Source organism: Planomonospora sp. ID67723 (assembly GCF_015711605.1).
Lineage (GTDB): Bacteria > Actinomycetota > Actinomycetes > Streptosporangiales > Streptosporangiaceae > Planomonospora_A.
The window spans coordinates 1-56,601 of sequence record NZ_JABTEZ010000008.1; the positions used below are offsets into that span (position 1 = coordinate 1).

Genomic DNA, 56,601 nt, shown 5'->3' on the forward strand with positions numbered 1-56,601 from the left:
CGGATCGCGACCACTCCGTCTCCGGAGCAACCCTTCAACCTTACTCCAACATCCGGTCTGTGTCCAATCGTGCTGACACACCCGAAATGTCGGGGTTTGAAGAGAAGGGGGCGCAGGGACTCGCCCTGCAGGAAGAACATTAGCAGGACTCCGGCGTCCCAGAGACAACTTGCCAACCATCCCCGAGACTCAAGCGTCCCAAACCTGTTGGTGCGCAACCAGACGTCAAGCCATCCGCAATCGAGTCTGGATACGACTAGGCACAAGGGTCAGGACTCTGGCTCTGCCACGGAGGTGACCACCATGACTCGCTCGGAGTTCGACGACATCCGCGCACACATCGCAGCGGAGGCCGACCGTCCCGGTGACCTTCTCCGAGTCGCCCGGTCTCTGCTGGACGACCTGGAGGCCGCACGGATGCGCGAGGCCACCCTCCGTTCCTACTATCTGCGGCTTCTCACCGCTGCACGGGCGACGGTCGCCGCGGAGACGGCCGGATACCCGGAACCGCTCGCCTTCCTCACCGACGAGCTCGCCAAGCGTGGCCAGCTGCCGGCGACCGGGGACGAGGTGAACCGGATCCTGGCCGACGCGCACACCGCAGCCGCGCTGCTCGCCTCCCTGGAACAGGATCCGGCAAGAACCGCCGGGAACGGCCCTCGTGTCCGCAGGTGTCTGGGCACCAGCCGCACTCTCCCTCGATGAGGCGTTCCGCGTCATTGACCTGGCCTTGAACCGGTATCTGTAAGACTTCAAGCCATGTGGCAGCGGGGGATGAATTGGGCTGCGACGACCCTTGTGGGCGTCTTCGGGATTCTGTGGATCGGTGTCGTGGTCTTCGCAGCCGTCCATGTGTCGATCTGGGCGCGGATCGGCCAGGCGCTCATGGGCGGATTCCTCATGGGCTGGGCCCTCTACAAGGCGAGTCTGCTGGTGCGCCGTACCGAGCCGAGGTTCGTGCCACGGCACCGACGGGTCAGGACCTGAGCCCACCCGCCCGTCGACGCTCCCGGCTCAGTTCTCCGGCGTGTACGGCGGAGCCACGCCCCATCCCCAGTGGGGCACGGGAGCCTGGGCCGGCGGGGTGGCGCCGGGTTGGGAGTTGGCGAAGGCCAGGCGCGTCCCCCACTCGATATAGCCGAGGAAGGCCGCACGGAACTCCGGATCATCGGGAAGGCCGACCTCGTCGGCGGCGTCCAGGAGGAGGTTCACCCAGCGGCGGCGCTGCGGCTCGGTGATGGCCCTGCCCAGGTGCTGGGAGAGCATGTGGGGGTAGCCACCGCGTTCACGGGTGTAGCGGTCCGGCCCGCCGAAGACCTCACCGAGCCACATCGCCACGTAGCGGGGGTGACGGGGATCCATGCCCGCGAAGAGCGGGCCTATCAGGTCGTCTTTGCGGACGTGGCCGTAGAAGGTCTCGGTGAGCCGGTCGAGCGCCTCGGCGCCGCCGGCCCACTCGTAGAGCGTCGGCACCGAGGAGCCCCGGCCCCGGACCTCGGTGGGCGCGTAGTGGCGCATCTCCTCGATGTCGGTGACGTACGGCCTGATCTCCGCGAGGAAGGCCGCGAAGTCCGGACCGCCCCTGAAGCCCTGGAGGTGGTCCTCGGCCGAAGTCCAGGTGATGCGCAGGACGTAACAGGCGGGCTCGTCCACGCACCGGGTGAGCTCGTAGTCGACGCACTGGGGGGCGTTCGCCAGGGGAACGGCCGCGCGGCGGTAGGCGGCCTCGAACTCCTCCGCGCGCTCGGTGGGGATGCGATAGCGGATGTACTCGACGATCATGGGTCCGTCCTCGGGGGAAACGTGATCTCCCACCCATGTAATCATGTAATCGACCGCCCGAACACCCTGAAACGACAAAGGCCCGGATCTCGATGAGATCCGGGCCTTTCCTTGGTAGCGGGGACAGGATTTGAACCTGCGACCTCTGGGTTATGAGCCCAGCGAGCTACCGAACTGCTCCACCCCGCGTCGGTGTGTGTCTGAAGATTACCCCATCCCCCAGGGAGGAGCAAATTGACTCGACAAAGCGAAAGGCCCGGATCTCGATGAGATCCGGGCCTTTCCTTGGTAGCGGGGACAGGATTTGAACCTGCGACCTCTGGGTTATGAGCCCAGCGAGCTACCGAACTGCTCCACCCCGCGTCGGTGTGTGTCCCAACACTATCCGACGATGGGAGCGGAAGCGAATCGATGGGTGCCGTGCCCTACGAACTGGGCGACGGCGACGGTGCGGGCGTCCCTGACGGGGACGGGGACGGGGAACCCGAAGGCGCCGGGGTCGCGGTCGGAGAGGCCACGGGGGCGGCCACGCCTTCCAGCTTCTTCAGCGCATCGGCCAGCTTCTTCTGGGCCTCGCCGTACGCCACCCAGTCCGGCGGGTTCTTGGCCAGGGCCGCCTGGGCGCCGTTGTAGGCCTCCTGAGCGTCCTTGATGGCCTTGGCCAGCTCGGCCTCCGACAGGGCCGGCCGTTCGGGCGCGGTCGTCGGCGGTGCGGTCGGCGTGGTCGGGGTACCGGTGTCGGGTGGCGTGGCCGGCGGAGTGGCGGCGGTCCCGAAGACCTCCTTCAGCGCCGCTTCGAGCGTGTCGCCCGATCCGACCTTGCTTCCGTACCCCACCAGGACCCGGCGAAGGATCGGGTACGGCTCCTGACCGGCTCCTCCCGCGATCTCCACATACACCGGCTCGACATAGACCAGGCCACCGGCGAACGGCAGGGTCAGCAGGTTGCCGTAGCGGACCTTCGCCTGCCCCAGGCCCAGCAGGTTGAGCTCACCGGAGAACTTGTTCTGGAAGTTGTTCTGCACCTGTCCCGGTCCCGGGATCGTGGTGCTGGACGGCATGCGCAGGATGCGCAGCTTCCCGTAGTCGGATCCCGAAGTGGCGTTCACGGCCATGAACGCCGCCAGGTTCGGCCCCTGACGCGGCACGAAGGTCGTGGTCAGGGAGAAAGACGGAGCCGTCGTCCCGGGCATCTTGACCGACAGGTAGTACGGCGGCTGCTTGACGTCGCCGCCGGAGGGGTCGTTCGGGACGTTCCAGAAGTCCTGCCCGCTGTAGAAGGCGTCCGGATCGGAGACGTGGTAGCGGGAGAGCACGTCGCGCTGGACCTTGAACAGCGCCTCCGGGTAGCGCAGGTGCTGGTTGAGGCTCTCGGAGATCTCGGTCTTCGGCTTGATGACGGTCGGGAACGCCTTCATCCAGGTCTTCAGGATCGGGTCGCTGTCGTCCCACGCGTACAGGTTCACGGTGCCGTCGTAGGCGTCCACCGTGGCCTTGACCGAGTTGCGCATGTAGTTGATCTGGTCGCGTGGCTGCTGCACCACCAGGCGCGGGTCGGTGACCGTGTCCCGCGTCATCTCGTCCAGGCTCTTGCTCTGGGCGTAGGGGTAGGCGTTGGAGGTGGTGTAGGCGTCGACGATCCAGACCACCCGGCCGTCGATGATCGCCGGGTAGGGGTTGTTGTCCAGGCTCAGGAACGGCGCGACCTTGGCGATCCGCTTGGCAGGGTCGCGTTCGTACAGGATCTTGGACTTGTCGTCGATGTCACCCGAGAGCAGCAGGTTGATCTCGCCGTACTTGGCCGCGTAGAGCATCCGGTTGAAGAACGACCCGATCGGGACACCGCCCTTGCCGGTGTAGGTGGTGTTCTTCTGGCCGGTGCCGGTGCCGGCGCCGTTGTTCTCGGAGAAGGGGTAGTCGAGCTCCTGCTCCCTGTCACCGCCCACGACGGAGTAGTCGGCGGCGAGCGGGTGCTCGCCGAAGTAGATCCGCGACTCCTTGAGCTTGGTCTGCTCGGTCAGGGGGCCGGTGACCGGCATGTCCTTGGCGGTGAAGTCGGGCAGGCCCTCGGCGTCGACTCTGTTGCCCGGCGCGGCCACGAAACCGTAGCCGTGGGTGTAGACCAGGTGCCGGTTGATCCAGTTGTTCTGCTCCGCCGGCGGGCCGATGAGTTCGCGCACGGCCACCACGGTGTCGCGCATCGTGCCCGTTTCCGGGTCGCGGTAGCGGTCGACATCGAGCTTGTCCGGGAAGTCGTAGAAGCCGCGGATCCGCTGCTTCTGCTGGTAGGTCTGGCCGACCAGGTTCGGGTCGAGCAGGCGCACCCCGGAGATCGAGGTGTCGGTGCTGACCGCGGCGTCGGTCGCGTTGCCCTGCGCGTTGTACGGGATGACCTCGGAGTCCTGGACGTCGTAGGCCTTCCGGGTGGCGTCGATGTTGCGGTCGATGAACTCCCGTTCGCGCGCCTGCTCGTTCGGCTTGACCTGGAACTGCTGGACCAGGGCCGGGTAGACCCCGCCGATCAGGACCGCCGAGAGCACCAGGAGGCCGAAGCCGACGCCGGGCAGCATGCCGCCGGGCCGTACGATCCCCGCGAAGAACAGGGCCGCGCAGATCAGCGCGATGAACATCAGGATGGTCTTGGCCGGCAGCACCGCGTTGACGTCGGTGTACGAGGCGCCGTGCACGAAACCGCGGTCGGAGAAGACCAGGCCGTAGCGGTCGTACCAGTAGGCGACCGCCTTGAGCAGCACGAACACGCCCAGCAGCGCCGACAGGTGCACCCGCGCCGCGCGCGAGGCGTGCACGCCCGGCGACTGGAGGCGGAACCCGCCGTACAGGTAGTGGACGATCGTGGCCAGGACGGCCGAGAGCACTACCGCGGTGAACAGGAAGTTCAGCACCATCCGGATGAACGGATAGGTGAACATGAAGAACGAGATGTCTTCCTTGAACTGCGCGTCGACCTCGCCGAACGGCACGGCGTTGACGAACTCCAGCCAGGTCTTCCACTGGCCGCCGAAGGACGAACCCGCGAACAGCGCGAGCACCGCGAGGCCGATCAGGAAGATCAGCTTCCGGTGCGGGTCGAGGGCCATCCGGTAGCGGTCGGCGCCGCTGGCGCCGCCGAACATGCCTGGGCCGAACATCGGCCGCATCCGGTAGGCCAGCAGCATGTTGCCGCCCACGATGCCGACCATCGCCACGGCGCCCACCACGAAGAGCAGGATCTGCGTGACGACCACGCCGGAGAACACAGCCGTGTAGTCCACCGAGTCGTACCAGAGGTAGTCGGTGAAGATACCGGCGAAGAGAAAGAAGAAAGCCACGATCGCGACGAGGGCGATCACCACAGGAAGCAGCAGTCGTGGCCGGCGGGGCAAGCGCATCGCCCTACCGGCTCCGGGGGTCCGGAAGCTCAAGGCCAACCCCTTGTCGTAAGAGCACGGTCCGTGTCTGGCAACCTACACCGGCGGGGGTTCCGTCGCGCTCAACCGCTCGCGCGGTCCTGCCACGGCGTCCCGTCGGTCTCGGGTCCAGTACGGCTAACGCACGGGATGCCGGATCGGTGCCCGGACGGCGGTACCGGTCCGTCCGGGCACCGGCTCCCGGCGCAGGCGGCTCCGTGGCGGTTCCGGGGACCGGGTGCGGCCCCGGTGTCAGCCCGCCGAGCAGCCGGGAGCGCCCTTGCCGGTGCGCACGGCGTCCAGCGCCTGGACCGCGCCGTGGAGCGTCTCCACCCTGATCAGCTTGAGCCCGTCGGGGACCGCGGCGAGCGCCTCGGCGCAGTTGGCCGCGGGGGTGAGGAAGAACGTCGCCCCGGCCTCGCGCGCCCCCACCATCTTCTGCTGGACGCCGCCGATCGGGCCGACCTGGCCGTCAGGGGTGATCGTCCCGGTCCCGGCGACGGCCTTGCCGCCGGTCATGGCGCCGGGGGTGAGTTTGTCCATGATGCCGAGGGAGAACATCATCCCCGCGCTCGGTCCGCCGACGTCGCCGACGTTGATGTTCACCTCGAACGGGAACTTGTAGCGGATCGCCATGGAGATGCCGACGATGGGTGTGCCGTCCTTGGCCGCGACGGTGGGGACGGTCACCGTGACCTTCTGCCCGCCCCGCTCGACGACGAAGGTGACCTGCTCGCCCGCCTTGTGCTTGCGGACGGTCGAGGAGATGGTCTCGCGGTCCGCGGCGGGCACCCCGTCCACCGAAACGATCTCGTCGCCCTGGGTGAACTTCCCGTGCGCCGGCAGGCCCTTCTCGGCGGACGCCACGGTCACGGCCGAGGTGTAGGGGATCTTCAGCTCCGTGAGGGCCGCGGCCGTCGCGTCGTCCTGGGAGTTGGTCATCTCCTGGGTGTTCTGCTCCTCGACCTCCTCGGCGGTGGTCGCCGGAGGGAAGATCGTCTCCTCGGGCACGACCGCGATGGTCGGGTCGAGCCAGCCCCGCAGCGCGGTGAACAGGTCGATCCTGGTGCCGGGCCCGCCCTGGTAGGCCACCGTGACCAGGCTGAGCTTGCCGTCGGTGGGGTAGGTCTGGCGCCCGGCGATGCTGATCACCGGCTTGCCCTTGACGTCGCCGATGGTGTTCTCGGTCGGCCCCGGACTCAGCACGACGTACGGCACCGGCAGCACGGTGCCGGCGACGCCCAGGACGAGGGTGAGGAAGCCGGCCACCATGAGGGTCAGCGCACGTCGGGACATGGAGGGAAGCCTATGCGGTGACGGGGGGCGTGAGCGGACGGCCGGCGGGCGGGCGGAACCTCACTCGCAGGCCCCCACCCACTCGGTCGAGCCGTCGGCGAAGAGCTGGTTCTTCCAGATCGGGACCTCGCTCTTGAGGTCGTCGATCAGGCGCCGGGAGGCGGCGAACGCCTCGCCGCGGTGGGGGCAGGCGACGGCGACGACGACCGCGATGTCGCCGAGCTCCAGGTCTCCGACCCGGTGCACCGCGGCCAGCGCGGTGACCGGGAAGTCCGCGGCGACCTTCTCGGCCACCCGGCGCAGCTCGGCCTCGGCGCCGGGATGGGCGGAGTAGGACAGCTTCGTGACCGGCTTGCCGTGATCCTGGTCGCGGACCGTGCCGATGAAGACCGTCGTCCCTCCGGCGGCGTGGTCGCCTACTGCGGCGAGCACCTCGTCCACGGAGAGCTTCTGGTCACGAATACCCAGCAACCGGATGACATCCACGCCGAAAAGACTACCGTCCCGGAACGACAGGACTCCGGCGGACGCCGTCCGCCGGGCCCGCCCGTCTCCCGTGAGCCGGCCCGCCTTCCGGGCCGGCCGGTCTCACCGGCTAGGTGCGGCGCTTCTTGCGCGCGACGCGGACGATCGCGGCGGTGCCGAGAACCGCGACGGTGGCGCCGGCCGCGGTGATCGTGGCCTCCTTGCCGGACAGCCGGCGGCCGACGACCGCGTGCTTGCCCTCACGCAGCTCCAGGAGATGGGCGAACGCCGCCTCGTTGGTCCACTGCGGTTTCCATCCCGCCGCGCGCAGCGCCGCGCAGTCGACCACCCAGGGGTAGACGACGTAGTGCAGATCGGCGGCGGGGGCGGGGGTGATGCCCAGCCGGTGCAGGCGCTGGGCGGTGCCGAAGGTCAGCCCGGCGGGCAGCTCGAACCGGCGCAGCCCGGAGATCTCCTCCACCTGCTCCTGCTCCAGCCAGCCCTCGCCCCCCACCGCGACCACCCCGGAGACGGCGCCGAGCGCGGCCAGCTCCAGCGCGGAGACCAGGTCGTCGATGTGGCAGAACTGCCAGCGCGGGCTGCACCCCTTCACGGTGAGCAGCCTGGGGGCCTCGAAGTGCCGGGTGACCACGCTGTCCACTCCGGGGCCGACCAGGGCCGCCGGACGGAGCACGGTCACCTCCAGGCCGGGGTGGCTGCGCAGGGAGCGCCGGACCAGCGCCTCGATCTCCAGATGATCTCCGACCATGCCGGTGTCGGGCTCGGCGGCCACCGCGCCGTCTTCGGGCAGCGGGACCTCGTTGTCGGGAGCCGCGCCGTACACCATGGCGCTGGTGACCAGCACGACGCGGCGCACCCGGGCGGCGGCGCTGGCGGTGAGCACCGTCTGGGCCGCGCGCAGATTGTAGGCGCGGCGCTCTCCGGCGTCGGAGCCGAGCGCGTAGTCGGCCGACAGATGGACGAGCACGTCGATGTCGGATATCCGGTTCGCCAAGAGCGGATCCCGGACGTCGAGCACCCGCCACGTGACGTCGGGCACGTCGCCGCGCTGCTCGTCGATGGCCACGACCCTGCGGAAATCCGCAGACGAGGCGACCTTCGCGAGGAATGCACGGCCGATACCCGAGGCCGCGCCGGTGACGGCGACGACCGGGGGCCGGAGGCGTTTCGAGGTAGGCACCATGTCCTCACTTTGCACTGATCCGCCGTGCGACGGATAACGTGGCGGATGTGGACTCCTCCATCCTGCACGAGGTAGAGCGGTGACTGACTTGCCAGGTCGGGAAAACGACCCCAACGAGAATCCGTTCGCCATGTTCGGCGACCCGGAGCAGATCGCGGCGGCCATGCGCCAGTTCGCCGACATGCTGTCCGCTCCCCAGGGCTCCGGTCCCGTCAACTGGGACATGGCGAAGAACATCGCGCGGCACACGGTGGCCGCCGAAGGCGACCCGAGCGTCATGGAAGGCGAGCGCCGCCAGATCGTGGACGCCCTGAACCTCGCCGACCTGTGGCTCAACGAGGCCACCGTGCTCCCCAGCGGCGTGGGCAACCCCCAGGCGTGGAGCCGGTCGGAGTGGATCGAGAAGACCGTCCCCGTCTGGCAGCAGCTCTGCGACCCGGTCGCCGCCCGCATGGTCGAGACCATGAGCGGCACGCTCGGGGCCGCCGGCCTGCCCGCCGAGGCCCAGGCCATGGCCGGGCCGCTGATGGGCATGATGAAGCAGATGGGCAGCATGATGGTCGGCCAGCAGATCGGCCAGGCCCTCGGCTCGCTCGCCCGGGAGGTGGTCGGCTCCACCGACATCGGCCTGCCCCTCTCGGCCGGCGCCGCCCTGCTGCCCGGCGGGATCGCCGCGTTCGGCCAAGGGCTGGAGATGCCCGCCGAGGAGATCCGGCTGTACCTCGCCCTGCGGGAGGCGGCCCACCATCGCCTGTTCCAGCACGTGCCGTGGCTGCGCGCGCACCTGCTCGGCGCCGTGGAAGAGTACGCCCGGGGCATCACCGTGGACGTGTCCGCCCTGGAGGAGCAGCTCCGGGGGCTCGACATCAACAACCCGGAGCAGCTCCAGCAGGTGCTGAGCGGCGGGAACCTGCTCAAGCCCGAGGAGACCGAGCGGCAGAAGGCCGCCCTGGCCCGCCTGGAGACCATGCTCGCCCTGATCGAGGGCTGGGTCGGCACGGTGGTGGCGGGCGCAGCCGCCGGCAAGCTGCCCTCCGCGACGGCCCTGGGCGAGACGGTACGGCGCCGCCGTGCGACCGGCGGCCCCGCCGAGCAGACCTTCGCCACCCTCGTCGGCCTGGAGCTGCGCCCGCGCCGCCTGCGCGAGGCGGCCGCCCTGTGGCAGGCGCTGGAGGCCGACCGGGGCGTCGACGGCCGCGACGCGGTCTGGAACCACCCGGACCTGATGCCCACCGCCGCCGACCTCGACGACCCCGCGAGCTTCGTCCGGGGCGAGCCGGAGTTCGACCTGTCCGGGCTGGAGGCCAGCCTGCGGGAGTCCGCCGGCGAGGACGGCCGGGAGAAGAACGACGAGAAGGACGGCGGGGAGAGCGGCGGCAAGGCGGACGGCGCCCCGTGAGTGAGCGGATCGAGCGCCCCGCCGGGCACGGCCGTTCCGCGGACGTGCCCGGCGGGGCGGACGGCGGCCTTCTGCGCGCGGACGCCCGGGCCGTGCTCGAGGGGTGGGCCGCGCCGACCCCGAGGGAGGGGCTCCTGCGCGAGGACTTCCTTGAGCACCTGCGCCTTCACGCGGACGGGATGTACCGGGAGTGCGTCCCCGGTCACCTGACCGCCACGACCGCGGTGCTCTCCCACGACGGCGAGCAGGTGCTGCTGACGCTGCACGGCAAGGCCAAGATGTGGTTCCCGATGGGCGGCCACTGCGAGGCCGGGGACCTCTCGCTGGCGGGCGTCGCGCTCCGTGAGGCCACGGAGGAGTCGGGCATCTCCGGCCTGCGCCTGCTGCCCGGTCCGCTGGCGCTGGACCGGCACCGCGTCTGGTGCCATCCCCCGTTCAGCCACCATCTCGACGTCGAGTACGGCGCCGTCGCCCCGGCGGGGGCCGAGGCCGTGATCAGCGAGGAGTCGCTGGACCTGCGCTGGTTCCCGGTGGACGAGATCCCCGACCCGACCGACGAGATCACGCGGCAGCTCGCCCGTCGTGCCCGGGAGGTTCTGCGTTCCGGATGACCGGATGGTTTTTGGACCGTTTTACATTCGTCTCACCGACCCCTGGTTATCGTCGTCCTCACAGAGACGGCACGTGGAACGGGGCAGTGTGAGTGTGGACATCGCGTCCGGCGGAAGTGTCGGCGGCACGATCGTGAGCCCTTCCCGCCGCGGCTGGCGCATCCCCAGAGCCCTCGCCTGGGCGGCGGTCGCACCGTTCGCCGCGTGGGCGGTGGCCAGGGTCGGCGGCCTGGAACGCGGATCGCTGACCACCCAGATCATGACCGGTACGCCCTATGTGGCAGCCGGATCCCTGCTTCCCGTGCTCGTCGGCGTGCTCGCCCGCAACCGGGCGGCCACCGCCGTCGCGCTGGTCACCACGGCCGCGCTCGGCTTCAGCGTGCTGCCCCGCGCCATCGGCTCGGCCGAGGCGGGGTCCGGTCCGCCGCTGCGCGTGCTCACCCTCAACATGCTGTTCGGGCATGCCGAGCCCGGCGCGGTCATGGACCTGGTCAGGCGTCTGAAACCGGATGTCCTGAGCACTCAGGAGCTCACTCCGGGAATGGTCGACAAGCTGGACGCGGCCGGCATCGGGGAGCTGCTGCCGCACCGGGTGCTGCAGGCCGAGTGGAGCGCCGGAGGCAGCGGTCTGTACTCGCGGCACCCGATGACTCCGCTGGAGAACCTGTTCCGGCCGGTCGGGCACAACATGCCCGCCGCCACGATCACGCTTCCCGGCGCCAAGCCCGTCGAGTTCGTCGACGTGCACCCCTACCCGCCGCTGGGCAGCCAGGTGCACGACTGGACGGAGGCGATCGGAGCCTTCCCGCCCGCCTCCCCCGACACGATCCGCATCCTCGCCGGAGACTTCAACGCCAGCCTCGACCACGCGGTGATGCGCCGGTTCCTGGACAAGGGCTACGCGGACGCCGCCGACCGGGCGGGTCAGGGGCTCACGCCCACCTGGCCCGCGGGCAGGAGCGTCCCGCCGCTCATCACCATCGACCACGTCGTGGTGGACGAGCGGGTGGCCGTGAACGAGGTCAGCGTGCACACCGTCCCCGGCACCGACCACCGCGCCGTCTTCGCCGACCTGCGCCTGCCCTCCTGAGCGGGCTCATCCCGACAGCAGCGCCCGGGTGCTCTCCCAGCCCTCCAGGCCGGGGTCGAGCAGGCCGACGTCGCCCGGCGCGCGCAACCGGTGCCAGCCGGGGCCGGTCGCGACCGTCCGGGGACCGGGGGCGGAGGCGCGCAGCGCCCTGACGGGGTCGGGGTCGTCGAAGCCCGCGCCGGCCCAGCCGGGGTAGGGGAGGTGGGCGGCGATCGCCACCGCCCCGCCGCCGGCGGCGGGGCAGACGGCGATCCGCGCGCGGCCCAGCGCGCGGAAGAGCTTGCCGATCAGCAGCGGAGGCAGGTCCGGCGCGTCGCCGCTCAGCAGGACGGCCTGCTCGCCGTACGGCACGGCCGCGGAGAGCGCCGAGAACGCCGCCGCGACCAGTGCGCCGCCGGACAGCTCCGGGGCGATCTCGACGACCGGCGTGCCCGGCCAGACGATCTCGTCCATCCCCGGCACTCCCGTCACCAGGACGGGAGTCACGAAGTCGAGCCCGGCGGCCAGCTCGTAGCTGTCCTCGGCCACGGCGGCCAGGAACTTGCCGGGATCGACCCCCGGCGGCGCGGCGTCCGCCATCGCGGGCGTGACGAGGACGGCGACCAGCCGCCGGTCACCGGTGACCGGCTCCTGCGTCACCACGCCTCCGGGGCGCCGTTGCCGGCCATGGAGAATCCTTCGAGGAACCCGCGCGCCCGCTCGGCTCTGGGATAGTGTTCCACCAGCGCCCAGAATCGGGGGCCGTGGTTCGGGACCAGCAGGTGCACGAGCTCGTGCATGATCACATAGTCGACCACCCACGCGGGCATGCCCCGCAGTCGCGTGGAGATCCTGATCGTTCCGTGGTCCGGGGTGCACGATCCCCACCGGTGCCGCTGGTTCTCCACCCACCGCACACTCGCCGGCCGCGCCCTGCCGTCCAAGTAGCGCTCCGAGAGCTCGTTGGCGCGGTCGAAGAGGTCCTCGTCGGAGGGGCGCCTTCGCTGTTCCTTGGCCGCGAGCCGGTCGAGCATCCGGCGTACCCACTGCTCCTCGTCGGTCCTGCTCAGCCCGTCGGGGAGCAGCACGATCGTTTTCTCGCCATCGCGGTATGCGGAGACGGTCCGCCGGCGGCGAGAACTGCGACGGACCTCGACTGTCTCGGGGGGCACATATGCACGGTAGCCGAGAATGGGGAATTCCCACCAGAGGGCAGAACACGTTCCTGCTGGTCAATCCGTGTTCGTTGATTGTTAAGCGAGATCGGCCCGCTATGGCCGTGGCTTATCGAATTAACCGGGATATCTCCCGTCTCAGGAGTTGCCGAATCGGGGCGCCCGCCGTTCCCGCTGGGCGGCCAGCCCTTCGCGCATGTCGTCGGAGGCCATCGTCACCGGCTGGGCCAGGGACTCCCAGCGCAGCGCCGCCTCCAGATCCGCGTGCCCGCCGCCCGCGAGGGCGACCTTGGTGAGCCTGGTGGCGATCGGGGCGTTGGCCGCGGTCCCGGCGGCGATCTCCATGACCTCGTCGAGGAGCGACTCCCGGGGGAAGGCCCTGGTGACGAGCCCGACGGAGGCGGCCTCCGCGCCGAGCACGGTCCGCCCGGTCAGCAGCATCTCCCTGGCCACGCCCACTCCTGCGGCCTTCGGCAGCAGATAGGTCGCCGCCATCCCGGGATGCAGGCCGAGCGAGGTGAAGGGGACGAGCAGCTTGGCGTCCCGGGCCGCGTAGACCAGGTCGCAGGCGAGGGCGAAGCAGAGCCCCGCACCGACGGCGGCGCCGTTGACCGCGGCGATGGTCGGCACCTCCAGGTCGGCGATCGACAACCACGTCCGGTAGAAGTCGAGCATCCGATCGCGCAGGTCCGGCACTTTCTCGGCGTTGCGCTCCGCGAGCCAGGACAGGTCCCCGCCCGAGGAGAAGGCGTTCCCCGCCCCGGTGACGACCACGCACCGCACGTCCCGGTCCCGGCGCAGCCCGGCGACGGCCTGGCGCCACTGCTCGGTCATCCCGTCGGTCATCGCGTTGCGCCGGTCGGGACGGTTCAGGGTGAGCACCACGACGCCGTCGTCCCGCCGGTCCACCAAGAGCTCGCTCATGCCCGGAGCGTAGTGGACCCGGAGCCGGTGTCCACAGGGTGTCGTCCGCCGTGGAGTTATCCACAGGACGGGGAAACGGCGTCCGGGATCTCGTCCCGGCATGCCACGCTGGCGCCTCCCCGGAACGTCTCCCAGAAGGAAGGCACCCCATGCGGCCCCGTCTGAAGCCGGCGCTCCGCCGGATCTCCCGCGATGAGCGCACCCTGCAGTTCGGGGTGCATCCCCGCCGTGCGGTCGTGCTGACCGATCTCGACCCCCGGGTCCGGCAGTGGATCGAGAGCCTCGACGGCACCCGGGACCTCGCGGGGGTGCTGGCCGGCGCGGACAGCGCCGGGATCGGCGAGCGGCGCGGTCGCGCCCTGCTCGATCTGCTGACCGACCGGGGCGTCGTGGACGACGCCGGGGTGTCACCGGGTCCGCTCCGCTCCCTCCCCCTGGCCGAGCGCGACCGGCTCCAGCCCGATCTGGACGCGCTCTCGCTCGCTCCCGGCACGACCGACGGCGGGCTGGCCGTCGTGGAGCGCAGGCGCGAGGCCCAGGTGAGGGTGTACGGCGCGGGCCGGGTCGGCGCGCAGATCACCGCTCTGCTCGCCGCCTCCGGGGTCGGGCGGCTCTGCGTGGTCGATCCCGGTACGGCCCGGCCCCGTGATCTCGTGCCCGGCGGGCTCACCCGGGCCGAGCTGGGGATGAGCAGGCAGGATGGGGCGGTGGCGGTGGCCCGGCGCCTGGCGCCCGCCCTCACCGCGTGGACCGGGGAGAAGGCCGCCCATCTCGCCGACGGGTCCCGGCGCCCCGATCTGGTGGTGCTCGCGCCGGTGGAGCCGCTGGACGGCCTGCTGGTCCGGGAACTGGTCACCTGGGAGATCCCGCACCTGCTGGTGAGCGCCTTCGAGGGCTTCGGCTCGGTCGGCCCGCTGGTGCTCCCGGGGCGGAGCGCCTGCCTGGGCTGCCTCGACCTCACCCGGCGCGACCGCGACCCCGGATGGCCGGTCGTCAGCGCCCGTCTGGGTGGTTTCCCCGGGGGCGAGATCGCCTGTGGGACGGCCCTCTCCACGCTGGTGGCGGCCATGGCGACCGGCCATGCGCTTGCTCTGATAGACGGTCACGAGCTTGCTGTGACCAACGGCACAATAGATGTATTGCCTGATTGGAGATGGAAGAGGACATCCTGGAACGTTCATCCTCTATGTCGTTGCTTCCGAAACGAGTTCGGGTCGCTGACAATGGTCGCGTCGGCTACCTGCCGTTGACCGGCACCACAACGAAGGGAGGGAGCGGCGTCTCGCCCCACGGGAGGCATGCCGCGAACCAAGGTGAGTGACCTTCCGCGCCGCGCAGTCACGCGTTCCGCCAAACTGGCGGCCCTGCCCATCGGTTTCGCCGGCCGTACCGCCCTCGGACTGGGCAAGCGCATCGGGGGAAGATCTGCGGAGCTCGTCGCCCAGGAGATCCAGGAGCGCACCGCCGAGCAGATCTTCAAGGTTCTCGGGGAGCTCAAGGGCGGGGCGATGAAGCTCGGCCAGGCCCTGTCCATCTTCGAGGCCGCCCTGCCTCCGGAAGTCGTCGGCCCCTATCGGGCGACGCTGACCAAACTCCAGGACGCGGCCCCGCCGTTGCCCGCCGCGACCGTGCACAAGGTTCTCAGCGAGCAGCTGGGGGACGGCTGGCGCGAGTACTTCCAGTCGTTCGAGGACCTGCCGACCGCCGCCGCCTCGATCGGGCAGGTACACAAGGCCGTCTGGCACGACGGCCGCACGGTCGCGGTCAAGATCCAGTATCCGGGGGCCGCGAAGGCGCTGCTCTCCGACTTCAACCAGCTCGCCCGCCTCGGCAAGCTCTTCGGGGTGATGCTGCCCGGTCTCGACATCAAGGCCGTGCTCGCGGAGCTGCGCGAGCGGATCGCCGAGGAGCTCGACTACCTCCGGGAGGCCGAGGCCCAGCACGCCTTCGCGCTGGAGTTCAAGGACGACCCCGACTTCCTGGTCCCGGACGTCATCGCCGCCAACGAGCAGGTGCTCGTCTCCGAGTGGGTGGACGGCACCCCGCTCTCCCGGATCATCTCCGACGGGACCCAGGAGGAGCGCGACCGCGCCGGGCTGCAGTTCGTCCGGTTCCTGTTCTGCTCCCCGTCCCGGGTGGGCATGCTCCACGCGGACCCGCACCCGGGCAACTTCCGGATCACCGAGGACGGGCGGCTGTGTGTGCTCGACTTCGGCGCGGTCAACCGGCTGCCCGACGGCTATCCTCCGGTCTTCGGCACGCTGACCCGGATCTTCAACCAGGGCGACATGGAGAGCGTGATCCAGGGGCTCCGTGACGAGGGCTTCATCCTTCCCCACATCGAGGTGGACCCGGAGGCGCTGCGGGCCTTCCTCGCTCCCTACGTCGAGCCGACCGCGGTGGAGGAGTTCGCGTTCAGCCGCGAATGGCTGCAGCGGCAGGCCGCCACCGCCACCGATCTACGCCCTGGCAACGTGGTGCGCCAGCTCAACCTGCCGGTCTCCTACGTTCTCATCCACCGCGTGCACGCGGCCGGGGTCGGGGTGCTCTGCCAGCTCGGTGCCACCGCCCGATTCCGCGACGAGGTCATCCGCTGGGTGCCCGGCTTCGCCGACGAGGATCCCTGTGACGCCGGGGAGACCGCGATGGCGGGATGACCCGGAGGCGGGAGGCGTTCATACGACGAAGGGGCGGCCCGGTGGGGCCGCCCCTTCGTCGTCATCATGGATCCGGGCTCCGTCGAGCCCGTGCTCGGAGGATCGGTTGTCGACCCCGGGCCGGAGATCCTTGTCGATCTCCGGCCCGGGGGACGTGGCCGGTCCCAGCATCCGTCACGGCCCGCACGACTGTCCGCGCGGGCCGCGGCGGGATCAGACCAGGCGCAGGAGCGCGTGACGCAGGCGCGCGGACGCGCGCTCGACATCGCGCCGGGCGCGCCGGAGCCGTACGACATCGGCGGCTCGGCGATGCTCCTCCGCTTCACGGTGGAGCATCCGTATTCGGTCTCGCACCAGTTCCTGATGCATAGAAGGCACGTCCATGCTGTGGCTGGTGAAGTAGGTCATCGGAAGTGGTCCTTTCGGGAACGTTCGGTGTTCTTGCTGTTCAGTGGTCGGTCAGGCTGCAACCGGGGTCTTGCGGGGACGCCCGCGCGGACGCTTCCGCGGGACGACGGCTCCCCGGAGGATGAGCTCGCCGCCCCAGACGCCCCAGGGCTCCTCGCGCTCCAGCGCGCGGGCCAGGCAGGCCTGCTGGATCGGGCAGCCTCCGCAGAGCGCCTTGGCGAACTCCACGTCCTCCGGAGACTCGGCGAACCAGAGGTCGGGGTCGGTACGACAGGGGATTGTGGCTTCGTCGATCAGGTCCATGACCGGCTGTGCCCCCATCTGTGTCACCTCTCGCTTGATGTTGATCTTTTGGACTACCTCGCGGGTGGGGGTCAGGAATGACGCGACAAACAAGAAGGCCGCGGATCCTGTCTGCGGATCCGCGGCCTGAAGGCTCTCCCTCGGTCAGGTCATGTGACCTGAGGGTGCTGCCTCCAGGGATGCGGACCTCGCAGCCCACCGTTTCCGATGTGCTTGGTCTGCTGTGCGTAGCCGCCGGCTTCCACCGCCGGGACGACCGGGGCGCCGCCCGCCGGGAAGGCGGGAACAGCGGCCCGACGGAAGGCCTGGACCTGGAAGAGGGCAGACTTCTCCCGCCGGAGTCGAACGGCCGGTGCATCCGTGAGAATGACCTGGCGATCGACTCTGGGCAGGGTCGTGCCACTGCATGCGGAAGTGAGCCCGGTCAGGGCCGACATCACGTAGCTCTTCACAGCGGACTCACCTCCATTCACAGATCGCCGGACAGGGGTGTCCGACTCGCTTGACCATGACCCTAAACCCGTGGGCGGGAAGGGGGCAACATATTTTCTACCTGCAGTTTTACGGTCTACGAGACGCGAATCATCGCTTCCTGCACCACGGACACCGCCAGTTCGCCGGATCGGGTGAACATCTGCCCCCTGGCGAGTCCGCGCGCCGCCCCCGACCAGGGCGACTCCTGGGCGTACAGCACCCAGTCGTCGGCGCGGAAGGGCCGGTGGAACCACATCGCGTGGTCCAGCGAGGCCCCCACGACGTTGGAGGCCCCCCAGGCCAGGCCGTGGGTCAGCAGCACCGTGTCCACCAGCGTGTAGTCGGAGGCGTAGGCGGCCAGCACCACGTGGAGCAGCGGGTCGTCGGGCAGCTCGGTGTCGTAGCGGAACCACACGTTCGTCTCCGCGCCGCGCAGTTCGGGGTCGCGGTGCGCCTCCCAGGTGAGCGGCGTCACGTAGCGCGCGTCCACCGGGCGCGGCTTGCTCAGCCACTCCCGCCAGGGCGACTCGTCGCCCAGGACCTCGCGCATCCGCTCCTGGAACTCGGGCAGTTCCTCCGGTCCGACCACGTCCGGCATCGCCGACGCCTGGTGCTCGACACCGCTCTCCAGCACCTGGAAGGAGGCCGACATGGTGAATATCGCCTTGCCGTGCTGGACCGCCACGACCCTGCGGGTGGTGAAGGAGCGGCCGTCCCGGACCCGCTCGACGTTGTAGACGATGGGGATCGCCGGGTCACCGGGGCGGATGAAGTAGGCGTGCAACGAGTGCACGTGCCGGTCCGACGGCACCGTGCGGCCCGCGGCGACCAGCGCCTGGGCCGCGACCTGACCGCCGAAGACACGCTGGATGCGCTCCTCGGGGCTGCGTCCCCTGAAGATGTCGAGCTCGATCTGCTCCAGGTCGAGCAGGGCCAGCAGCTCCTTGAGCGCCTCGTTCACACGTTCTCCGTTCCGTCCGCGGCCGCCCGGCACAGGCCGAGCACCGCATCGCCGTACCGCTCCAGTTTGATGCGTCCGACTCCGGCGATCGCCAGCAGGTCCTGTTCGGAGACCGGCGCCCGCTCCGCGATGGCCTGGAGGGTGACGTCGGTGAAGACGACGTACGGCGGGACCTTGGCCTCCTTCGCGGCGGCCGTGCGCCACGCCTTGAGGCGCTCCAGCAGTCCCTCGTCGTAGTCGACCGGGCAGGTGGCGCACCGGCCGAGCTTCTGCTCGGCCGCGGCGGCCAGAGTCTTGCCGCAGACCCGGCAGCTTACCGTCGCGGGGGCCGAGCGCCGCTCCCCGGGTGCCGCCGGGGCCGTACGGCTCCGGCCGGCCGGACGGCCGGTGAGCCCGTCGAGGAACCGGGAGGGACGCCGGGAGCGGCGGCCGCCCGGAGAGCGCGCCAGCGCCCACGACAGCGTCAGGTGCGCCCTGGCCCGGGTGATCCCCACGTACAGCAGGCGGCGCTCCTCCTCGATCTGCTCGGGCGTCTCGGCGTAGATGATCGGCAGCATGCCGTCGGTGACGCCCACCAGGAAGACCGCGTCCCACTCCAGGCCCTTGGCGGCGTGCAGGGAGGCCAAGGTCACACCTTCGACCGGCGGGGCGTGCTGCTCGGTGGCCCGGCGCTCCAGCTCGATGACGAAGCCGGCGAGGTCCGCGCCCTCGGCGGCCATGTCCTCGGCCAGGTCGGCCAGGGCCTTGAGCGACTCCCACTTCTCGCGCGCCTTGCCGCCGCCGGGGGCCTGCGGGGTGAGGCCGACGCCGGCGAGGATGTGGTGGACGGTCGGGGCCAGGTCGTCGTCGGCCCCGGCCGAGCGGGCCGCCCCGCGCAGCAGCACGACCGCCTGGCGGACCTCCGGGCGCTCGAAGAACCGGTCGGCACCGCGTACGAGGTAGGGGACGCCGGCCTTGGCGAAGGCCTCCTCGTAGGCCGCCGACTGGGCGTTGACCCGGAACAGCACGGCGATCTCGCGCAGCGGCACGCCGCCGTCGGCGAGTCTGCGCACCGCGCGCGCCACCCCCTCGGCCTCGGCGGGCTCGTCGTCGTACTCGGCGAAGACGGGGTCGGGGCCGTCGGGGCGCTGGGCGACCAGGGTCAGCCGGTGCGGGGTCCGCGCCGCGGACAGGACCCGGTTGGCCAGGGAGACGACCTGCGGCGTGGAGCGGTAGTCGCGCACCAGCTTGATGACCGCGGCGTCGGGGTGCTCGACCGCGAACCCGGTCAGGTAGCGCGGGGTCGCGCCGTTGAAGGAGTAGATCGTCTGGTTGGGGTCGCCGACCACGCACAGGTCGTCGCGACCGCCGAGCCAGGTGTCGAGCAGCAGCTTCTGCAGGGGGTTGACGTCCTGGTACTCGTCGACGACGAAGTGCCGGTACTGCTGGCGGACCTGGGTGGCCACCTCGCGGTGCTCGGTGATCAGCGCGGCGGTGAGCTCGAGGATCGTCTCGAAGTCGATCAGGTGCCGGTCGCGGCGCATCGTCTCGTAGGCGTCGTAGAGGCGGGCCACCTCCTCGGCCGGGACCGGCGGGGTGCGGTGCGCCTTGCGCGCGGCCTCGGCGTAGTCCTCGGGGCCGATCTGGATGACCTTGGCCCACTCGATCTCCGAGGCGACGTCGCGCAGGTCGGAGCGCTCGAGGTCGCTCCCGGCGTGGCGGGCGGCGGCGATCAGCAGCGGCAGCTTGGACTCGATCACCGTGGGCGCGTCGCCGCCGATGACCCGGGGCCAGAAGTAGGTGAGCTGGCGCAGGGCCGCCGCGTGGAAGGTGCGGGCCTGCACGCCCGGCGCGCCGAGCGCGCGCAGCCGCTGCCGCAGCTCCCCCGCGGCCCGTGTGGTGAACGTCACGGCCAGGATGCCCTGGGCGTCGGCCGCCCCGCTGCGCACGGCGTGCGCGATGCGGTGGGTGATCGCCCTCGTCTTGCCGGTGCCCGCGCCGGCGAGGACGCAGACCGGGCCCCGCACGGCCTCGGCGACCGCGCGCTGCTCGGGGTCCAGCCCCGCCAGGACGTCAGCGGGTTCCATGGGACTCCTTCAGCGCTGCCGACGGGACGGACGGCACCATTTTTCCAGTCACTGGCCAAGCTTCGCCCATTCTGGCACCGTACCGCCTGCCGCCTGTGCAACCCCTGAGATGCGCAAACAGGCTTCTTTGCTCCACAATGGGTTCCGACTCGGCCCCAGGGGGAAAGGAAGACAGCCCGTGCGAACTGCGGCAACCGTGGGTGCGCTTGCCTTGGCGACACTGGTCCTCGCACCGTCCGCGGTGCAGGCGTCCTCCGTCGCGCATGCCTCCCTCGCGCACGCCTCCTCTGCGCACGGCTCCTCTGCGCACGGCGCGTCGGCCCCGCAGAGCGGCAAGGGCGACCCGGAGCCCACGGCGACGGCGACGCCCCAGCCCCTCGCCCAGGGCACCATCGTCGACACCGTCGCGTACGGCAGGCACTCCCGCCAGCGGATGGACGTCTGGTACCAGTCCGACGACCTGAAGCGGCCGGGCGTCTTCCTGATCCACGGCGGCTGGTGGTCCTCCGGAGACAAGAAGTACATGACCGAGGTGAGCCGGAGCTACGCCGAGCTCGGCTACACGGTCTTCAACATCAACTACCGTCTCTCCGGTGACGCGGCGTGGCCCGCCCAGCGCATCGACGCCTTCGACGCCATCGCCACCGCGCGGCGGCACGCGGCCCTGTGGTCCTTCGACCCGAACAACTACGTGGTCGTCGGCTTCTCCGCGGGCGGTCACCTGGCCACCGCGGTCGGCACCTACAAGACCGGCGGCCTGCCCGGCCTGAAGGGCGTGGTCGGGATCTCCCCCGTGGTCTCCCCGCTCACCGCCTACATCGACGGCGCCGACACCCTGGACCCGAACAAGCGCAAGCTGCGCGAGGCCGCCATCCAGCTCGCCGGAGGCTGCGCGCCCGCCGGGAAGTGCGCCAGGATCTGGCAGAGCATGGAGGTCTCCGAGCACGCGAGCCGCGGTGACGTCCCCGTGCTGAGCGTGCACTCGGAGGACGAGTTCGTGCCCTCCTCCCACAGCTTCCAGCTCCAGGACCGCCTGCGCCAGGTGGGCGTGCCGGTGACGGTGCTGACCGAGCCCGGCATCGAGCACAGCTCTCCGCTCTACCGGCTGCCCGGCGTGGCGGAGCGGGTCCAGGAGTGGATCGCGGGCAGGCTGCTCTGATCGGGGACGGCCTCCGGGAAGATGGACGGCCCTCGCTGTGTTGTCACTGAGCGCCAAACATCACATGAGGGGGTTTTTGACGACATGTCGCTCACCGTTTACACCACCACCTGGTGCGGCCCCTGCAGGCGGCTGAAGGCCCAGCTCACCCGCGAGGGGATCTCCTACGAGGAGATCGACATCGAGAAGAACCCGGATGCCGCCGCCTTCGTCATGAGCGTCAACAACGGCAACCAGACGGTGCCCACGGTCGTCGTGCACTCCCCCGCCGGCCAGGTGGCGCTGACCAATCCCTCGGTCAACGAGGTGAGGCGGCTCCTCGAAGGCGCCGCCTGATCCCGTGGCCCGGCCGCCGGATCACCGGCGGGACGTGACCGCCATCCCCGAACCGGCCGGATGCGCGCTCCCGCCCGCGCCGCTGACGGTCCGGTCGACCCTGGCTCCGTTGCGGCCCGCCGTGTAGCGCAGCCGCTCGAACAGGACCCTGCCCTCGTCGTCCGCGAAGGCGCGCACGAGGTTCAGGATCACCCCGTTGGGACCCGCCTGGCTCTGGGACCGCTCCCAGAACGTCCCCTCGGCCAGGGCGGTCCCGCAGGGGACGGCGAGTCCGAGCGACGCCACCACGGCTCCTGCGCCGAGGAGACGGCGCACTGTCATACCGGTCATGTGTGATTCCTTCGTGAGACTGCGGAGCCCCGCCCGGCTACCGGCGGGGCTCCACCCGTACATCATGGAGAGCGAAGTCCTGCAGGCTCAGTTCGCGTAGCTGACGGTGTACGTGCTCGTGGCCCCGGTCGGACCGGCGTGCGTCGTGGACGTCTTGAAGAAGGTGGAGCCGTTCCCCGGCCACCCCTGGGGGTCGTCGGCCATGGCCGCGGTCGAGCCGGTGAAGGTCAGCGCCGCCGCGGCGATCGCCGTGAACGCGATGCGGCACAGTGTCTTGCTCATATGACTCTCGCTTCTTTCTCGCTCCGGCCCCCCGATGGACCCGAGCTCCGATCGCGCCCGGCCCCGCCCGCCGTCACAGGCGGTCAGGGACGGGCACGGAGAGTCAATACCCCTGCCCAACTACAGAAACACCGACAGTTATCACATGACTACATAGAGCGAATATAAGGGGAAACAAACCGGTGGCGCCGCGGGAGCCCCCGCTCACCAGTCTCCGGCAAGCTCCTCGCCGTACCAGGTCTCGATCAGCCGCCGCGCGATCGAGACCGACGGCGGCAGCCGCAGCTCGCCGCTCTCCAGAGCGGCCCGCAGTTCCGTACGGCTGAACCAGCGGGCCTCGGCGATCTCCTCGGCGTCGGGGACGAGCTCGGTGGACGTGGCCCGCGCGAAGAAGCCGAGCATCAGGCTGCGCGGGAACGGCCAGGGCTGGCTGCCCAGGTAGCGGGGGGCGACGACGCTCACGCCGACCTCCTCGGCCACCTCGCGGATCACCGCGTGCTCCAGGGACTCCCCGGGCTCCACGAACCCGGCGAGCACCGACATCCGCCCCTGGGGCCACTGCGGCCCCCGGGCGAGCAGGCACCGGTCCGCCTCGTCGTGGACGAGCATGATCACAGCGGGATCGACCCGGGGGAAGTGCTGGCTGCCGTCGCCGGGGCAGATCCGCATGTGCCCGCCCGCCCGCGTCTCCGTACGGCTTCCGCAACGCGGGCAGAACTCGTGGGTGGAGTGCCAGGCCTCCAGCGCGACCGCGTGGACCAGCAGTCCGGCGTCCAGGTCCGCCAGCAGGGCGCCGGCCTGGCGGAGCCCCGCGGCGACGGGCTCCCCCTCCGGCAGCGCCACGGCTCCCGGCAAGGCGAGCGCCCCGGCCGCGAGGCCGCCCCGGGCCGTCTCCGCCAGCGGCGCCGCCACCGCGAAGTAGGCGGTGCCGTCGGCGTCCAGGCCGAGCAGGTAACGCTCACCCTCGGGCGCCTCGGCCGAGGACAGCAGGACGAGCCCGACCTCTCCCCCTCGCCGCCGTACCAGCGCCCGCCCGTCGTCGACGACGACGACCCTGGTGGCGGGGTCCGCCCAGGTCCGGCGCAGCCACTCGGCGTCGCCGCGGTGCGCCGCCGACCGGTCGATGGCGCCGCGCGCGAGCAGCAGCGGCCCCAGCACTCCTTCTTCTGCCGTGATCTCCACGCCGTCCCGTCCTCCCCGGACCGGTCACGTCCGGCGACGCGCCAGGTCCACGCCTTCTCGATGGAACACCGTATCGCCGCCGGGTGAGACCCCGGCGGCGGCGGGGTCTCACCGCCCGCTCCTCCCTCGCCCGCGAAGACGGGGAACGGCGTACGGCAGGCCGGCGCGCCTTCCGGTGAGCCGGACATACACCGCGATTCCCCGGTCAGGCCGCATGATGATCTCCCTCCGGCTAAGATGCGGGGGGTTAGGTTAGCCTTACCTGATATCGGGGGTCCTGCATTGCGGCTGTACCTCACCGCGCTCAAGCCGACCGACTCGGTCACCGAGGGCTTCCTGCCCGCGGCCCGCGCGCTGGGCTGTGACGTCACGATCCTGACCGACCGGCCGGAGCGGTACGAGCGGTCCGGGACCGAGGTCCTCCCCTGCGACGTACGCGACGCCCGCGCGGTGATCGACGTCATCGCCCACCACCACCCGCCCGCCGCGGTCTTCTCCAACTCCGACCACATCCAGGCCGAGACCGCCCTGGCGGCCGAGTACTTCGGCCTGCCCGGCAAGGACTGGCGGGCGTGCGCCACGGCGAAGAACAAGGCGCTCACCCGGAGGCGGCTGGCGGCCGCCGGCGTCGAGACGGTGCGTTCGGTACGGCTGGCCCCCGGCGACCCGGTGCCCTCGGCGGACGTGCCGCTGCCCGCCGTGGTCAAGCCCCGCGAGGGCGTGGCCAGCGAGGACGTCGTGCTGGTGCGGGACGGGCGTGAGCTGGCCGAGGCGGTGCGGGAGATCCGCGACCGCCGGCCGGGCGAGGCCCTGGTGGTGGAGGAGTACCTCGACGGCCCGCTGCACACGTTGGAGACCCTGGGCGACGGCCGGGAGATCCAGGTCCTCGGCGGCTTCCGGACCACGCTCGGGCCGCTGCCGCACTTCGTGGAGGAGCGCCTGGACTGGGAGGCCCCGCCCGCCCGCGAGCACGTGCTCGCGGCGCTGGAGGCTCTGGGCGCGGGCTTCGGGGCCTGCCACACCGAGTACGCGATGACCCCGGCCGGGCCGCGGATCATCGAGGTCAACTACCGGGTGATCGGCGACCACTGCGACCTCCTCCTGGCGGACCTGCTGGAGATCCCGCTGTTCGAGCGGATCCTCGGCGTGCATCTCGGGGCGGGGCTCGGCGACCCGGGCGCCGCCCGGGGCCACGGGACCGCGCTGAGCCTGGTCGCCGAGCGCTCCGGGACCGTGGCGGCGGCCCCGGGAAGGATCGCGCCCTCCGCGGGGGATCCGGTGCGGCTCTGGCACCGGCCGCTGCGGACGGTGGGCGAGCACATCGACCGGAGCCATACGAACCGGGACTATCTAGGTATCGTCCGCGCCATCGGGCCTGACCGGGCGAGCGTGGACGCGGCCGTCGCGGCTTTCGCCGCCGAGAGTCCGTGGGTGATCGCATGAGGGGGAGAACCGCCGTCATCGGGCGGGAGCCGTACCTCGCCGCCCGGGTCCTGGACGCGCTGCTGCGCGAGGACTACGGCGGCCTGGCCGGCCGGGTGACCCGGAGCAAGGACGGTGTCGCCCTGGTCCTGCCCGGCGGGCGACGGGTCCGGCTGGTAGCGGGCTCGCTCTTCCAGGACTTCGTGGTGGCCCCCGAGGAGTCCCTCCGGCTGGAGGAGGTGCTCGGCACGCTGCGGGAGATCGCCGCCCCGGCCGACGCCCCGGGGGTCGAGGCGTTCGTCCGCGAGTGCCACGAGGCCCTGCACGCCCTCGACCTCCACGACCGGCACCGCGAGGACGTCCCGGCACGCCTGGATCCGAGCGTGCGGTACGAAACGCTGGCGGCTTCCGTGGACCATCCGGTCTATCCGACGGCGCGGGCCCGGTCCGGGCTGACGGACGAGGAGCTGACGGCGTACGCACCCGAGTTCGCGCCGAGCTTCGAGCTGCGGTGGGCGGCGGTGCCCCGCGATCGGGTCACCGGACCGGCCATGCCCCTGGCACCGGGATTCGCGCAGGTGGGGCTGGCCGAAGGGCTCGCGGAGACGCACACGCTGTTCCCCGTGCACCCGCTGACGGTCCCGGCCGTCAGGGAGATCCCGTGGGCGGTCGTGGGGCCCGTGCCGTACGCGACGGTCAGGCCCACGCTGTCGATGCGCACCGTCGCGGCCGGCGAGCGCACGCAGCTCAAACTGCCGCTGGCCACCAGCACCCTCGGACTGCGCAACCGGCGGTCGATCAAGCCCGGCACGCTGGCCGACGGGGCCCGGGCCGAGCTGCTGCTGCGCGCGATGCCGTACCCGGGGGTCCTCCTGGCCGACGAGCAGACCCACGCCCACGCCGGGCACGAGTACCTCGGCTGGCTCGTCCGCCGCCTGCCGCCCGGTGAGATCGTCCCGGTCGCCGCGCTGCTCGCCCCCCTGCCGGGGGGAGGCACGGTCGCCGAGGCGCTCGCGGAGCGCCGGTGCGGCGGGGACGTGGAACGACTGCTCGGCGACTACCTGCGGCTGCTGTTCGGGTACGGCGTGCGGCTCTTCGTCCGGTACGGCACCGCGCTCGAAGCCCACCAGCAGAACCTCGCGCTCGTGCTCGGCGACGGCCCGCCGGGCCTGCTGGTCAAGGACAACGACGGCCTGCTCGCCTGTCCCGACCGGCTGCGGGCCGCGGGCCTGGCCGTGCCCGGCTTCACCGACGGGCGCATGCTGACCGACGACCCGCACGCGCTCGCCGACGTGTTCGTGACGATCACCCTGCACCTGGCCGCCGCAGCGCCGGCGTTCGGCGCGCTGCCCCCGGCGCGCGCCGCCCGGCTGCTGCGGGACAGGCTCGCCGAGGCGCTGGAGCCGTACGGCGAGGACCCGATGGCCAGGCTGCTGCGGGCCAGGACCCTCGACGCCGCCCGGCTCGTCGGCAAGTCGATGGTCACCGCGGGAACCCTGGTGGACAAGGCGCGCACCGGGGCGCGCGACGTGAACAAGTTCTACGGCACCAGCGGTCCCAACTACCTCCGGCAGCCCCCCGCGGCCATCCGGCCCCTGATCCAGCAGAGGACGCCATGACCAGCCTCGCGCTCGACTCCGCCGCCGCCGTCGCCGAGGAGGCCACGCTGGCAGCGCTGCTGCGCTGCTCCATCCGGGAGGTGGCCGGGCCGCGCGGGCAGGTCTGGCACGCCGGGCCGTACGTGCTGCTGAGGGTGGCGGGCGCCCTGCTGCGGGCGCGGGCCCACGGCGGACTCGCGCTGCGCTTCCAGGGCTCCCCGGAGTGGCTGGAGGACGGCTGCTGGCAGCCGCTCCCCGCCGATCTGCTGACCCGGCTGGTCGAGGCCGAGCTGGGCGGCGGGAACGAGGAGTTCACCGCCCAGGTCCGGGCGAGCCGGGAGGCGGTGGCGGAGCTGCTGCGCGCCCGGCGGGAGGCGGTGCCCCCCGCCGACCCGTGGCTCGCCTCCGAGCAGGCGCTGGTCTTCGGGCACCCCTTCCATCCCAGCCCCAAGGCGCGCGGCGGCCCGGGGAAGGACACGGCGGGCGGCGCGGGAGAAGCCGGGGAGGCGCTCGCGCGAGGCCTCGGTGACGGCGGTTCCGGCGGCGGCCCGGACTGGCTGGCGTACGCTCCGGAAGCCCACGCGAGCTTCCCGCTCCGGCTCCTGGCGGTCCGGGACGACGTGCTGGCCGAGGCGGGCCGGACCGCCCCGCTGGACGCGCTCGGCGCGGCGCCGCCCGGCTACTCCCTGCTCCCGGCGCACCCCTGGCAGCTCGACCTGCTCGCGGCCGAGCTGGCCGCCCCGCTGGCCGACGGGCGGCTGGTCGACCTGGGGTACGGCTCCCGCCGGGCGATCCCGACCTCGTCGGTCCGCACGGTCTACGAGCCGGTGACCGACCGATGCCTGAAGTTCAGCCTGGACGTGCGGATCACCAACTGCGTGCGGAAGAACTCCTGGTACGAGCTGGCCGGGGCGGTCGAGCTCACATCCCGGCTGGAGCCGGTGTTCCGGAGGCTCTCGGAGGAGTTCCCGGGCACCCGCTGGCTCCCCGAGCCCGGCTACCGCTCGGCCGATCTCGGCACCCGGCTGCTGGAGGGGCTGGGAGTGATCATCCGGATGAGTCCCTGGTCGGTGTGCCGGCCGGGGGTCACTCCCGTGCTGAGCGGCGCCCTGGCCGCACCGGGCGCACCGGAGGACGCCGCGGTCCCGGCCCTGGCGGGGGCCGTCGCGGCCGACCCGGTGCGCTGGTGGCGGGCCTACGTGGAGCGCGTCGCCCTCCCGGTGCTGGAGGCCTATCTGACCCATGGCGTGGTCCTGGAGCCGCACCTGCAGAACGTGCTGGTGGGGGTCGACTCCACCGGGATGCCGGTGGAGGCGGTGTTCCGCGACCTGGAGGGGACCAAGCTCGTCGCCGGCCGCCACGACCTGCGGGGGCTTCCCCGCCGCGTCGCCGAGGCGCTCACCTACGACGCGGCGGGCGGCTGGAACCGGGTGCTGTACTGCCTGATGGTCAACCATCTCCCCGAGGTCGCCGCCACGCTCTGCGGGACCGGGCCGGCGCGGGAGCTGTGGGCGGCGGCCGGGGAGGTGCTGGCGGGCTACGCCGCCTGCCGGGGATGGCCGCGCGAGCTGTCGGACCTGCTGGCCGGGGCGCCGCTGCCCGCCAAGGCCAACCTCTCGGTCCGGTGGACCCGGTCGGCGGACCGGATGGCGGGGTACGTCCCGGTCGCCAATCCCCTGGCCGTGCTGTCGTGACGCCTCCGGCGGGCGGGAGCCGTACCCGAGGACGGCGGACCGCCGGAACCGGCCGGCCCGGCGAGCGGCGCCACGGCCCCGCTCACCTGAGTTCGGGTACCGACTCGATGAGCGCGACCAGGCCGCTCTCGTCGAGGAGGTTCACCGGGCGGACCGTCTCGTTGAAGCGCACGTAGTGGAAGGCCGCGCTCACCTGGTCCAGGGGCACGCCGGCCAGGTGGGACCAGGCCAGGCGGTAGGCGGCGAGCTGGACGGCGGCGGCCGACCGGGTCGTCTCCATCAGACGGCGGCCCGTCTTCCAGTCGACGACCTCGTAACGGCCGTCCGGAGCCCGGAAGACGGCGTCCATCCGGCCTCTGACCAGCCGGTCGGCGATCATCGTCTCGAACGGGACCTCGATGTCGAGCGGCTCGCGCCCCGCCCACTCGCTCTCCTCGAACCTCTCCCGCAGCTCGGCCAGGAGGGCCTCTGACTCCTCGGCCTCGTCCCCGGCGCCCGGAAGCTCGAGCTCGTCGAGGAGGCGCTGCTGGCCCCAGCGGGACTCCAGCCACTGGTGGAAGGAGGTGCCGCGGCGGGCCAGGGGCGCGGGTTTCTTCGGGACGGGCCGACGGATCTGCCTGGCCAGCGCCTTGGGATCGGCGGCCAGGGTGACGAGGGACGAGACGGTGAGATAGGTGGGCAGCTCGACCTGGCGCCCGCCGCGCCGCCGGTTCCGCTCCCGCTCCCGGAGCAGGAGCTCGGCGTCCCGCTCCCAGGCCTTGGCCCGCTCCCTGTCCCATCCGCGCAGCCCGGTCAGGCGCGGGTCCTCCCCGCCTTCGGGATCCGAGCGCTCCGCTCCCTCACCGGGCCCGGTCCTCTCGCCGTCCGGCTCGTGCGCGGGCGCGGGCGTTCCCGCCCGGACGGGTACGGCGGGCCCGGCGGGCTCATCAGGCGCAGGGGGGCCGGCGAGGGAGCGGAGGGCCGCCTCGACCAGGAAGGAGCCGTCGACGATGGCCTCGTACCTGGCCCCCTCGGGGGTGACGGGCCAGACCGTCTCGGCGGGTTCGGCCAGGAGGGGGTTGGTGGCGCCCTCCTCGATCCCGGGCGGCCAGGCGGCCACGCGGCCGCAGGTCTCACGGATCTCCACCAGGAAGTCCGACGGCTCCAGGGGCCTGGCCGCGCTGCCCCAGCGGTAGCCGGAGGCGATCAGCAGGTAGTGGGCGCGGGTGACCGCGACGTAGGCGAGCCTCCGCTCCTCCATCAGGTCGCGGTCGCGGCAGCGCTCGTCGAACTCGGCGAGCTCCTCCCTGGCCAGCCCCGCCAGCCCGGGCAGGTCGGAGGCGTCACCGCGCAGCGGATAGGGCAGCTTGCGCGGGTTCTCCGTCCATTTGGGGCTCACCACCGGGCGGGCCGGGAAGACGGTGCCGACGGTCGGCGTGCCGGACTTCGACAGCACCTGCGACATCCCGGGCACGATCACGACCGGCCATTCCAGGCCCTTGGAGGCGTGGATGGTCATCAGCTTCACGCTGTTGCTCTCGCCCACCCGTCCGGCGTCCAGACCGTTCTCCTCCTCGTCCGCCGCCTTGAGGAAGGCCAGGAACGCGCCCAGCGTCGGGTCCTCGGAGTCGCCCGCGAACCGGGAGGCGGCGTCGACGAAGGCGTCCAGGTCCGCCCGGGCCGCGAACGGGCCCGCGGCCGACCCCCGGGCCGCCACCTCGATGTCCAGGCCGAGGCGGCGCTCGACCTCGGTGATCAGGTCGGGGAGCGGCTGACCCGCGCGGGCGCGCAGGACCCGCAGCTCCTGGGCCATGGCGACCAGCCGGACCCGGGCCAGCGGCGAGAACAGGTCCTGCCAGTCGGGCCGGTCGGGCAGCTCGTCCAGAGCGTCGACCAGGCTGCCGCGCTCCTCGGCCAGGTCCGCGACGACCTGGTCCAGCGGGTCGGCCACCGGGGAGGAGTCCTCGCGGTTCTCCCGGTTCAGCTCGCGGGCCCGCTCGCCCAGCTCCTTCAGGTCGGCCGGGCCGATCCGCCAGCGAGGACCGGACAGCAGCCGGACCAGGGCGTCCCCGGCCGTCGGGTCGTAGAGCACGCGCAGGGTGGCCACCACGTCGGCGACCTCGGGCACGGTGAGCAGGCCGCCCAGGCCGACCACCTCGACCGGGACGCCCCGCTCCTCCAGCGCCCTGCGCAACGCGGGGAACTGCGAGCGTTTACGGGCGAGGATGGCCACGTCGTGCGGTTGCAGGCACTGCGGGCCGCCCCACGTGCTCTGCTTGGCCTTCCTGCGCTCCCCCTCGCCCCACGGCAGGCCGTCCGGCGCTGTGTCGCTCCCGAGCAGCCGGCACACCTGGTCGGCGACCCAGCCCGCCTCGTCCTCGGCCGTCTCGTGGAAGGCGCACATCACCCGGCCGCGCTCGATCCGGTTCCCGCCGGGCACCAGCACCGGCACCTCCCTTGCCTCCATCCGCAGGGGGAGCTGCACGCGGGCGGCCACGTCGAGGACGGCGTCGCCGTTGCGGAAGCTGACCGAGAGCTGGCGGACCGGGGCGAGCTCACCGGAGGCCGTCCTGAAGTCGCGGGGGAAGCGGGTCAGGTTCCCGGCCGAGGCGCCGCGCCAGCCGTAGATGGACTGGCAGGGGTCGCCGACGGCCGTCACCGGGTGGCCGCCGCCGAACAGCGAGCGGAGCAGGACGAGCTGGGCGTGGCTGGTGTCCTGGTATTCGTCGAGGAGGACGACGGCGAACCGGTCCCGCTCGATCCGGCCGACCTCGGGGTGCTTGGCCGCGATCCGGGCGGCCAGCGCCATCTGGTCCCCGTGGTCGACGACCTCGCGCCTGCGCTTGAGCCGGGTGTAGGCCTCCACCAGCGGGAGCAGCTGCTCCCTCGCCTTCTGCACGGCCAGGGGCCTGCGCTGGGCCACGATCGGGGAGCCGGGCAGCGCGCCGTACCGCTCGGCCAGCCAGGCGCCCACCTCCCGCACGTCCCGGGGTTCGCGCATGTGCTCGGCCAGCTCGCCGGCCAGTTCCAGCACCGCCCGGGTGACCGTGGCCGGCCCCCAGTCGATCTGCTCCATCGGTCCGTCGTAGGCGCTGACCACGTGCCCGGCGAGCTGCCAGGCGATGGCCGGGGTGATCAGCCGCATGGTCGGCTCCAGCGCCTCGCGCAGGGCGTGGTCGGTCACCAGCCGGGCGGCGTAGGCGTGGTAGGTCGAGATGGTCGGCTCGCCCGCCAGCAGCTCCGCGGGGACGTCCTGGCCGAGGGCGCCCAGCCGCTCGCGCACGCGGTGGGACAGCTCGCTCGCGGCCTTCCGGGTGAAGGTCAGGCCGAGCACCTGCTCGGGCCGGACCAGGCCGTTGGCGACCAGCCAGACGACCCGTCCCGCCATGGTCTCGCTCTTGCCCGACCCGGCCCCGGCCACCACGACCATCGGTTCGAGCCCGGCCTCGATCACCGCGGCCTGCTCCGGAGTCGGGGGAAGGATGCCCAGCTTGGCCGCGAGCTGGATCGGACTCAGCAAACCTGGCCTCCATCGGTGCGACGCGGGGCGGCGGTACGGCCCGGCACGGCATGACCCGGTGCGGTACGGCTCAGCACACCTGACCCCCGCTCTCGTTGACCGGGCAGCTCGCCCGTGCGGCGCAGGTGCGGCAGCCGTCGTTGACCTTGGCGTGGAAGAAGGGCAGCGACATGCCCCGCGCCACGGTGTCCACCATCTCGTGGGCCCAGCCGGGGTCGGCGTCCTCCGCCAGGGGCGGCTGGGCCTGCTCCCTGGCATCCTTGCCCGCGGCGTTGCCGACCTGGACGAGGGCGGCGCCGCCGGGTTCGGTCATGCCGTGCCGCTGGAAGGCCCCGAGCAGCGCGGCCAGCTGGTAGACGCCGAGCTGGGGGTGGCGTTCGAGGTCGGAGTCGGAGGGCTTGGTCCCGCCGGTCTTGATGTCGATGATCACAGCGCGGCCCTGGTCGTCGCGCTCGACCCGGTCCACCCGGCCCTTGATCTGCACGCCCTCGGAGACCATCGCGACGAAGGCCTCCTCGGTGGCGACCAGCTCCCGGGGATTCTCCCGGTGCCAGCGGACGAACCTGGCGATCATCTTCTCGGCGACCCGGCGCTGCTTGCGGTTGTACCAGACGCCGCCGAAGTCGAGCTCGGCCCAGACCTCGTCCAGGCGCTTGGCGAGGGTCTCCTCCGTGGGCATCCCCTCCGCGGCGAGCACGGCCAGCGCGTGGACGACCGTGCCCAGGCCGCGGGCCACGTCCGTGCCGCCCGCGCCCACGGAGGTCTCCAGCAGCCAGCGCAGGCCGCACTTGGTGAAGCTCTCCACCGCCGAGGGCGAGATGCGCACGACGTCGTCGGGCCAGCCCAGCGGGCGGTCGTCGGAGATCGGGGTGAGGGCGTACCACTCGTCGGGGTGGGCCCCCTGCACTCCGGCTGCGGCCAGCCTGGCCAGGTGCTCGGCGGCGATCCTGCGCAGGGGGTCCGGCCGGGTCGGGTCGCACACCGCCGCGCGCAGGTCGGCCACCAGCGCGGACATGTTCAGCCAGCGGGACCGCTCGTCGAGGACCGCCGCCTCCTCGCCCGTGCCGGGCACGAGCTCGGTGAGGAACCTCGACGGCCGCTCCTCGACGTCCTCCCCGCCCACGGCGGTGACGACGAGCCTGGTGCGGGCCCTGGTCGCGGCCACGTAGAACAGGCGGCGTTCCTCGGCCAGCAACTGGGAGGCGAGCGCCGCGCTGACCGCGGCCGGGTTCTCGTGCTCGGAGCCCTCCGCCCGGGCGGACATGTCGTCGGTGCTCAGGATCGACCCGCGCGGCCGCAGGTCGGGCCAGGTGCCCTCCTGGACCCCGGCGACGACCACGAGGTCCCACTCCAGGCCCTTGGAGCGGTGGGCGGTCATGATGCGCACCGCGTCGCCCTCGGGGGCCCGCGCGGCGAGGGAGTCTTCCGGGATCTCCTGGGAGACCAGGTCCTGCACGAACACGTCGACGCCCGCGTGGGGCAGCCGGTCGACGAACTTGGCCGCGCGGTCGAACAGCACCATGACGGCGTCCAGGTCGCGGTCGGCCTGCCTGCCCCGGTGCCCGCCCGCGGCGCTCGCCTCGCTCCACTTCTCGGCGAGGCCGGTGAGCTGCCAGACGGCCCAGAGCGCGTCCTCGGCCGTGCCGCCCTGCCGTACGGCCTCCGAGGCCGCGGCGATGAGCCGGGCGAGCCGCTCGGCCGGCAGCGCGATGTGGGGCTCGACCAGGACCAGCTCCCGGGCGTCCTTGAGCGCCGCGACGAGCAGTTCCCCGGAGGACCTCGGCCTGCCGCCGGAGGCCGGGGACCCGGACGCCTCCGGACCGGCGGGCTCCGCGCGCTCCGGATCGGGAGTCTCGGGCCCGTCCGGGGCGTCAGGGGCACCGGAGGCCTCGGGGGCGTCAGAAGAGACCTCTGGCGTGGCGGGGGCGTCGGGGGCGTCGGGGTCCAGCTCCACCGGGAGCGTCATGGCCTCGTGCTCGGCGACGCGCAGCGCGCGGCGCAGGCGGCGCACCCCGATCATGTCGGTGCCGCCGAGCGCGCCGGTCAGCAGCTCCTCGGCCGTGCCCTCGTCGAGGGTCTCCGGGTGGAGGGCCACCTGGATCAGCCGGATCAACGGGCGCACGCCCGGCTCCTGGATCAGCGGCACCTCGCCGCCGCCCACCACGACCGGCACCCCGGCCGCGACCAGCGCCCGCCGCAGCAGCGGCACCTGCCGGGTCGCCGACCGGACCAGCACGGCCATCCGCGACCACGGCACGCCGTCGAGCAGGTTGGCCCGGCGCAGCGTGTCGGCGACGATCGCCGCCTCCTGGGTCGGGCTGTCGGCCACCACCACCCGGGCCTCCCCGTGCTCGGCGTCCGGGAGCGCCGTCAGGTCGCGGTGGGCGACGCCGCCGGGGACGGCGGGCAGGCGGGCGGCGACGCGGCGGGTGGCGGCCAGGAGCCCGGGACCGCTGCGGCGGCAGGTCCGCAACGCGATGATCGGGGCCTCCTCCCCGGCGGCGTCGCGGAACCTGTCGGGGAAGCCCATGATCCCGTGGACGTCGGCGCCGCGGAAGCCGTAGATCGACTGGTCCGGGTCGCCGACCGCGATCAGGTCGCGGCCCTCGCCGGCGAGCCGCTGGAGCAGGGCCTCCTGGGCGGGGTCGGTGTCCTGGTACTCGTCCACGAGGACGACGTCGTAGGCCGAGCGCTCGCGGCGCCGTACCTCGGGGTCGGCGAGCAGGCCGGCGGCGGCGCGGATCAGCTCGGAGTAGTCGAGCACCGGCTCCGGGTCGAGGTCGAAGCGGTCCAGGTAGCGGTCGGCGAACCGCCCGGCCGCGGCCCAGTCGGCGCGGCCGTGGCGGCGGCCCAGCGCGACCAGGCCCTGCCCGTCCAGGCCGCGCTCGGCGGCGCGGGCGATGAAGTCGCGCAGCTCCTGGGCGAAGCCGCGGGTCTTGAGCGCCTCGCGCATGTCGTCCGGCCAGTGGAGCCCGCCGTCCTCCAGCTCGCCCAGGAGCATGCGGCGGATCTCCAGAAGCTGCTCGGGCCCGGTGAGCAGCCGGGGCGGGGGCTCGCCGGCCAGCACCGCCTCGCGGCGGAGCAGGGCGTAGGCGTAGCTGTGGAAGGTGAGCGCGAGAGGCGTCCTGGTGGTGCGGCGGAGCCGGCCGGTGATCCGCTCGCGCAGCTCCTCGGCGGCCTTGCGGCTGAAGGTGAGGACGAGGACCCGTTCGGGGTCCGTGCCCCGGCGCTCGACCCGGTCCACCACGGTCTCCACGATCGTGGTGGTCTTGCCGGTGCCGGGGCCCGCCAGGACGAGCAGGGGGCCGCTCCCATGGGCCACCACCGCCCGCTGATGCTCGTCGAGCACGGGAGCCACGGCTCTCCCCGTATCCCCGCGACGCACCAGCCGCCAGCCCTGACCACTCACAACTCGCCATTCCACCAGATCCCGGGCAGTGATCGTGCCGAGTCGGCCCGTACGGCATGGCGGTGGGCGGGTCGGGGCAGGTCACCACCGGCAACCGGATGCCGCGGAGTGACGGGCGCGCCGCCCACCGGCCCGCCGGCGCGGAGGTCAGCCCGGCCAGGCCACCGCGGCGGACCGGTGGAAGTCCACGCCCAGCGCGGTCCAGCGGGGCCCGTGCCGGGCCAGGCGGGCCGCGAAGCCGTCGAAGTCCCTGGCGCTCCGCGGCGTCCAGGCCACCTCGGCGACCGCCGGGAGCCGGGGGAAGGCCAGGTACTCCAGGTCGTCCACCGTCTCGGCCGTCTCGGTCCACAGGGGGGCCTCCACGCCGAGCACCTGGCCGTCCCCGACGCCGGGAAGCATCTCCGCCGGATCCCAGTCGTAGGCGTCCTCCACCTCGACGAACCCGGCCCACCGCAGCCCGAGACGGGTCCCCTCGTCGTACTTCATGTCCAGGTAGGTCCGTGAGGCCGGGGACATGACCAGCTTCCCGCCCTGCCGTACGGCGTTCAGGGCGTCCTCGGGCGTCCCTCGCGTCCGCCAGTACTGGGTGACGGTGCCGGGGGCGAGCCGCGCGCCGCCGATCTCCTGCCATCCGGCCGCCCGCTTGCCCTGGGCGACGACCAGTTCCTGCGCCCGCTCCACGAAGCCGTCGAACTGCTCCCGCGTGAGCCGGGACACCTCGTCACCGCCGATGTGCAGGTACGGGCCGGGGGTCAGGCGAGCCAGCTCCCCGATCACGTCGGCCAGGAACCGGTCCACGGCGGGCCTGCCCACGCACAGGGCGCTGAAGCCGATGTCGGTCCCGGTGTACGGCTCCCGCCGCCTGCCGTCACAGCTGAGCGCCGGGTCGGCGGCCAGCGCCGCGTTGACGTGGCCGGGCATGTCGATCTCCGGGACGACCTCGACGAAGCGCTCCCGGGCGTGGGCGACGATCTCCCGGTAGTCCTCCTCGGTGTAGAAGCCTCCGGGCCCGCCGCCCACCTCGGTGGCCCCGCCGATCCTCGTCAGCTCGGGCCGCCCCGCGACCGCCAGCCGCCAGCCCTGGTCGTCGCTGAGGTGCAGATGGAGAACGTTGATCTTGTAGGCGGCGACGAGGTCCACATAGCGCTTGACCTCATCCACCGTGAAGAAGTGCCGGGCGACGTCCAGCATCGCGCCGCGCCAGGCGAACCTCGGCCGGTCGGTGATCCGCACGCCGGGCAGCGTCACCTCCGCCGCCCCGGCCCGGCCGGTCGCCGGCAGCAGTTGCCCGAGCGTCTGCACCCCGCGGAACAGCCCCACCGGCCGGCTCGCCCGGACCCGGATCCCGGCCGCGTCCACGGTGAGCTCGTACGCCTCGGCGCCGGGCCCCCGAAGAAGCGCATCCGGGCCGGCGTCCTGTCCCGCACCGGGGCTCCGGCCGGGGTCGGCCTCCGTTCCGGAGTCCCGGCCTCCGGTGAGCTCCAGGCGGACCGCTCCGCCCTCGCCGATGCGCGGCGCCCGCCCTGTCACCTCCCGTACGGCCGCCGCCAGGTGCCCGGCCGCCCCCTCGGCCTCCGGCGGCGCCGTGATCACGGTGTCCCCGCCGATCGTGAACCCGGCCCCCCGGTAGACGACCTCGGCGGGGAGCGGCACCAGGCCGTGCGGGGTCTCCGGCGGGGCGGGGGCGCCGCCTCCGCCGGAGCACGCTCCCGCGGAGAGCGCGGCGGCGACCAGCGCGGCGACGAGGGACGCGGACCATCTCATGCCCGCATCAGATCACCGCCGCCCCGGCGCAGGAACCCTAATCGGAAAGTTTCTTTAGCATTTCTTTCCCCGGCGCCCCGTCAGAAGACGTGGTCGACGAGCCTGGCGGTGGCCTTGCCGTCGTCGCGGGGCGCGTAGGTGCGCCTGAAGCGCTCGTAACGGTCGGCGTGGGCGGCGGCCACCTGGTCGATCGTCCGGAGCGCCTCGATCACCTCGGCCCCGGTGGACAGCAGCGGGCCGGGGGCCTCCGCCGTCAGGTCGAGGTAGAGGCCGCGCTTGGCCGAGTAGCGCTGCAGATCGTAGGTGAAGAACAGCATCGGCCGCCCGGTCGCGGCGAAGTCGAACATGACGGACGAGTAATCCGTGATCAGCACGTCCGCCACCAGCAGCAGATCCGCCATATCCGGATATGTCGTAACGTCACGTCCCAGCCCCTGAGGGATGTTGGGCGTCGCCTGCATCGAGTGGCCCCTGATCAGGAACTCGTGGCCGGGGCCGAGCACCCGGTGCGCCTCGGCCAGGTCCAGCTTGAGCGAGGCGTTCCTCCGGTCGTAGTCGCGGAACGTCGGCGCGTAGAGCACCAGCCGGGCGTCCGCGGCGACGCCGAGCCGGGCGCGCACCCGCGCCGCCAGTCCCTCGCGGTCCGGGGAGACCAGGACGTCGTTGCGCGGGTAGCCGCTCTCCAGGACCTCGCCCTGGTAGCCGAACGCCTTGCGCAGGACCGGCACGGCCCACGGGCTCTGCGCGACCAGCAGGTCCCAGCCGCGCACCTCGACGGCCTGCCGGTGCCAGGCCGGCGGCCTCGGGTCACGGGACATGTGCGGCAGGTCGTTGCCCATGCGCTTGAGCGGGCTGCCGTGCCAGGTCTGCACGACCGTCTGGTCCTCGCGCGCCCGGAACCACGGGGGCAGGAAACCGTTGGTCACCACGTACCGGGAGCGGGCGAGCACCGCGTAGTGCTCCCGGCTGCCCGCGCGGACCACGGTCGGGCGGATGTCGGCGAACCCGAGCTCCCGGGAGCCCGGCGGGGTGAACGCGCCGTCCTTGACGATCCAGATGTGCTCGCGGTCGTCCCCGCGCCGCACCCGCTCTTCGTAGATCGCGCGGACGTTGCCCTCGTACTGCCGTCCGTCGTAGGCGACGTAGACGGTCGCGTCGCTCAGCTCGCGGGTCCGCTCGGCCGGGTAGAAGGTGCGCTGCAGGGCGTACAGTCCGCCCGCGCCCTTCTCGTCGTCGGGCAGGTTCTCCGCGACCGCCAGCACCGGCACGTCGAACCGGGTGGAGATCAGCCGGTACTCGCGGCCGTTGACGACCTTCACGCCCTCGTCCAGGCCGGCGAGGGCCGCGTGGTCCATCCGGACCGGGACGATCTTCCCGGACGCCTCGCGGACCGCCATGCTCCAGTTCCCGCTGCCCAGCGGGACGGTCTCTCCGAAACGGGGCATCGCCGCGGGCGCCAGGCGCACCGTGAAGCGGGAGCCGTCGCGCTCCAGCTCCGTGGCGTACACCAGCCCGCTGCGGTGGCGGATCGTCAGCTCGGCCCGGCCCGAACCGGGGTAGGAGCCCTCGAGCGTGAGCGAGCCGTCCTCGCCCCAGGTCACGGCCGAGACGACCGGGCGCACCCGGTGCGCCGAGACGATCACCCGGTCCCGCCGGTCGCCCAGCACTGTGATCTCTCGCTCGCCGATGACGGAGCGGCTCTCCTGGGCGCCTCCCAGCATGACCGGGGCCGCCGGGTCGCCCTTGGGCTCGATCCAGAGCCTGCCGCCGTCGCGCTCGGACAGCAGCGACGCCACGGCCAGCGGCACGACGACCTCCGTGCCGTCCTCGACCGGGGTGAAGTCGGCCGCGATGCGGTGGCCGTCCAGCCGCGCGTGCCCCTTGACGACCTCCTTGCCCGGCAGGAGGACCTTCAGCTCCAGCCGCTCGCCGTCCAGCCGCACCCCGGTCAGTTCGGCCCGGGTGGGCTGCAGCACGATCTGCAGGGCGCGGTCGGAGGTCCAGACGGGCCGGATCCACCAGCGCGGACGGGTCTCCACGCCCGGCGGGCGCTCGGTCCGGCCGCTGGAGGGACCGCGGAGGAGACCGACGGCGCGGGCGCCCCGGCTCCAGATCACGATCTCGGCGCGCCAGGTGGTGGTGTCGCGCACCGTGGCCCGGCGGCGCAGCAACCGCTTGCCGCCGCGGACGACGGCCCGCACGGCGGCGCGCCAGCGCAGCGCCCCGGGGGACAGCTCGGCGGTGAACCCGGACCAGTCGTAGTTGCAGCCCGCCTCGCGGGCGCCGTGGGTGGCCTCCGGGTGGTGGATCCGACGGGTGCGCAGCCGGATCGGGGGCAGCCAGCGGGGACCGCGCAGCACGACGGTGGCCCGGTTGAAGCGGCGGCTCCGGACCGAGAGCCCGGCCAGGTAGGCGTGGCCGGTGATCCGCAGCCGCCCGCCCTCCCAGGAGACGTCCTCGACCTGCGTCACCGGGATGAGGTCGGCGGCGCGCAGCCGGTACAGCGATTCCGGGATCTCGTCACGGAGCGGCAGGTCGGCGTACCAGCGCAGGTTCTTCCTGATCCGCCGGGACGGCTCCGCGGCGGCGGTGACGAGCTTCTGCAGGGCGTCGCTCTCGGCCAGCTCGTCGATCGTGCGGTTCTCGACCAGGTGGAAGGCGAGCCGGCGGGCGACCGGGAGGTCGAGCTTGACCCTGGGGTCGACCCCGGCCAGATACGGCTTGACCGCGGTGAGGAACTCCCGCCGGCGGGCGGCCCCGCGCTTGACCGCGACGTCCATCCGGGAACCGAGCGGCCCGGCCAGCACGTCGGCGTCGAACCGCTTGCGCTCCGCCGGGGTCAGTCCTCCGCCGAGCAACGCGTCCATGATCGAAGAGAGGGGTTCTCCCCGGTCACAGAGATCCTGCACGATCCGCAGACGCTCGACGACGGCATCGCCGCTCGCTCGCGCGGGTGAGACGCCGGTGGCCATGGGGGAGGCACCGCCTTTCGGGCAGACGCTGTCCGTCCCCCGCCATGTTAGTGCGCCTCGAGAGTCGGTTACGCGCTACTTTCCGACTGTCCGTCCCATCGTGCGAGACGCATGTCCGCGCGGGAGCCCCGCAGCGGGGTCCCCTCCTGCCTCCACCTGGTGAGGCAGCGCTGCTCATGGCCCGGGGGCGGGGTTCCGTCGGCGTGCACGACACGCCACCACGGGACGCCGCCGCCCCAGACGGACATGACCCTGCCGACCTGGCGCGGGCCGCCCCGGCCGAGATACTCGGCGACGTCTCCGTAGGACATCACCATGCCGCTCGGGATGCGCTCGACCAGGTCGAGCACCGTCTCCGCGTACGGGGTCGGATGGCCCTGCGGCTCCGCGCCCCCCATCACGCGGTCCCGGCCGCTACGCGCTCCATACGGCGGGCCCGGCGGCGAGGATCTCCTCCAGCCTCCCGAACTCGTAGGAAGCCGGACCGTTCAGTTGCTCGACCATGCCGTCGCGGATCACGTAGGACTCCCCGTCCTCGCCGACCAGAGACGCCCCGAGGAGGGCGGACACCCTCGCGAGCTGGGCCACCTGCCAGTCGGACCCGGGCGCGCCGGACAACGTGCCGTTCCAGAAGGCGATGGCGTGGACTGCGTCACCGTGACGCGCGAGAATCTCGCCGGCCTCCTGCGAACCACGGAACTCGAACCCCGCCCGCCCGAGCACATCCGCGAGCTCCGCGAAGGCGAAAGGCGCCGGGCGCTCCACCCGCAACTCGTACCCCATGGTGCGCGACCCTAGCGAACCTTCACCCCTTTCCGGACAGGGAAAGCCGACATCGGGTCGACCGCATCCGAACAGTGTCCAAAACGCGCTCGAATCGCATCACAGCCGGCCTCCGGATCCGGACTTCCGGGTGAGGGTCACCACGGCGCCGGCGAACGCGAGCACCCCCAGAAGCAGGCCGGCGCCGTACAGCCAGAGGCGGAGCGGGTCGGCCCCCGGCCGGGGCGGCTCCTCGGGGAGCGGGCCCGTGCCGAAGTGGTGCTCCTCGGCCACCGGGGGCGGGGACGCGGCGGAGGCCAGCTCTCCCGCCTTGGCGAGTGCCGCCCCGGCGTCCACCACGCCGAACCCGATGTGGTCGTCGTATCCCGCGGTGGGGGCGAAGCCGGTGGTGGTGGCGAGGGCACGCGACACCATCTGCGGCGACATATCCGGATATTTCGCTTTTATCAGAGCCGCTACTCCGGCCACCAGCGCAGCCGAGACGCTCGTCCCGTCCGAGGAGCCGTACCGCCCGCCGGGGAGCACCACCGGCACCGCCACACCGGGCGCGGAGACCAGGACCGAGAGGTTGTCGCTGCTGAACGGGGCGGGCTCACCCACCTGGTCGGACGCCCCGACCCCGATGACCCCCGGGTATCCGGCGGGGAAGTTCCAGAAGGAGGTGGCGTTGGCGACGGCGTACTCGCTGTCGCCCCCGTTGCCCGCCGACGCCACGAGCACCACTCCCTTGGAAAGGGCGTAGGAGACCGCCTCACGCTCGGCCCGGTGCGGGCCGTAGGCGCCCAGCGACATGCTGACCACCTGGGCCCCGTGGTCGGCGGCGTAACGGATCGCCCTGGCCAGGGGACTGTCCCTGAGCGTCCGCAGGTCCGCATCCGGCGGGATCGTGCCGTCCTCGTCCTCGAAGTGCAGCGGCAGCGACAGGATCCGGGCCTCGGGCGCGATCCCGAGCAGGCCCCCGTCGCCGCCGCCCTTCCCCGCCCCGGCGATGAGCGAGGCCATGGCCGTGCCGTGCCGGCTCGTGGCGGCCTCCTCCCCGGAGCCGCCCTGCGTCTCCCCCGGATCGGCCCGCCCCAGGTCGGGACCGACGGTGACCCGGCCGCGCAGCTCGGCGACCTCGCCGTCCACCCCGTCGTCGACCAGGGCCACGGTGACCCCGGCGCCCCTGGTGACCCGCCAGGCCTCCTCGACGTTGAGCGCCTCCAGCACCCAGCGCTGCTCCTGGCGGATGTCGTCGGTCTCCCACCGCTCCTGGCGGATGTCGGAGGCACCGGCCGGTGCGGCCGCCGACGAGGGAGGAGCCGGGAGGAGCCCCAGGCAGGCCGCCGCGAGGAGCACGGCCGACGCACCCGCCGTCCGGGCCCGCCGCCTCAGCATTCGTTCCCCTGGGTGCAGCGCGGTACGGCCGGCTCGGCGCCCAGCGCGTGGGCGATGCGCCCGGCGACGGCCTGGGCCGTCGGCCACAGTTCGCTGTGCGGGATCTCCTCCGGGGCGATCGAGGCGCGGGTGCGGCCGTCGGCGTATCCGGCGGTGGAGAAGACGATGTACGGGCCGACCGCTGTCCAGGCGTTGCGCTGGCGCTGGGCCGCGCCGAACAGCTCGGTCGCCGTCCCGGGGAAGGCCACCGGCCGGACCCCCACCCGGTCGTCGGTGGCCAGCTCGGCGGTCGCCGCCCGCCGTTTCTCCACGTCGTCCATGACCGCGACGCCCACGGTGATCGCGAAGGTGGACGTCTGGTCCACGTAGGTCGCCCGCAGCAGCGTGCGGCAGCCGTGCTCGGCCAGGACCGAACCGACCGCGGCGTCCGTGCCGGACCGGCAGGCGGTCTCGGGGGCGATGCCGACCCGCTGGGCGTACTGCTGGGTCCTGGCGAGGCCGATGTACTCCAGCTCGCGGGGGAAGATCAGTGTCGCGGGCCAGGTGTGCCAGCGCCTGGCGATGTCCTCCTGGACGTAGCGGTTCTGCTCGGCGGCGGTCAGCGGGCGGGAGGCGGTCTCCCGCAGCAGCCCGACCGTGCCGGAGAGCACGTCGGCGGTGGCGACGGCCAGGATCGTGCCCATCAGCAGCAGGAAGATCATGCGGAACCGGATGCCCTGCTCGAGCGCGGCCGCCTCGGCGCGTTCCGCCGCCAGGCGGTCGCGGGCCACCGCCGGCCACGGGCGGACCCGGCCCCGGCGGAGGCGCGCGGCTCCCGGCGGCGAGGCTCCGGGACCCGCCGCACCGGGAGCCGGCGTTCCGGCGCGCCGGGAGCCGGCGGGCAGCGGCCCGCGGCGTGCCGAGGCGCCCCGGGTGATGCGGGACCCGGCCGGCGGCCAGCCGCCGCGGGCGCGCGCCGGCGGGGATTCCGGGCGCCGTTCCGGCTCCTGGGACCTCCCGGGCTGCGACATACTTCGATGCTACGTCGCGAGGCTCCGCCGCCCCACCTCCGGAGCGTGTTTATGACCTCACCGTGCGCGTGCGGCCGGCGAGCACCACGATGACCGCGAGGCAGGCGAGGGCGCCGAACCCGGCGACCGCGGCCACGCCCCCGTAGAGGGTGATCCTGCGCCGGTCCCGGTGGACCACCCGGACCGGCGCGGGGTCACCCTCCGCGGTGGTCCGGCCCACCGGGCGGGCGGGGTCCTGGGCGTCGCGCACCGCGGCGATGTGGGTGTGGCGGGCGATCCGGGCGGCCTCGGCGAGTGCCCGGCCGGCGTTGACGACGCCGAAGCCCGTGCCGGTGTCGTAGCCGCCCGCGGGCCGGCGGGTCACCCCCGCGGTGAGCGCCTGCACGACCAGCGCAGGCGACATTTTCGGATATTTCGCTTTTATGAGAGCAGCGACTCCGGAAACCAGCGCGGTCGCCTGCGAGGTGCCGCGGCCGACCCAGTACTCGTCGCCGGGCCCCGCCCCGAGGATGTCCACTCCGGGCGCGGCCACCAGGACCGAGGGGTTGGCGTTGGAGAACGACGCCCGCCGCAGCCCTCCGTCGGTGGCGGCGACCGAGACCACCCCGGGGAAGGCCGCCGGGTAGGAGTAGGGGGCGTGCCCGCTGGCGTCGCGCTCGTCCGCGCCGTCGTTCCCGGCCGCCGCGACGAGCACCACCCCCTTGGCGATGGCGTGGCGGACCGCCGCCCGCTCCTCCTTCGTCGCCAGTTCCTTGGAGATCGACATGTTGATCACGTCGGCGCCGCGGTCCACGGCGTACCTGATGCCCCTGGCCACCACGTTCTCGTACCGCTCGGCGGTGTTGAACTCCTGGAACCCCGGCTCCTCGTCCTCCAGGATCACCCGCACCGACAGCACCCGCGCCCTGGGGGCGACTCCGATCACCCCGTCGCGGCCGCCCGGACCGTGCCCGTGCCCGGCGATGAGGGAGGCCATGTAGGTGCCGTGCAGCCGCAGGGGCGCCACGCCCGGCGGGTTGGCGCCCGCCGTGAAGTCCCTGCCCTCGGTCACCGACCCCGCCAGGTCGCGGTGGCGTGTGTCGACCCCCGAGTCCAGCACCGCGACGGTCACGCCCTCCCCCTTCGAGATCCGCCACGCACCGGGCAGTCCCAGGGTCCCGAGCACCGCCCGCTGGCTGTCGCGCACGTCGTCCCCGCGCGCCGCGGGCGCGGCGCCCAGCGTGACCCCCAGGGTGAGCACGGCCGCCAGCGTCGCGGGAAGCCCGCGGGCCGCACGCCTCAGCACCGCCACTCCCGCGACCCGCAGTCCGGGGGGACCGGGGCGGACAGGGCGGCGAGGATCTGCGCGGCGATGTCGTCGGCGAAGGCGAACATGGTCGGCCGCTGCTCTCCGGCCGCCTTGGCCGGGCGCCCGTCGGTCCGGCCGACCGTGACCATCACCACGTACGGCCCGCTCCGGCGCGCCGAGAACGTCTGCCGCCCCGCCGGAGTGAAGCGGTCGGTGACCGTGCCGGGGAAGGCCAGCGCCTTCAGCCCCGGCGCGGGGCGCCCGCCCCGGGGCAGCGCCGCCTTGGCGGCGTCGGCGCCCCGGTCGTCCGGGAAGGCGGCGACGCCCACGGTGACGACGAGGCCTTGGAGCGCGTCGAGGTAGGTGGCGCGCAGGACCGCCCGGCAGCCCGCCCGCCGCAGGGAGTCGCGCAGCCTGGCGTCCACGGCCGGGTCGCAGGCGGTCTCCGGGGAGATGCCCACCCGGCGGGCCCTCTCCACACCACCCTGCTCGGCGGAGTAGGGCACCGTCTGCGGGAAGATCCGGCCTGCGGGCCACGTCCGCCAGCGGCGGGCCACCTCCTCGGCGGACGCCCGGCGCAGCTCCGCCGCGCTCGGGCCGCGGGTGAGCTCGGCTCCCGCGGCGCTCGCGGCGATCCCGGCGACGGCGGCGCACAGGAGCGCGAGCGCGGACGCCACGACCAGCACCGGCCACACCCGCCGCCGGCGGCCCGGCACGTCGTTCACGCCCCCGACCTTAATGCGGCGGGTTGCATGCCACCCGCCGTTCCGTCCGGATCCAAGGCAAGAAAGTACTTGACGGAATGGAAAGTGGAAAGTACTTTCCTTTATGGAAAGAAGATGAGAGGAGCCCCCCCATGGACGCCACCCCCCAGCACACCGACCCCTCCCCCGAGGAGGCCGCCCTCGCCCTGTCCGGCATCCGCGCCACGCAGGCCCGGGCCGTGGGCTCCACCCCCTGGTTCCCCACCTGGTTCGTCGTCGGCATCGGCCTGTCCGTCACCTGCATCCTGGCGGCCTCCGACCCCTTCGCCCCCATCCCGATCCCGTTGAGGATCGCGGGCATGGTGCTGGCGATGGCCGGGATCGCCGGCTGCTCCGTCGCGGTCGGCCGCAGCGGCAGCATGCGCCCCCACAAGAGCGTCACCGACGCCGTGGGGCTCATCGGATACTTCGTCTGGATCTTCTCGATCGCCGGCCTCACCGTGGCGTTCACCCTGTTCCTGGGCTCACTGGAGGTGCCGTTCGCCTCGGCCTGCGCCGGTCTGGCGATGACCGCGACCATGGGGCTCACCGGTCCGCTCCTCGCCCGCTGGGTCTCCCGCCGCAACGCGAGCAAGATCGAAAGGGGATCGTGATGGAGCTCGACCCGGTCATCCACGCGCCCGCGCGGCTGCAGATCGTCGCCCTGCTGGCCGCGGCGGAGGACGCCGAGTTCGGGTTCGTCCGCGACCAGGTCGGAGTGAGCGACTCGGTGCTCTCCAAGCACGCCAGTGCTCTGGAGGCCGCGGGATACGTCGAGATCCGCAAGGGATACGTCGGCAAGCGGCCCCGGACCTGGCTCAAGCTCTCCGGCCGGGGGCGCCAGGCCTACCGCGCCCACGTGGCGGCCCTGCAGGCCATCGTCGCCAGATCCGGGCTCAGTCTCACCAGCGAATGAACGACGCCCCGCGGAGCAGGTGCTCGGCGGGGCGTCGGCCGTACAGAACCGGGTGGACCTAGTAGGTCGGCAGGCTCGGGTCGATCGTCTTGACCCAGCTCAGCACACCGCCACCGAGGTGGACCGCGTCGGAGAAGCCGGCGTTCTTGACGATCGCCAGGCACTCGGCGGACCGGGCGCCCGACTTGCAGTGCAGCACGATCTTCTTGTCCTGCGGGAGCTTCTCCAGGGCGGAGCCGTTGAGGAACTCGCCCTTGGGGATGAGCACGGCGCCGGGGATGGAGACGATCTCGTACTCGTTCGGCTCGCGCACGTCGATCACGTAGATGTTCTCGCCCGAATCCTGCCAGGACTTGAGCTCGGTCGCGGTGATCGTGGAGCCGGAGACGGCCTCCTGCGCCTCGGCGGAGACGGCGCCGCAGAACGCCTCGTAGTCCTCCAGGAGCTGGGTGACCGTCGGGTTCTTGCCGCAGAGCACGCACTCGGGATCCTTGCGGATCTTGACCGAGCGGTAGGTCATCTCCAGGGCGTCGTAGATCATCAGCCGGCCGACCAGAGGCTCCCCGATGCCGGTGAGCAGTTTGATGGCCTCGTTGACCTGGATCGAGCCGATCGACGCGCACAGCACGCCGAGCACGCCGCCCTCGGCGCAGGAGGGGACCATTCCGGGCGGCGGGGGCTCGGGGTAGAGGCAGCGGTAGCAGGGGCCGTGCTCGGCCCAGAAGACGCTGGCCTGGCCGTCGAAGCGGTAGATCGAACCCCAGACGTACGGCTTGCCGAGCAGGACGGCCGCGTCGTTCACCATGTAGCGGGTGGCGAAGTTGTCGGTGCCGTCGACGATCAGGTCGTACCGGGCGAAGATCTCCATGACGTTGTCGGTGGTCAGGACCTCGTTGTGGACGACCACGTCGATCAGCGGGTTGATCTCCCGGACGGAGGCCGCGGCGCTCTCGGCCTTGGGCCGGCCCACGTCGGACTGCCCGTGGATGACCTGGCGCTGCAGGTTGGACTCGTCGACGACGTCGAAGTCGATGACGCCCAGGGTGCCCACGCCCGCCGCCGCGAGGTACAGCAGGGCGGGAGAGCCCAGACCGCCGGCGCCCACACAGAGCACCTTGGCGTTCTTCAGGCGCTTCTGCCCGGCCATGCCCACGTCGGGGATGATCAGGTGACGCGAGTAACGGCGCACCTCGTCGACGGTCAGCTCGGCTGCCGGCTCTACCAGCGGTGGCAACGACACAGTTCTGCTCCCGTTTCAGGGGGTCTTGAGTGGTGCGGCTAGCGCACCCCTCACAACCTAGCCGGGGGCCCCCGTCATTCCCCAATCGAGACGGGAGTCGTCTCATATATCAGACGGCGCGCCTCACGAGCCACCCTTTCCGGTAGTTCCATCTGGGCGACATGCCCGGCGTCGGGCAGCAACACCAGCCGCACGTGCGGGAACGTCCGCCCGGCCCGGGCGGCCATGCGCGGGTTGACGAGCCGGTCGTGGCGGCCGTGGATCACCAGCGTGGGCACCTGGATCCGAGCCGCCTGCCGCCAGAGGCTGTCCTCGCCTCGCCTGAAGTACTCGGCGACGAGGCCGCGGGCCGAGTTGAGCAGGGCACTCCCGGCGTACGGCAGGCCGTCCCGGCGGCGCAGCTCCTCGGCCGCCTCCCGCAGCCGCTCCGGGTGCACCCGGCCGAGATCGGCGTAACACATGCCGAGCGTCGCGTTGAGCCTGCGCTCGGCGGGCAGGACGCGCAGCCGGTCGAAGGCCCACTCCCCGAGTCCGGGCACCGCCGACAGGGCCACGCGCGCCGGGCCGTACCTCGGCAGCAGGTCGGGCATGGCCGGGGAGACGAGGGTGAGCGAGCGGACCAGCTCGGGGCGGGTGGCGGCCAGCCGTACCGAGACCGCGCCTCCCAGGGAGTTGCCGAACAGGTGGACGGGACGCTCGGCGACCCTCTCGATCAGCCTCGCGACGGTCCGGGCGTGGGCGTCGATGGAGTAGTCGCCGCCGGGAGGCTCCGGAGAGTGCCCGGCGCCGGGCAGGTCGACCGCGTGGCCGACCGCCACGTCCGACAGCTCACCCATCAGGTCGGTCCAGTTGGTCGCCGAGCCCGCGAGCCCGTGCACGTAGACCGCCGTCTCGGCGGGCCCGCGCGGGGTCGAGCGCACGTGGACGCGCTGTCCTCCCAGGTCGACCAGCTCTCCCGGCCAGCACGGAATCGGCCTGTCCCCCACGCTTCCTCCCGAGGTTCACGTCCTGTTCCGACGTTATTCCACAAGAAGGAACCGGGAGAACCTAAGCGTTCGGCATATGCCCGAGCGTCGCCCCCCATTGACCCTCGAACGGTGACATCCAGGACGGAACAGGCTCTTACGTCGAGTACGTCGAGAAGGAGTTACACCATGCGACTCAAGCGCTTCGCCGCCGCCTTCGTCACGGCGACCGTCGCCGCCGGGGGCACGGTGGCGGCAGGTGCCGCGCTGGCGGGCCCGGCCGAGGCCAGGGGGCTGGGCTGCGTGTTCCTCATCAAGCACCGCGCGCCGGTGAAGGCCAAGCCTTCCCGGAAGGGGAAGGTCGTGGACCGGGTCCGCAAGGGCGACCGGACCCTGGGGAGCTGCCAGGGATACGGCGAGGGCGAGAACTGGCACAAGATCGTGGGCACGCGGGACCTCAAGCGTGGTTACGCCCGGCAGAAGAACCTGAAAAGGCTCGGCACGACCGAGGAGTTCGGTCTTTAGAGCGACCGTCACCCCCTTCCCGCCTTTCCTCATGCCGTGGAGTCCGCCCGGACTCTGCGGCATGTCCCTTTTGTCCGAAAAAGACAAAAGAGGGCATCTTGTAACTCTATGTGTTTGGTATATGACTCTCGGTGCCCGTTTTCGGCGCATGAATCCGGACATCAAGGCGATAGTCACCGCATCGAGAGAGAAGGAGTGACTAATGATCTTTAAGCGACTCGCTGGCGCTCTGATCGCAGCCGCCGTCGCAGGCGGAGGCACGGTCGTCTTCAGCGCCGCCACCGCAACCGCCGCGGAGGCGGCGACCTGCAGCTACCGGGTGCGCAACGTCCCCGCCGGCAGCGCCCTCGCCGTACGCGAAGCGCCCTTCAGCGACGCCACCGTCATCGACGTCCTCCGCCCCGGCCAGATCACGTTCGGCCGATGCAAGAAGGAGCGGCCGAACTGGCGTGCCGTGACCGGCGTCGGCGGCAACGACGGCTACTCCCACAGGCGTTACCTGAAGAAGCTCTACAGGCTGTCCTGACGACCTCGAACGGCCCCGGACAGCCGGTGACGCGGCGCTCACACGATGGGTCCGGGTGCGTCGCGGTTGCTCATACATGCACGGACCTTGAGAAAAGACGCGTCCGACGACTTCCGCCTGACCATTAATCACGTATGTCCATTTCAATGATGGATGTCCGGTTATTCAGGTGACAAGTTAGTCCGAAACGACTGCAAGGAAGTGACCAAAATGAAGTTCCAGCGCCTCGCGAGCACCATCGCGGCAGCGGCCATCGCCGGCGGCGGCATGGTCGCCCTCAGCGCCGCCACCGCGGCTCCAGCCAGCGCCGAAACCGCATGCTTCTACAAGGTGCGCAACGTCTCCGCCGGCAGCGTTCTCAACGTGCGCAGGAAGCCGGGCATCAAGCCGAGTACCAACAGGCTGTACAAGGTGGTGGATGTCCTCTACCCCGGCCAGACGACCGTTGGCAAGTGCCGGCGCGCCACGGAGAACTGGCGCAACGTGGTCGGCAACGCAGGCTTCTGGGGCGGTGCCCACAAGTACTACCTGAACAAGGGGCAGAAGTTCACCTACTGACAGAGGCGGTACGCCTCCGTCCGACGATCCCGTGCCGCGGCGCCCGCAAGGGCCCGCGGCACGGGCGTGTCCGCCCCGGGCGGGACCCGCGGGCACGCCGCCTCAGGCGGACCTCCGGGTCTTGCGGGGTTTGCGCTCGGGCGCCTTCCGGTCCCGTTTCGCCGCGTCCACGCTGGCCCGCAGCGCGTCCATCAGATCCGCGGGCGGACCGCCCTCGGCGACGGGAGCCGCCGGCCGCACCACCTCGTGGCCGGCCACCTTCGCCTCGATGACCTCCTGGAGCGCCTGCCGGTAGGCGTCGTGGTACGCAGCCGGATCGAAGTCCCCGCTCATGGTCTCGATGAGCGAGACGGCCATCCGCGACTCCTGGGCGCGGATCTCCACGCTCTCCTCCAGGAAACCGAAGCCGGCCTCGCGCACCTCGTCGGGCCAGAGCATGGTCTCCAGCACGACCACCCCCTCCCGGACCCGCAGCGCCGCGAGCGACTCGCGCTGGCGCAGCGCCACCTTCGCGATGGCCACCCGCCCCGAGCGCTCCAGCGCGTCCCGGAGCAGCACGTACGGCTTCACGCCCACGGGGTCCGGCTCCAGGTAGTAGGACTTGTTCAGCAGGATCGGGTCGATCTGGTCGGCGGGGCTGAACTGGAGCACCTCGATCCGGTGCGCGGTCGGCAGCGGAAGGTCGTCGAAGTCGTCCTCGCCGAGCACCACCATCTCCCCGGTGGGCAGCTCGTAGCCCTTGGCCACGTGGGCGAAGGGCACGTCGTCCCCGCAGACCTCGCAGATCCGGCGGAACCTCACCCGGCCCCCGTCCTCCCGGTGCACCTGGTGGAAGGCCACGTTGCACTGCTCCGTCGCGGTGTACAGCCTGATCGGGATCGTGACGAGCCCGAAGGACACCGCGCCCTTCCAGATGCTCCGCATGGCGCCTCCCTGCCTCGGTTACGCCGGAGGGTTCTCCATCGATTTTCGCGCATGTGTTCGGAAATATCACCAAGTGAATGGAAAACTCACCGAGGGGGCACATACCCGCCACGGGGAAACCGATGCCACTGCCTTGTCGAGCAGGTGGGCGGCGGCGACGTACGCTGGGTGACGTCCATTGTTCGCGAAGGACGGAAGGACGGGCCGATGTCGGAGATGGATGTGAACAGCGACACCCTCGAGGAGATCGACGACACCTCGTCCGGAGGGACCGGCGGCGAGGTGGACGTCGAGACCCCCGAGGCCGACGCGGCCGAGCAGCACCGCGAGATGCGTGCCGCAGGCTCCTCCTGGCCCGACCGGATCCCGTTCGACGCCGACCCGGCGGACGCCACCGATCAGAGCCGGGAGGTCGCCCTCGACGAGGACGACTATCGCTGACCTGGTTACCCGCGCGTAGGATGGCCCGAGACGTGGAGTGCCCGGCGACGGGGTCGCGCGTAGCCAGCGGCGGCCCGGCGGATGCCCCGGGCACTCAATAGGAGCATCCCGCAAGGAGATCGCCGTGACCGCTACCCCGGACGCCAAGCCCCGGGGCACCCGGCTGCCCCGCATGGCCCGCCGCCGCCAGCTGCTCAGCGCGGCGCAGGAGGTGTTCGTGGAGAACGGATACCACGCGGCCGCGATGGACGAGATCGCCGAGCGGGCCGGGGTCAGCAAGCCGGTGCTCTACCAGCACTTCCCCGGCAAGCAGGAGCTCTACCTCGCCCTGCTCGACCTGCACGTGGACGACATGATCACCCGCTGCCGGGACGCCCTCGCCTCCACCACGGACAACAAGCAGCGCGTCCAGGCGGCGATCGGCGCCTTCTTCGACTTCGTCTCCGGCCAGGGCGAGGCGTTCCGCCTCGTCTTCGAGTCCGACCTGCGCAACGTCGCCCAGGTTCGCCAGCGCATCGAGCGCAACCTCCGCGAGAGCGCCGAGATGATCAGCCAGGTCATCCAGGAGGACACCGGCTGCTCCAGCGACGAGGCCCGCCTCCTCGGCGTCGGCCTGGTCGGCATGGCCGAGGTCAGCGCCCGTTACTGGATCAGCAGCACCGGCTCCATCCCGAAGGACGCCGCCACCCAGCTCATGGCCCGCCTCGCCTGGCGCGGCATCTCCGGCTTCCCCCGCACGAGTTGACGGGTTGCGGCGATGGGCCGTCTGCGTTGACGGGCCGTGCTCCGCCCGGCCGGCTCGGAGGCCGGTAACCGGCTCCCGCCCTCGTCACGTCCTCGCTGCGCTGCGCTGCGGGCGTTCCCCGGCTGGTTCACCGGCGCCCCCGAACGGGACGTCTGTTCGCTTGACGCGATCAACCGGCGCGTCAGATCCCGATCGGGGCGACGATGGGACGGCAGCCCTCGTCGAAAAGAGGACACAATGGAAGTCAAGATCGGCGTGCGTTCCGTACACCGCGAGCTCGTGATGGAGACCGACCTCTCGGCCGAGCAGGTGGAGGAGGAACTCGGCAAGGCCCTCTCCGCCGACCGGGGGATCTTCTCCCTCACCGACGTCAAGGGCCGCAAGGTCCTCGTCCCGATCGCCTCCCTCGGCTTCATCGAGATCGGCGAGGAGGAGGCCCGCCCGGTCGGTTTCGGCGGCACCCTCTAGCACTCGCCGCCCGGGCACTCTCCCCGCCCGCCGAGTCCGCAGCCGCGCGGGCGGGGATCCCGGCGGGCCCGGTGGGCGGCCTCCCGTCCCGGGTCGGTGGCCGGGCAGTCCGCGCTCCCCCTTCGCAGCACTGCGCGCGAAGCCCAGCGATTCGGCCCACATCTCGTCAAGGAACTGCCGTAGCGGCGCGAGGCCCTCATGTCTCGCACCGTACAACCGTTCGGTGCCTTCACGCCGCCCGATCAGCAGACCGATTCCCCGGGAACCGGAATCGGAGCCCTCAGCCGGCGCCGGGAGCCTGGACCGGAGACCCGCAACCGGCGTCAGGGACCCGGGGTCAGGCCCAGGGCCTCCATGCGCCTGCCGTGCGCCTCGGTCAGCTTGGCGAACATCCGGGCGATGTCCTCCTCCTCCGCGCTCACCAGCAGCGCCGCCAGCTCCGGCCGCACGGCGGCCACGTGCTGCCCCTGGCTCAGCGCCTCGCCGACCATCCTCCTGGCCCACAGCGCCAGCCGCCCGCTCAGCTTCGGGTCCTCCTTGATCGCCACGGTCACCCGCTCCACCGCGAACTGCGAGCGCCCCTCGTCGGCGAGCACCTCCTCGACCAGCCGCCGCGTCTCCTCGTCCACGTGGGCCGCCGCCTCGCGGTAGAAGTCGAGCGCGATCCCCGTGCCGACGTAGGCCTTGACCAGGGCCTCCAGCCAGTCCCCCGGCGCGGTCTGCTCGTGCCAGGCGTCCAGCGGTCCGGTGAACGGGGCCATCGCCTCCTCGGGGTCCGCCCCGAGCGAGGCGAGGCGGTCGCGGAGCAGGCGGAAGTGCGCGTACTCGGCCGCCGCGAGATCCCCGAGCGCGGCCCGGTCGGTGAGCGTCGGAGCGAGGCGCGCGGCGTCCTCCGCGAGGCGGAGGAACGCGGTCAGCTCGGCATAGGCGAGAACACCGAGGAGGTCGGCGACACCGGGAGAGGAATCACTCATGAGCGCAGCCTACGAGCCACGGGGCCCGGCGTCTCCGGAGGGCGGGCGGCCGGCTGCCCTGCGGGCGGCGGAACGCCCCCGCCATTCAGCGGGAATGCCGAGAAATCGATTCCCTGTTGTGGTATCGGGTACACTCGTCTGTGAAAGTGCGACCGCACTGTGTTAATCCGGGGGACCTGCCCCCGGACGCCCCCAAAAGTCGGCGTGACGCCGCAGCGGTCGCTGATGAAATGAGAGGGCTGGCCCTTCCGCGAGGACCCGGCACGGGGATATTTTCGCCCGTGGTCCCGGCAGGACTGCCTTCAACGGAGATTTAGGCAGGCCCAAGCTGACGACCTTCCGAGACCTCGGAGTCACACCAGAGATCGCCGACGCCCTCGAGACCGAGGGCATCACCGCGCCGTTCCCGATCCAGGAGATGGCGCTCCCCCTGGCCCTCAGCGGCCAGGACATCATCGGCCAAGCGCGCACCGGCACCGGCAAGACCTACGCCTTCGGCGTGGCGATGCTCCAGCGTGTCGGCAAGCCCCGGAAGAACCGCAAGAAGCCGCGGGGACTGGTCGTCGTGCCCACCCGCGAGCTGGCCCTGCAGGTCACCGAGGACCTGGTCACGGCCGGCGGCAAGCTCGGCTCCCGCATCCTCACCGTGTACGGCGGGCGCGCCTACGAGCCCCAGATCGAGGCGCTCAAGCAGGGCGTCGACGTCATCGTCGGCACCCCGGGCCGCCTGCTCGACCTGGTCAAGCAGAAGCACCTCGACCTCAGCCAGATCACGATGCTCGTCCTGGACGAGGCCGACCGCATGCTCGATCTGGGCTTCCTGCCCGACATCGAGCGCATCATCAAGCTCGTCCCCGCCGAGCGGCAGACGATGCTGTTCTCCGCGACCCTGCCGGGCGAGATCGTCGCCCTGTCCCGGCGCTACCTCAACCGCCCCACCCACGTGCGGGCCGAGAACAACGACGCCGAGGCCGAGGCGACCCCGCAGACCACGCAGTTCGTCTGGCGCACGCACCGGATGGACAAGATCGAGATCTTGGGGCGCCTCCTGCAGTGCGAGGGCCGCGGGCTCACGATGGTCTTCTGCGAGACCAAGCGGGCCTGCGACATGGTCGTGGAGCAGCTCAAGGAGCGCGGCTTCGCGGCCGCCGCCGTCCACGGAGACCTCGGCCAGGGCCAGCGCGAGCAGGCCCTGCGGGCCTTCCGCAACGGCAAGATCGACGTGCTCGTCGCGACCGACGTCGCGGCGCGCGGCATCGACGTCGACGACGTCACCCACGTCGTCAACTACGACTGCCCGCAGGACGAGAAGGCCTACGTGCACCGGATCGGCCGCACCGGCCGGGCGGGCAAGACCGGCGTCGCGGTGACCTTCGTGGAGTGGGAGGACCTCACGCGCTGGAAGGTCATCAACAACGCGCTCTCGCTCTCGTTCGCCGACCCCGTCGAGACCTACTCGACCTCCCCGCACATCTACAGCGAGCTGGGCATCCCCGAGGGCACCAAGGGCGTGCTGCCGCGCGCCAACCGGTCCCGCGCGGGCCTGGCCGCCGAAGAGGTCGAGGACCTCGGCGAGACCGGCCGCACCCGCTCGCGCGGTCCCCGCAAGGGACGTGACGAGGAGCGGGAGGAGCGCCGCGAGCGCCCCGCCCGCAATCCTCGCGAGCGCCGCCGCACCCGCGGCGGCCGGAGCGCCGAGACCACGGAGCAGGCGGTCACCGAGGCCCTTCCCGCGGAGGAGCCGCAGAACCGTCCCGCCGAGGAGCCCAGGAGCCGTCGCACCCGCGGCGGCCGTGTCACCGAGGAGGCCCCGGCACCCGCCGAGGCCGTCACGACCCAGGAGCATGTCGTAGAAGTCGTCGAACTTCCTCCGGTGGAGGCGGACGTGGCACCGAGCAACGACGAGCCCGCGCCCCGGCGCGGCCGTACCCGCAAGGCCGGTCTCAACCCCGAGGTCAGCCTCGGCGAGCCGGCGGTGGCCGAGGCCCCGGCCTGGGAGGACGAGCCGGTGCTCGAGACCCCCCAGCCCCGGCCCCAGCCAGAAAAGATCATCCCGGCCAGTCCGTTCACGGTGATCTTCCAGTCTCCGGACCTGGCCACGGACGACGACGAGATCGCCCCCTCGGCGGCCTCCGAGCGCGTCCAGAACCGCCGCCGGCCCCAGCCCAGGGGCCAGCGGGGCCCGCGGCGCCCGAACCAGCCGTAGCGGCGCGTAGAAGGGGCGCCACCCGCACGGGTGGCGCCCCTTCCGCCGTCTCCGGAGCCACCGAGTCATCCCGGCCGTGGCGGTATCGTGGTCTCACGTGAGTACGCCGCGATTTCTGACCCTGCCTCCTGGCGTCCGCCCGGCCTCGATCGACACCGCGGTGGGCTCCTTCGCCGCGCTGGAGGCGCTGCCCGTCAGCGGCGTCCCCGAGCGCTGGCCCGCCCTGCTGGTTCCCGGTCTCACCGGCAGCAAGGAAGACTTCATCGCGGTCCTGCAGACCCTCGCCCAGTCCGGCCGCCGGGTCATCGCGATCGACATGCGCGGCCAGTTCGAGACGGCGGGGTCCGACGATCCGGAGGCCTACACCTGCGCGGCGCTCGGCAACGACGTCGACGTCCTGGCCCAGACGATCGGCGAGGGCGAGCCCGTCCACCTGGTCGGCCACTCCTTCGGCGGGCTGGTCACCCGTGAGGCGGTCATCGACGGCCGCACCAAGTTCGCCTCCTACACGCTGATGAGCTCGGGGCCCGCGGCGATCGTGGGCCCGCGCGAGCGTTTCGGCCGGACCATGCTCGCGGAGCTGCCCGAGCTCGGCATGGAGCACCTGTGGCACAACCGGATGGAGCCGGAGGCGCTGGCCGCCGGGGTGCCGGACGAGATCGTGGCCTTCCTGCGCAAGCGGTTGTTCTCCAACTCTCCGACCGGTATGGCCGCCATGACCCGGCAGGTGCTCACCGCACCCGACCGGTGCGACGAGCTCACCCAGGTCGGGGTGGCCACCCTGGTGCTGTACGGCGAGCACGACGACGGCTGGCCGCCCCGGATGCAGGCCGAGATGGCGCGGCGGCTGGACGCCGACTGCGTGGTCGTCCCCGGCTCGGTGCACTCTCCCGCCGTGGAGGCCCCGGAGACCACGGCCGCCGCCCTCACCCGGTTCTGGAACGCCGCCGAGGCCCGCCTGCTGAGCTGAGCGCCCCGGCGGCTCAGGGCGCCGGGCCGCCCGGCATGCCCCCCTCCGCCTGGGCCTCCGCCCGGATCGGTGAACCTGTGGCGACCCCTGTTGG

Annotated in this window: 51 protein-coding genes and 2 tRNA genes; 22 read left to right on the forward strand and 31 right to left on the reverse strand. The window is 72.2% G+C overall.

Annotation, left to right across the window (positions count from 1 at the left end):
• The first annotated feature begins 303 nt into the window (after positions 1-303).
• Positions 304-705: a hypothetical protein gene (locus HS041_RS37365; protein WP_196445656.1), complete on the forward strand. Its 402-nt coding sequence runs from the start codon at positions 304-306 to the stop codon at positions 703-705.
• A 126-nt stretch (positions 706-831) separates the two neighbouring features.
• A complete protein-coding gene (locus tag HS041_RS37370) occupies positions 832-987 on the forward strand; it encodes a hypothetical protein (protein ID WP_230880400.1) in 156 nt (51 codons plus the stop codon).
• A gap of 27 nt (positions 988-1,014) precedes the next feature.
• Here HS041_RS37370 and HS041_RS37375 read toward each other — a convergent pair whose 3' ends face one another.
• From HS041_RS37375 to HS041_RS37405, 7 genes are all read right to left on the reverse strand, one after another.
• On the reverse strand, positions 1,015-1,815 hold the full coding sequence (locus tag HS041_RS37375; RefSeq protein WP_307845639.1) for a group II truncated hemoglobin: 801 nt from the start codon (positions 1,813-1,815) through the stop codon (positions 1,015-1,017).
• A gap of 79 nt (positions 1,816-1,894) precedes the next feature.
• Positions 1,895-1,971 (reverse strand) — tRNA-Met (locus HS041_RS37380).
• Between the two features lie 97 nt (positions 1,972-2,068).
• Positions 2,069-2,145, reverse strand: a tRNA-Met gene (locus HS041_RS37385).
• 62 nt (positions 2,146-2,207) lie between these two features.
• Positions 2,208-5,171 (reverse strand): UPF0182 family membrane protein, encoded by a 2,964-nt coding sequence (locus HS041_RS37390; RefSeq protein WP_230880401.1) that lies wholly within the window; start codon positions 5,169-5,171, stop codon positions 2,208-2,210.
• 270 nt (positions 5,172-5,441) lie between these two features.
• Positions 5,442-6,485: a YlbL family protein gene (locus tag HS041_RS37395; protein WP_196445659.1), complete on the reverse strand. Its 1,044-nt coding sequence runs from the start codon at positions 6,483-6,485 to the stop codon at positions 5,442-5,444.
• A 60-nt stretch (positions 6,486-6,545) separates the two neighbouring features.
• On the reverse strand, positions 6,546-6,971 hold the full coding sequence (locus HS041_RS37400) for a molybdenum cofactor biosynthesis protein MoaE (RefSeq protein WP_196445660.1): 426 nt from the start codon (positions 6,969-6,971) through the stop codon (positions 6,546-6,548).
• 109 nt (positions 6,972-7,080) lie between these two features.
• Positions 7,081-8,154 (reverse strand): NAD-dependent epimerase/dehydratase family protein, encoded by a 1,074-nt coding sequence (locus tag HS041_RS37405; protein WP_196445661.1) that lies wholly within the window; start codon positions 8,152-8,154, stop codon positions 7,081-7,083.
• Between the two features lie 79 nt (positions 8,155-8,233).
• Between HS041_RS37405 and HS041_RS37410 the strand changes: the two genes are divergently transcribed.
• The 3 genes from HS041_RS37410 to HS041_RS40340 all read left to right on the forward strand — a co-directional run bounded on the left by HS041_RS37410 (position 8,234) and on the right by HS041_RS40340 (position 11,254).
• Positions 8,234-9,553 carry a zinc-dependent metalloprotease gene (locus HS041_RS37410; RefSeq protein WP_196445662.1) on the forward strand — a complete coding sequence of 440 codons (1,320 nt, stop codon included), beginning with the start codon at positions 8,234-8,236 and terminating at the stop codon, positions 9,551-9,553.
• Between the two features lie 71 nt (positions 9,554-9,624).
• Complete coding sequence (locus HS041_RS37415; protein ID WP_196445753.1) at positions 9,625-10,164, forward strand: NUDIX hydrolase; 540 nt, start codon at positions 9,625-9,627, stop codon at positions 10,162-10,164.
• Positions 10,165-10,252: 88 nt separating this feature from the next.
• Positions 10,253-11,254, forward strand: a complete 1,002-nt coding sequence (locus HS041_RS40340; protein WP_196445663.1) for an endonuclease/exonuclease/phosphatase family protein — start codon at positions 10,253-10,255, stop codon at positions 11,252-11,254.
• Between the two features lie 6 nt (positions 11,255-11,260).
• On the opposite strand, the gene HS041_RS37425 is transcribed toward HS041_RS40340, so the two are convergent.
• The 3 genes from HS041_RS37425 to HS041_RS37435 form a co-directional block, all read right to left on the reverse strand.
• A complete protein-coding gene (locus HS041_RS37425; RefSeq protein ID WP_307845640.1) occupies positions 11,261-11,893 on the reverse strand; it encodes a hypothetical protein in 633 nt (210 codons plus the stop codon).
• Positions 11,890-12,405 carry a M48 metallopeptidase family protein gene (locus HS041_RS37430; protein WP_196445664.1) on the reverse strand — a complete coding sequence of 172 codons (516 nt, stop codon included), beginning with the start codon at positions 12,403-12,405 and terminating at the stop codon, positions 11,890-11,892. The genes HS041_RS37425 and HS041_RS37430 overlap by 4 nt, the downstream gene beginning before the upstream one ends.
• A 141-nt stretch (positions 12,406-12,546) precedes the next feature.
• Positions 12,547-13,332 (reverse strand): enoyl-CoA hydratase/isomerase family protein, encoded by a 786-nt coding sequence (locus tag HS041_RS37435; RefSeq protein WP_196445665.1) that lies wholly within the window; start codon positions 13,330-13,332, stop codon positions 12,547-12,549.
• Between the two features lie 149 nt (positions 13,333-13,481).
• On the opposite strand from HS041_RS37435, the gene HS041_RS37440 reads away from it, so the two are divergent.
• Both HS041_RS37440 and HS041_RS37445 read left to right on the forward strand, forming a co-directional pair.
• Positions 13,482-14,582, forward strand: a complete 1,101-nt coding sequence (locus tag HS041_RS37440; RefSeq protein WP_196445666.1) for a ThiF family adenylyltransferase — start codon at positions 13,482-13,484, stop codon at positions 14,580-14,582.
• A gap of 48 nt (positions 14,583-14,630) precedes the next feature.
• Complete coding sequence (locus tag HS041_RS37445; RefSeq protein WP_230880402.1) at positions 14,631-15,989, forward strand: ABC1 kinase family protein; 1,359 nt, start codon at positions 14,631-14,633, stop codon at positions 15,987-15,989.
• A gap of 213 nt (positions 15,990-16,202) precedes the next feature.
• On the opposite strand, the gene HS041_RS37450 is transcribed toward HS041_RS37445, so the two are convergent.
• From HS041_RS37450 to HS041_RS37465, 4 genes are all read right to left on the reverse strand, one after another.
• Complete coding sequence (locus tag HS041_RS37450) at positions 16,203-16,397, reverse strand: hypothetical protein (protein WP_196445767.1); 195 nt, start codon at positions 16,395-16,397, stop codon at positions 16,203-16,205.
• Between the two features lie 51 nt (positions 16,398-16,448).
• Positions 16,449-16,718, reverse strand: a complete 270-nt coding sequence (locus HS041_RS37455; protein ID WP_196445667.1) for a WhiB family transcriptional regulator — start codon at positions 16,716-16,718, stop codon at positions 16,449-16,451.
• A 550-nt stretch (positions 16,719-17,268) separates the two neighbouring features.
• Positions 17,269-18,135, reverse strand: a complete 867-nt coding sequence (locus HS041_RS37460; RefSeq protein ID WP_196445668.1) for an acyl-CoA thioesterase — start codon at positions 18,133-18,135, stop codon at positions 17,269-17,271.
• Entirely contained in the window at positions 18,132-20,201 is a 2,070-nt protein-coding gene (locus HS041_RS37465; protein ID WP_196445669.1) for an ATP-dependent DNA helicase UvrD2, read from the reverse strand. The genes HS041_RS37460 and HS041_RS37465 overlap by 4 nt, the downstream gene beginning before the upstream one ends.
• Before the next feature lie 211 nt (positions 20,202-20,412).
• On the opposite strand from HS041_RS37465, the gene HS041_RS37470 reads away from it, so the two are divergent.
• On the forward strand, positions 20,413-21,360 hold the full coding sequence (locus tag HS041_RS37470) for an alpha/beta hydrolase (protein ID WP_230880403.1): 948 nt from the start codon (positions 20,413-20,415) through the stop codon (positions 21,358-21,360).
• An 84-nt stretch (positions 21,361-21,444) separates the two neighbouring features.
• A complete protein-coding gene (locus HS041_RS37475; RefSeq protein ID WP_196445671.1) occupies positions 21,445-21,696 on the forward strand; it encodes a mycoredoxin in 252 nt (83 codons plus the stop codon).
• A gap of 21 nt (positions 21,697-21,717) precedes the next feature.
• Here the strand turns inward: HS041_RS37475 and HS041_RS37480 are convergent, their stop codons facing one another.
• The 3 genes from HS041_RS37480 to nudC all read right to left on the reverse strand — a co-directional run bounded on the left by HS041_RS37480 (position 21,718) and on the right by nudC (position 23,490).
• Positions 21,718-22,026: a hypothetical protein gene (locus HS041_RS37480; protein WP_196445672.1), complete on the reverse strand. Its 309-nt coding sequence runs from the start codon at positions 22,024-22,026 to the stop codon at positions 21,718-21,720.
• Between the two features lie 87 nt (positions 22,027-22,113).
• Positions 22,114-22,308 (reverse strand): hypothetical protein, encoded by a 195-nt coding sequence (locus tag HS041_RS37485; protein ID WP_196445673.1) that lies wholly within the window; start codon positions 22,306-22,308, stop codon positions 22,114-22,116.
• Between the two features lie 204 nt (positions 22,309-22,512).
• On the reverse strand, positions 22,513-23,490 hold the full coding sequence (gene nudC, locus HS041_RS37490; RefSeq protein WP_196445674.1) for an NAD(+) diphosphatase: 978 nt from the start codon (positions 23,488-23,490) through the stop codon (positions 22,513-22,515).
• A gap of 282 nt (positions 23,491-23,772) precedes the next feature.
• Between nudC and HS041_RS37495 the strand changes: the two genes are divergently transcribed.
• From HS041_RS37495 to HS041_RS37505, 3 genes are read left to right on the forward strand one after another with little or no spacing between them, the layout of a single operon-like run.
• Positions 23,773-24,933 (forward strand): ATP-grasp domain-containing protein, encoded by a 1,161-nt coding sequence (locus HS041_RS37495; protein ID WP_196445675.1) that lies wholly within the window; start codon positions 23,773-23,775, stop codon positions 24,931-24,933.
• Positions 24,930-26,531, forward strand: coding sequence for an IucA/IucC family protein (locus tag HS041_RS37500; RefSeq protein WP_196445676.1), 1,602 nt, complete (start codon positions 24,930-24,932; stop codon positions 26,529-26,531). Before HS041_RS37495 ends, HS041_RS37500 begins: the two co-directional genes overlap by 4 nt.
• On the forward strand, positions 26,528-28,204 hold the full coding sequence (locus tag HS041_RS37505) for an IucA/IucC family protein (protein WP_196445677.1): 1,677 nt from the start codon (positions 26,528-26,530) through the stop codon (positions 28,202-28,204). Before HS041_RS37500 ends, HS041_RS37505 begins: the two co-directional genes overlap by 4 nt.
• 82 nt (positions 28,205-28,286) lie before the next feature.
• Here the strand turns inward: HS041_RS37505 and HS041_RS37510 are convergent, their stop codons facing one another.
• From HS041_RS37510 to HS041_RS37555, 10 genes are all read right to left on the reverse strand, one after another.
• A complete protein-coding gene (locus tag HS041_RS37510; protein ID WP_196445678.1) occupies positions 28,287-31,703 on the reverse strand; it encodes an ATP-dependent helicase in 3,417 nt (1,138 codons plus the stop codon).
• Positions 31,704-31,773: 70 nt separating this feature from the next.
• Entirely contained in the window at positions 31,774-35,052 is a 3,279-nt protein-coding gene (locus tag HS041_RS37515; RefSeq protein ID WP_196445756.1) for an ATP-dependent helicase, read from the reverse strand.
• 207 nt (positions 35,053-35,259) lie between these two features.
• Positions 35,260-36,876 (reverse strand): beta-N-acetylhexosaminidase, encoded by a 1,617-nt coding sequence (locus HS041_RS37520; RefSeq protein WP_196445679.1) that lies wholly within the window; start codon positions 36,874-36,876, stop codon positions 35,260-35,262.
• Positions 36,877-36,956: 80 nt separating this feature from the next.
• Entirely contained in the window at positions 36,957-39,743 is a 2,787-nt protein-coding gene (locus HS041_RS37525) for a CDP-glycerol glycerophosphotransferase family protein (protein ID WP_196445680.1), read from the reverse strand.
• Between the two features lie 173 nt (positions 39,744-39,916).
• The gene (locus HS041_RS37530; RefSeq protein WP_196445681.1) at positions 39,917-40,246 is read right to left on the reverse strand and encodes an MGMT family protein; all 330 of its coding nucleotides are present in this window, start codon (positions 40,244-40,246) and stop codon (positions 39,917-39,919) included.
• Between the two features lie 16 nt (positions 40,247-40,262).
• A complete protein-coding gene (locus HS041_RS37535; RefSeq protein WP_196445682.1) occupies positions 40,263-40,631 on the reverse strand; it encodes a hypothetical protein in 369 nt (122 codons plus the stop codon).
• Between the two features lie 99 nt (positions 40,632-40,730).
• Positions 40,731-42,008: a S8 family serine peptidase gene (locus HS041_RS37540; RefSeq protein WP_196445683.1), complete on the reverse strand. Its 1,278-nt coding sequence runs from the start codon at positions 42,006-42,008 to the stop codon at positions 40,731-40,733.
• Positions 42,002-43,018 (reverse strand): hypothetical protein, encoded by a 1,017-nt coding sequence (locus HS041_RS37545; RefSeq protein WP_196445684.1) that lies wholly within the window; start codon positions 43,016-43,018, stop codon positions 42,002-42,004. Before HS041_RS37545 ends, HS041_RS37540 begins: the two co-directional genes overlap by 7 nt.
• 49 nt (positions 43,019-43,067) lie before the next feature.
• Entirely contained in the window at positions 43,068-44,303 is a 1,236-nt protein-coding gene (locus HS041_RS37550; protein WP_307845641.1) for a S8 family serine peptidase, read from the reverse strand.
• Positions 44,297-45,031: a hypothetical protein gene (locus tag HS041_RS37555; RefSeq protein WP_307845642.1), complete on the reverse strand. Its 735-nt coding sequence runs from the start codon at positions 45,029-45,031 to the stop codon at positions 44,297-44,299. The genes HS041_RS37550 and HS041_RS37555 overlap by 7 nt, the downstream gene beginning before the upstream one ends.
• 131 nt (positions 45,032-45,162) lie before the next feature.
• Between HS041_RS37555 and HS041_RS37560 the strand changes: the two genes are divergently transcribed.
• Complete coding sequence (locus tag HS041_RS37560; protein ID WP_196445685.1) at positions 45,163-45,663, forward strand: hypothetical protein; 501 nt, start codon at positions 45,163-45,165, stop codon at positions 45,661-45,663.
• Complete coding sequence (locus HS041_RS37565; protein WP_196445686.1) at positions 45,663-45,965, forward strand: transcriptional regulator; 303 nt, start codon at positions 45,663-45,665, stop codon at positions 45,963-45,965. The genes HS041_RS37560 and HS041_RS37565 overlap by 1 nt, the downstream gene beginning before the upstream one ends.
• A 58-nt stretch (positions 45,966-46,023) precedes the next feature.
• Here the strand turns inward: HS041_RS37565 and moeZ are convergent, their stop codons facing one another.
• Positions 46,024-47,205, reverse strand: coding sequence for an adenylyltransferase/sulfurtransferase MoeZ (gene moeZ / locus HS041_RS37570; protein ID WP_196445687.1), 1,182 nt, complete (start codon positions 47,203-47,205; stop codon positions 46,024-46,026).
• Positions 47,206-47,279: 74 nt separating this feature from the next.
• The gene (locus tag HS041_RS37575) at positions 47,280-48,191 is read right to left on the reverse strand and encodes an alpha/beta fold hydrolase (RefSeq protein WP_196445688.1); all 912 of its coding nucleotides are present in this window, start codon (positions 48,189-48,191) and stop codon (positions 47,280-47,282) included.
• Positions 48,192-48,359: 168 nt separating this feature from the next.
• Here HS041_RS37575 and HS041_RS37580 point away from each other — a divergent pair, with 168 nt between their 5' ends.
• The 3 genes from HS041_RS37580 (at position 48,360) to HS041_RS37590 (ending at position 49,779) form a co-directional block, all read left to right on the forward strand.
• Positions 48,360-48,695 carry a hypothetical protein gene (locus HS041_RS37580; protein ID WP_196445689.1) on the forward strand — a complete coding sequence of 112 codons (336 nt, stop codon included), beginning with the start codon at positions 48,360-48,362 and terminating at the stop codon, positions 48,693-48,695.
• Between the two features lie 202 nt (positions 48,696-48,897).
• Entirely contained in the window at positions 48,898-49,221 is a 324-nt protein-coding gene (locus tag HS041_RS37585) for an SH3 domain-containing protein (protein WP_196445690.1), read from the forward strand.
• Between the two features lie 210 nt (positions 49,222-49,431).
• On the forward strand, positions 49,432-49,779 hold the full coding sequence (locus tag HS041_RS37590; RefSeq protein WP_196445691.1) for a hypothetical protein: 348 nt from the start codon (positions 49,432-49,434) through the stop codon (positions 49,777-49,779).
• 102 nt (positions 49,780-49,881) lie between these two features.
• Here the strand turns inward: HS041_RS37590 and ku are convergent, their stop codons facing one another.
• Positions 49,882-50,703 carry a non-homologous end joining protein Ku gene (gene ku / locus HS041_RS37595; protein ID WP_196445692.1) on the reverse strand — a complete coding sequence of 274 codons (822 nt, stop codon included), beginning with the start codon at positions 50,701-50,703 and terminating at the stop codon, positions 49,882-49,884.
• Between the two features lie 207 nt (positions 50,704-50,910).
• Here ku and HS041_RS37600 point away from each other — a divergent pair, with 207 nt between their 5' ends.
• The 3 genes from HS041_RS37600 (at position 50,911) to HS041_RS37610 (ending at position 52,357) form a co-directional block, all read left to right on the forward strand.
• Complete coding sequence (locus tag HS041_RS37600; protein ID WP_230880404.1) at positions 50,911-51,144, forward strand: hypothetical protein; 234 nt, start codon at positions 50,911-50,913, stop codon at positions 51,142-51,144.
• 124 nt (positions 51,145-51,268) lie between these two features.
• Positions 51,269-51,889, forward strand: coding sequence for a TetR/AcrR family transcriptional regulator (locus HS041_RS37605; RefSeq protein ID WP_307845643.1), 621 nt, complete (start codon positions 51,269-51,271; stop codon positions 51,887-51,889).
• A gap of 237 nt (positions 51,890-52,126) precedes the next feature.
• Positions 52,127-52,357, forward strand: a complete 231-nt coding sequence (locus HS041_RS37610; protein ID WP_196445693.1) for a DUF3107 domain-containing protein — start codon at positions 52,127-52,129, stop codon at positions 52,355-52,357.
• 323 nt (positions 52,358-52,680) lie between these two features.
• On the opposite strand, the gene HS041_RS37615 is transcribed toward HS041_RS37610, so the two are convergent.
• Positions 52,681-53,331, reverse strand: coding sequence for a ferritin-like fold-containing protein (locus HS041_RS37615; RefSeq protein ID WP_196445694.1), 651 nt, complete (start codon positions 53,329-53,331; stop codon positions 52,681-52,683).
• Between the two features lie 418 nt (positions 53,332-53,749).
• Here HS041_RS37615 and HS041_RS37620 point away from each other — a divergent pair, with 418 nt between their 5' ends.
• Together HS041_RS37620 and HS041_RS37625 are read left to right on the forward strand one after the other, a co-directional pair.
• Complete coding sequence (locus HS041_RS37620) at positions 53,750-55,537, forward strand: DEAD/DEAH box helicase (protein ID WP_196445695.1); 1,788 nt, start codon at positions 53,750-53,752, stop codon at positions 55,535-55,537.
• Positions 55,538-55,634: 97 nt separating this feature from the next.
• Complete coding sequence (locus HS041_RS37625) at positions 55,635-56,507, forward strand: alpha/beta fold hydrolase (RefSeq protein WP_196445696.1); 873 nt, start codon at positions 55,635-55,637, stop codon at positions 56,505-56,507.
• Positions 56,508-56,601 lie beyond the last annotated feature (94 nt).

Excerpts from the sequence above, each read along its gene's own strand:
- HS041_RS37365 (WP_196445656.1), top strand. The coding sequence starts at position 304 with ATGACTCGCTCGGAGTTCGACGACATCCGCGCACACATCGCAGCGGAG.
- HS041_RS37390 (WP_230880401.1), bottom strand. The coding sequence starts at position 5,171 with ATGCGCTTGCCCCGCCGGCCACGACTGCTGCTTCCTGTGGTGATCGCC.
- HS041_RS37395 (WP_196445659.1), bottom strand. The coding sequence starts at position 6,485 with ATGTCCCGACGTGCGCTGACCCTCATGGTGGCCGGCTTCCTCACCCTC.
- HS041_RS37405 (WP_196445661.1), bottom strand. The coding sequence starts at position 8,154 with ATGGTGCCTACCTCGAAACGCCTCCGGCCCCCGGTCGTCGCCGTCACC.
- HS041_RS37435 (WP_196445665.1), bottom strand. The coding sequence starts at position 13,332 with ATGAGCGAGCTCTTGGTGGACCGGCGGGACGACGGCGTCGTGGTGCTC.
- HS041_RS37440 (WP_196445666.1), top strand. The coding sequence starts at position 13,482 with ATGCGGCCCCGTCTGAAGCCGGCGCTCCGCCGGATCTCCCGCGATGAG.
- HS041_RS37445 (WP_230880402.1), top strand. The coding sequence starts at position 14,631 with ATGCCGCGAACCAAGGTGAGTGACCTTCCGCGCCGCGCAGTCACGCGT.
- HS041_RS37450 (WP_196445767.1), bottom strand. The coding sequence starts at position 16,397 with ATGACCTACTTCACCAGCCACAGCATGGACGTGCCTTCTATGCATCAG.
- HS041_RS37455 (WP_196445667.1), bottom strand. The coding sequence starts at position 16,718 with ATGGGGGCACAGCCGGTCATGGACCTGATCGACGAAGCCACAATCCCC.
- HS041_RS37465 (WP_196445669.1), bottom strand. The coding sequence starts at position 20,201 with ATGGAACCCGCTGACGTCCTGGCGGGGCTGGACCCCGAGCAGCGCGCG.
- HS041_RS37475 (WP_196445671.1), top strand. The coding sequence starts at position 21,445 with ATGTCGCTCACCGTTTACACCACCACCTGGTGCGGCCCCTGCAGGCGG.
- HS041_RS37480 (WP_196445672.1), bottom strand. The coding sequence starts at position 22,026 with ATGACCGGTATGACAGTGCGCCGTCTCCTCGGCGCAGGAGCCGTGGTG.
- HS041_RS37485 (WP_196445673.1), bottom strand. The coding sequence starts at position 22,308 with ATGAGCAAGACACTGTGCCGCATCGCGTTCACGGCGATCGCCGCGGCG.
- HS041_RS37500 (WP_196445676.1), top strand. The coding sequence starts at position 24,930 with ATGAGGGGGAGAACCGCCGTCATCGGGCGGGAGCCGTACCTCGCCGCC.
- HS041_RS37505 (WP_196445677.1), top strand. The coding sequence starts at position 26,528 with ATGACCAGCCTCGCGCTCGACTCCGCCGCCGCCGTCGCCGAGGAGGCC.
- HS041_RS37520 (WP_196445679.1), bottom strand. The coding sequence starts at position 36,876 with ATGAGATGGTCCGCGTCCCTCGTCGCCGCGCTGGTCGCCGCCGCGCTC.
- HS041_RS37525 (WP_196445680.1), bottom strand. The coding sequence starts at position 39,743 with ATGGACGCGTTGCTCGGCGGAGGACTGACCCCGGCGGAGCGCAAGCGG.
- HS041_RS37530 (WP_196445681.1), bottom strand. The coding sequence starts at position 40,246 with ATGGGGGGCGCGGAGCCGCAGGGCCATCCGACCCCGTACGCGGAGACG.
- HS041_RS37535 (WP_196445682.1), bottom strand. The coding sequence starts at position 40,631 with ATGGGGTACGAGTTGCGGGTGGAGCGCCCGGCGCCTTTCGCCTTCGCG.
- HS041_RS37540 (WP_196445683.1), bottom strand. The coding sequence starts at position 42,008 with ATGCTGAGGCGGCGGGCCCGGACGGCGGGTGCGTCGGCCGTGCTCCTC.
- HS041_RS37545 (WP_196445684.1), bottom strand. The coding sequence starts at position 43,018 with ATGTCGCAGCCCGGGAGGTCCCAGGAGCCGGAACGGCGCCCGGAATCC.
- HS041_RS37560 (WP_196445685.1), top strand. The coding sequence starts at position 45,163 with ATGGACGCCACCCCCCAGCACACCGACCCCTCCCCCGAGGAGGCCGCC.
- HS041_RS37565 (WP_196445686.1), top strand. The coding sequence starts at position 45,663 with ATGGAGCTCGACCCGGTCATCCACGCGCCCGCGCGGCTGCAGATCGTC.
- HS041_RS37580 (WP_196445689.1), top strand. The coding sequence starts at position 48,360 with ATGCGACTCAAGCGCTTCGCCGCCGCCTTCGTCACGGCGACCGTCGCC.
- HS041_RS37585 (WP_196445690.1), top strand. The coding sequence starts at position 48,898 with ATGATCTTTAAGCGACTCGCTGGCGCTCTGATCGCAGCCGCCGTCGCA.
- HS041_RS37590 (WP_196445691.1), top strand. The coding sequence starts at position 49,432 with ATGAAGTTCCAGCGCCTCGCGAGCACCATCGCGGCAGCGGCCATCGCC.
- ku (WP_196445692.1), bottom strand. The coding sequence starts at position 50,703 with ATGCGGAGCATCTGGAAGGGCGCGGTGTCCTTCGGGCTCGTCACGATC.
- HS041_RS37600 (WP_230880404.1), top strand. The coding sequence starts at position 50,911 with ATGTCGGAGATGGATGTGAACAGCGACACCCTCGAGGAGATCGACGAC.
- HS041_RS37610 (WP_196445693.1), top strand. The coding sequence starts at position 52,127 with ATGGAAGTCAAGATCGGCGTGCGTTCCGTACACCGCGAGCTCGTGATG.
- HS041_RS37615 (WP_196445694.1), bottom strand. The coding sequence starts at position 53,331 with ATGAGTGATTCCTCTCCCGGTGTCGCCGACCTCCTCGGTGTTCTCGCC.
- HS041_RS37620 (WP_196445695.1), top strand. The coding sequence starts at position 53,750 with ATGGCGCTCCCCCTGGCCCTCAGCGGCCAGGACATCATCGGCCAAGCG.